Raw genomic sequence first — 41,804 nt, forward strand, 5'->3', positions numbered from 1 at the left:
TCCCGAACGCCGCTACCGCCCGCTGCGCACGCGTTTATTGATGCAGTATCTGGCCGAACGGGTAGGGCAGTTGCCTGGTTTCTTGCCTTGACGGAGCACCCATGATTTGACGGGTATTTGGTTGTGTTATACAACTAAATGCACATTCTGTTCGAGGTGCTTGCCGTGACCCGTACCCAGTCAGACCTGATCAACCAAGTCCGTTCAGCATCGCGCCTCATGGTGCGCGAGTTGGGGTTCATGCAAACCACGCTGGCGGCGACGGACTATTCGCCTTCGTTTGTTCACACGATCGTGGAGATTGGAGATCGGGGGGCGCTGACAGCAGGGGAACTTGTGGAGCTGCTCGGCCTGGAAAAATCCACTGTGAGCCGGATGGTGCGCAAGCTCATTGAGGCCGGCGAGATCGAAGAAATTCCACACGAGGAGGATGCGCGCTCCAAGAAACTGCGACTCACGGCACAGGGCAAGAAAACCCTGCGAGCCATTGATTCGTTCGCCAGGCAACAGGTGGACGCTGCCTTGGTTTATCTGACGAATGAGCAACAACAAGCAGTGAGTGAGGGCATCGCCAACTATGCCGGCGCACTGCAAGCTCATCGACTCGGTACAGCGCCGCAGCCACCCGCGCAGCTGGAGATCGCTCGGGGCTACCGGCCCGGAATCATCGGCCGCATGGTGCAAATGCATGCCGACTACTACGCACGGCATTCGAATTTCGGCCAGCCATTCGAAAGCCTGGTCGCATCGGACATGGCGGAGTTGATGGGGCGTTTGCACAATCCACGCAACGAGGTTTGGGTGGCGTTGGATGGCCAGCGAATTGTCGGTTCCATCGCCATAGACGGTGAAGGCGAGGGCGGCGAAGCGATTCTGCGCTGTTTCATTCTGGATGACTCGGCGCGAGGCAAAGGCGCAGGCAAACGCTTGTTGGCTGAAGCCATGAAATTCTGTGACGAACAGGGCTTTTGCGCGACGCGGTTGTGGACGTTCAAAGGCCTGGATGTGGCTCGTAAACTGTATGAAGACTTTGGCTTCAAGTTGGAACAGGAGCAAGAGGGCCAGCAGTGGGGGGCGACGGTTATCGAACAGTGTTTTGTGCGACCTGGCCCGGTTGCTGGGCCGCTAAATGGAGTTGGCGATACGCATCCACCAATTGATCTTGCGTGAACGCGCGATTTCGCCCGCTGGGATTGGGCAGGACCCAGACCGAGGCATTACCAAACATCTTTGACTGAAGCCCCCACGCGATGTCCCGTTGACCGGACAACGCGCTGTACGCAGCTTTGCCGAGAAACGCCACAAAGCGTGGCGCATAGCGTGCGATCTTTTGTTCAAAATCCGCGGCGGCAGCGGTGAATTCATGCACGGACAGCTGATCCGCTCGCGCCGTAGGCCGTTCAACCACTGCGGTTAATCCACATTGATATTGCAAGATCGTCCGGTCGTTTTCCGGGTGCACCTCTGTAGGCGTAAAACCGGCGAGATGGAGTGTGCGCCAGAAGCGATTGCCTCGACCCGCAAAATGATGGCCCAGGGCGGCGGCAGTCACGCCCGGATTAATGCCACAAAAAATCACCGCAAGCCGTTCGGTGAGGATGTCTTCGAGTCCTTCACCCACCCTACACCTCACACACCGCAAATCACGTTGACCGCATTGCGGGCAAGCTCCGTCAATTCCGTGCGGGATTTGCCCGCCCGCGCCCGTATCGAAATGCTATGCAACAGGGATGAGGCGAGTACGGCGAGGGCGGCTGGGTCGACATCGTCTTTCAACTCACCGGCGCTGACTGCCGCGCGCAGACGCGTTTCGAGATCGGCATCGAGCCGGCTGAGCCGGTCCGCAAGAACCTCTCGTATTGCAGAATCCTCGACGGCTTCGGTCGTCGCCGTGCCGATCGCAAAGCAGCCACGCGGTTGCCCCTCGCCCGAGAAGTAGATCGACAACTGTCCCTCATAGAAGCCCATTAGCGCCTGCTCCAAAGTCAGGTCTTTGTCCATAAGCGCCTCCTGCATGGCAGCGGAGGCAGACTCCCAATACTGCTCAAGCGCCTTGATGTAGAGCGCGTGCTTGTCACCGAATGCCGCATAGAGGCTTGGGCGATTCATGCCGGCGGCGGTGGCGATGCTGTCCAGGGAAGCGCCGGAATATCCAGTGCTCCAGAAAACCCCAAGTGCCTGTTGCAGCGCTGTCTGCGGGTCATATGCGCGGGGGCGGCCTCGGCCTTTGCCCTCTGTAATCTTTTTTTGTGCCATGTTGTACAAAATCCTTGTGTGGGGATGGACTGCTCTATATTCTTACACCATCGCACAAAATTAAGGAACCAGAAGTTCCTGAACGTCAGGTTTGTTGTAGCTGAGCTCGAACTGGGTGTTGCGGCGACGAAACCGGTGCGGTGGAGCGATCCTCCCTGACCGTGCACGGGTTTGCTTTCTCACAGCAATTTTTGCCATCAGGGCCGCAGGCGATTCTCGCAGGTGCTGGCCCGATTTCCCGGTTAAAGGTGTATTCGATCATGACTAAACAGTTCGACATCCCGGCTACGCAGACCTTCGAGCACGCAAGGCCTGACGCGCCCATCAAAAAACCGTTCAAGCAGAAATTTCGGCCCTTGTTGATTGTCGGTTTGCCGGTGCTCTTCGCAGCGCTGGGCTATGCCCGCTATCAAGCAGGCGAGGCGTTCATTTCGACCGATAACGCCTACGCTCGAGTGGCGAAGGCGTCGATCAACGCGCGTATTTCCGGACAAGTCGTCGAAATCGCCGTCGAGGACAACCAACCGGTTCACAAAGGCCAGATGCTGTTTCGGATCGACCCGAAACCGTTCCAGATCGCGGTTGACCGTGCGCAAGCACAGCTGAGCGTGGCGCGGCTGCGCATCGATGGGCTCAAGGCCGGTTACCGCCAGCAGCAGGCTGAACTGCAATCGGCCAAAGAGTCGGCCGATTTCGATCAGCGCGAGTTTGCCCGCAAGAAAGCGCTGGTCGCTACCGAGTTCGTCTCGCGGGCGATTTACGAGCGCGCCGACACCGACCTCAAAGTTGCCCGGCAACGCATCGCGTCGATCGAACAACAGATCGCCAGCACGGTTGTCGCGTTGAACGGTAATCCAGACATCGAAGCCGATAACCACCCGACGGTTCGTGAAGCGAGGGCGCAGCTGGACGAGGCGCAACTCTACCTCTCGTACACGACGGTATATGCGCCGGACGATGGCATCGTGGCCAAGGTCGACGATCTGCAGGTTGGCAACTACGTCAGCAACGGTGCACCGGCTTTTGCGCTGCTGTCCGATCGGCAGATTTGGGTCGAGGCCAACTTCCGCGAAACGCAGGTGACCCACATGCGTCCAGGCCAGGAAGCAACCATCAGCATCGATACCTATCCCGATCACGTTTTCAAAGCCCACGTGACCAGCATGAGCCCCGGTGCCGGGTCGGACTTCGCCTTGCTGCCGCCTGAAAATGCCACCGGTAACTGGGTCAAGGTTGTCCAGCGGGTACCGGTGCGCCTTGAACTCGACGAGGCCGACCCTGCGTTTCCGCTTTTTTCGGGCACCAGCGCCACGGTCAAGGTCGATACCGGGTATCACACGCCATGGTGGCATCCGCTCAAGGCGCTGTTAACCGCAGGTAACTTCTGATGAACGCCAATTCTATCGGGCCTCAAGGTGCGGGAACATTGAGGTTCGCCGCGCTGCTCGCGACCTATATGCAGTCGGCGAACCTGCCGTTGCCGAATGCGGTACTCAGGTTTATCCAAGGCAGTCTGTCGATGACTGACGACCAGGCAGGCTGGGTATTCACCTCATACCTCGCGGCGAGCGCCATCACCATGCCGGTTGCGCAGTGGCTGGCCGGGCGTTATGGCTTGAAGCGGGTTTATCAGGCCGCGCTGGTCTTCTTCGTTCTTGGCTTGCTGCTCGCCACGGTTGCGACGACTCCGCTGGAGTTCGTCGGTGCGCGGATTATCCAGGGCCTGGCGAGTGGCGTGCTGGCGCCGCTGTCGATGGCGATTTCAATGGAGACGTTGCCACTGGAGAAGCGTGCGAAATTTGGCGCGACATGGACGGCAATCGTGCTCTTGGGCATCGTCAGCGGCCCGAGCATCGGTGGTTGGGTCAGCGAGCATTTCGGCTGGCGGCCGATCTTCTACATCAGCCTTCCGTTGTCGGCATTCATCTTCCTGGTGATGGCGCTTTTGCTTGCCGAGAAGAAGGCCGAGCAACGTCCGTCGTTCGATTTCTTCGGCTTCGGCAGCTTCACGCTGGCGTTGATCAGCCTGCAAATGTTGCTCGACCGCGGCGAACGCCTGGACTGGTTTGCCTCGACCGAAATCTGGCTGGAAGCGGTGGGCTGCGCGTTGGGGCTGTACCTGTTCGCCGTGCATCTGTTGAGCAAGAAGGTGCATTTCCTCAACAAGCGTCTGTTCAAGGACCGCAACTTCGTACTGTCGACGATTATCTTTTTCGCCGTGGGTTTCGTGCTGTTGTCGACCATGGCACTGACGTCGCCGATGCTGGACGAGATCCTCGGCTATCCGCCTGATACGACAGGTTCGCTGACGATACCGCGTGGTGTGGGGCTGGTAGGGGCTTTCCTGCTGATGGGTCGTGTTCCCGAGCGTTTCGACCGTCGGTGGTTCGTGGCGATTGGCGTGGCCGTGGTGATTTATGCCAACTGGTTGATGCTCGGTTATTCGCCGTTGATGGACTGGTCGCCGGTGGCGATTGCCGGGGCGATCCAGGGGATTGGCATCGGCATCTTGATGCCGTCGCTCACCAAGATCGCGTTCAGCACGCTCGATCCCAAGTTACGCCCTGAAGGCACCGGTTTTTTCAATCTGTCGCGTGTTTACGGGAGCACCCTCGGCGTTGCGATCGTGCAGATTTTCTTCTTCAACAATACGCAAGCGATGCACCTGGCACTGGTCAGCCATCTGACGCCTTATCGCGCCGCTGCGCATGCCGCGCCGATGTCCCTGCAAGCACTGGCGGGGCTCAACGAAATGATCACCGGCCAGGCGGCTTTTATCGCGGTGGTCGACCAATTCAAGCTGTTGATGGTGGCGATGCTGGTGGTCAGTCCACTGGTTGTCTTTCTTCGCAAGCCCGTTCCGACCAACTAGTTTTCGTGGAGTTTGCCCAATGAAATCCAATGCACGCTTCATCAACAGACAGACGTTAAAAACCACGTTCGGTGCGGTGTCGGTTCTTGCGTTCCTGACGGCTTGCACCGTCGGCCCCGACTATCAAATGCAGCCGCCGAGCCTGTCGCAGCACTACGACCAACAGGCCGAGCAGCGTCTCGGCCAGGGCGGCAACCAGCCTGGCGGGCAACACATCAACCTTGGCCAGAAGGTCAGCGGTGACTGGTGGACGGCCTTCCATTCGCACAAGCTCGACCAGGTTGTGCGTCGCGCCATCGAGGGCAATCTTGAGCTCGTGGCTGCGGATGCAACGATCCGGCAAGCGGCGTCGTCCGTCGCGGCGGCGGAGGGGGCGCTTTATCCGCAGGTCGACTTTGGCGCCCAGGCGGGTCGTCAGCGGGTACACAACGCGAAAGAGCCTTCGATCTCCAATTTCTACGCGATTGGGCCGCGGGTCGGTTTCGACCTTGATGCGTTCGGCGGTAACAAGCGGCGGGTCGAGCAGCAGCAAGCGTTTGCCGATCTTCAGAAGCATCGATACGAAGCGGCGTACCTGACCCTGACGGGGAATGTCGCCAGCCAGGCATTGTTGGTGGCGTCTGCCAACGCGCAGATGGCAGCCGTCGAAAAGCTGCTTGCCAATGACGCCAAGAACCTCGACCTGGTGCGCAGGGCACACGCCAGCGGCGTCACCACGCAGATCGACGTTTCGCTGGCCGAGACCCGGCTCGCCCAGGACCGCACACTGTTGCCGCCCCTCGCCCAGCAGCGTGATGCCGCGCGCCATGCGCTGTCGATTCTCACCGGCAAAGGCCCTGGCGACTGGATCGCGCCGGACTTCGATTTTGCCGAGTTCGTATTGCCGGCCAACGTGCCGGTGAGTGTGCCTTCGGAAATGGCCCACGGCCGACCGGACGTCCTGCAAGCAGAGGCGGAACTGCACATGGCCAGCGCGGCAGTCGGTGTCGCGACCGCGAACCTCTATCCCCATGTAACGCTGTCCGCCTCGCTGGTACAGGCCGCTTCCGGCAATGGCGGTGCCGCGCTCTGGGGTTTGGCTGCAGGGTTGGCGGGGCCGATCTTTGACGGCGGAACGCTCAAGGCTGAACGTCAGGCTGCCGTCGACGGTTACAAGGCGACGCTCGCCGGTTATCAGCAGACGGTCATTCAGTCGTTCGGTCAGGTCGCGGACTCGTTGCAGGCGATCAACCATGACAGCGAGCAAAACCTGGCGCAGGAAGACGCGTTACGCGCTGCAGAAACCAGTTTTCGGTTGAACCAGCAAGCCTATGCGCAAGGCGAGAACAGCATTCTCCAGGTGCTGGAAGCGGAACGTGCCTACGAGCAAGCGTTGCTGGGGCAAATTCGGGTGAAGACCGCGCAGTATCTCGACACGGTGCAACTGTATGTAGCCCTCGGCGGTAATTCCGTCGGCGCGTTTGAGCAACGGATTGCCAGTCGCGAAGCACATAACCCTTCGTATCAATAACGGCTACGGCCCCGAACATTGGAGTCAAGAGATGTCTTACGAAGCTTTTCACGATGCACTTCGCGATACCCGGTTTGCGCTGAACCACGGCTCAGGTGAAATGCCGGCCGTTGGGTTTGGCACGCTGTTCAGTGATCTCAGCGTCACCACACAAGCGGTCAAGGACGCCTTGGAAGCGGGCTTTCGCCATTTCGACTGTGCAGAGCGCTATCGCAATGAGGAGGGTGTCGGCGCTGCGATAAAAGAGATGCTGGAGGCGGGCAAGATCCGCCGGGAGGACGTGTTCATTACCACTAAACTGTGGAACACCAACCATCGTCCCGAGCGAGTCAAACCTGCCTTCGAGGCCAGCTGCCGCCGCCTTCAAGTGGACTCTATCGACTGCTACCTGATCCATACGCCGTTTGCCTTTCAACCCGGTGAGAATCAGGACCCGAGAGACGAACGGGGTCGCGTCATCTACGACTCCGGCGTGACACTGATCGAGACCTGGAGAGCACTCGAACGCCTGGTGGATGAAGGCCGCTGCAAGTCCATCGGCTTGTCTGATATCACGTTGGAAACGTTAAAAGAGATTGTGGCAGTGGCCCGGATCAAACCTGCCGTGGTGCAGGTTGAGTCCCACCCTTATCTGCCGGAATGGGAACTGCTTGAGTTCTGCAAACAGCATGGAATCGTCCTCCTGGCGTTCGCGCCACTGGGCCATGGCATGGAGCCGAAAGTGTTGGAAGATTCGGTGATTACAGGGATCGCCAAGCGCTTGCAGAAGACTCCGGCTCAAGTGGCATTGGCCTGGTCTGTACAACGGGGCGTTGCTTTTTTGACCACGTCCGCTACACCAAGTCATATCAAGGAAAACCTGGATATCTCCACCCTGCCGCATAGGGCGATGCTTGAGATCAAGGAAGATATTACGACCAGGGTACGATTCAACTCGGTCGTGGAAACCGGTGTGCCTGGATTTATTCCACGGAAGAAGTGACACACGACGAGGAGGGCGGTCTTCTGTAAGGCCGCCCTCTGTCATCCACGCCCTTGAGGTGAAAACGATGGACGTTTTCCAAACCATGCGGTTTTTCATGGCTGTTGCCCAGAGCGGCAGTTTTACCGCGGCAGCCGAGCTATTGGACACCACGACAACCAACGTCTCCAAAGCCGTTTCCAGTCTGGAGGCCCGGCTTCAAACCCGTCTGATTAACCGCACCACCCGACGCCTGGCGCTGACCGAAGCGGGTGCACGCTATTTGCAACGATGCGAGAGGATTCTTGACGAGGTACGTGAAGCCGAGGAGGAAGCAGGGACCGCTCACACCCAACCCGTGGGCAGGCTGAAAATTCACGCCATGTCAGCCATCGGTAATCATTACGTGATCGATGCCATTGCCAAATACAGAGAGACTCATCCCTCGGTCATGTTTGATTTGACGCTGACCAATCGGCTACCTGACTTGCTTGAGGAAGGGTATGACATGTCGATTGTTTTAGCGCGGGATCTGCCCGATTCAGGGTTTGTCGCTCAGCGGCTTGGCATCACTTACAGCATTCTCTGCGCTTCGCCTGCTTATCTGAAGAAACGCGGAATCCCGGACTCTCCGGGTTCTCTTGGTACACATGATTGTTTGAGGATTGTTAATACGGTAATGCCGGTTGAACACTGGGCATTTGAGGGGCCTGAAGGCGTGGAGTCAATTAACGTCCCATTGTCTCCTTTTCATATCAATACGGCTGATGGAATGACTGTCGCGATAACAAACGGGATGGGCATCGGTATTCAGCCGATTGCTTCTGCGGTCAATGGCCTCAGGGCCGGCACGTTAGTGCGCGTGTTGCCGGAGTATCGGCTTGAAGAGTTGAATCTATTTGCAATCTACCCATCACGAAAATTCGTGGATGCGAAGACAAAGACTTGGGTGGAGTTTCTTAAACATCACATCCCGGGCATGTTGGCATCCGATGAAAAAATCGTAGGTTCGGGAAAAAATATCAGTTATTGAGCGGGTTGCACCGCAGGCAAGGAGTGTCGACCCTCCATCGTCCGCACGGTACTCAACCGTTTGAACATCCAGTGCCCATCACTTGATATTGCATGATATGCCGTTGATTGTGAGAGTCTTCATAGGTCATTTGCACCGGGACCGGTTTGCACTCGTCCGGAATCTCTGAGAGGTAAATGACTTTCTTAATGTCGAGCTTCGTTTCGTACGTGTAGATCTCAACAGGTGTTTTGCTGGTCGCGTTAATTGAATGGCCATCGTCTGCAAAGGCGTGTGCGCCTATACCGGCAAGTGCCAGAAGAACCGCAATTTTTAAAGTTTTCATTATCTTCACCGTATCGTCCAAGGTTTACTCTGGGGCCGAGATGATCGTAAAACTCATCTCGGTTTTTCGAGTGGCTACCTCGTGAGCTAATGGATACTGACGCTATTGGCTCACTGGGTAGAGACGATGTTAGGTGTCTGAACGTCTTTCAAATAGCGGCCGACTGGACAAACACTGTTGCCGGTTTTCGCATGAATGGCCGAAAGATCGCAGGCTCCTACAGGGCATGGGTACGAGGGTACTCAACCTCTGCAGGAACCTGCGATCTTTCTATTTTTGGCTACCCGACAAGGGCGGGGTGCGCGGTGGGATCAAGCGTTTCGTCCCCGTCGACTCGAACGCCGAAGCCAGGCGAAGCAGCGTTGAATCGTCATAGGCGCGACCGGCAAATGTCAGCCCGACAGGCATGCCGATGTCCGGCATGACGCCCATCGGCACCGTGACTGTTGGAACGCCCAGGTGGCGGATGGCGAGATTGCCGTTGGCAACCCATACCCCGTTACTCCACGCGATGTCCGCAGACTTCGGATCGACATCGGCATTCGCCGGCCCAACGTCGGCTACCGTCGGAAAGATCACCGCGTCGAGCCCCAGCCGATCCATCCATTCCTCCAGATCGATTCGACGGGTCTGTTCCAGCCCGCGCAATCCATCCGGCAGCGTGTCGATCTGATCCCACGGCGTAATACCGCGTTCGGCCATCCGCACGTACTCGTCCATGCCCGCGGCAAGATCGCCCTCGCGGTTGGGCAGCGTCCCCGGGTCGTGGGGGAAAATCAGCGGCCCGTTTACGTCGACCAGGCGATTGAGTTTTGGATCGCCGTTGGCTCGCAGAAAATCATCGAACGCCCAGGCCGTCAGATCCCACAACTCATGGTGCAGGAACTCTTTGGACACCAGGCCCCGGTTAAACACCGTCGGTGCCCCAGGACGATCGCCCTCGCAATTGGAAACCAGCGGGAAATCGACCTCGAGCACTTCAGCGCCGGCCGCTTCGAGTGCCTTGCGCGCCTGCTCCCAGAGCCCGATCACGGAGGGGCGGGTGTTGATGCGCTGGCCCGTCGGCCCACCGATGCCAGGCGCATTGCTGGTGCCCGCGTCGGGATCGGCGTTGATGTACATGCGAGGCACGCCGAAGCGCTTTCCTTTCAGCGCATCGCTTTTCGCGGCCAGCGATCCGTAGGAAGCGGGGCGCACCGAAGCGACACTCGGAATTGGCACCCAAGGTTGCATCCGCCATAGATCACCGCGTGTGTCGGGATCATCGGCCACCACCACATCGAGCACCTCGAGCAGGTCCGCCATCGTTCGGGCGAACGGCACGACCACGTCCATCGTCGGCGTCAACGGCCAGTTGCCGCGCACCGAGATCACCCCACGCGAAGGCGTATAAGCACACAAACCGTTGTTCGAAGCAGGGCCACGTCCGCTCGACCAGGTTTCTTCCGCCAAGCCAAATGCCGAGAAACTGGCGGCGGTTGCGGTACCGGCGCCGTTCGAAGAGCCCGAAGCGAAAGGGGCGGTGAGGTAGTCGGCGTTGTACGGACTCTCGGCACGGCCATACACCCCGCGCTGCATCCCGCCGTTGGCCATCGGCGGCATGTTGGTCTTGCCCAGGCAGATCGCCCCGGCGGCGCGAAGCCGTTCGATGGTGAACGCATCGCGATAAGCGATCAGGTTGGCGAAGGCGGGACTTCCAGAAGCGGCGGTCAGCCCCTTCACCAGATAACTGTCCTTGGCCGTGTAGGGGATGCCATCGAGCGGCCCCAGAGTCTCGCCCCTGGCCCGACGGGCATCGGACGCCTGTGCTTCCTTGAGCGCATCGGGGTTGCGAACCACCACCGCGTTGAGGGCGGTGGGCGTGTCGGCGCCATCGTAGGCGTCGATCCGGGCGAGATAGGTCTGCACAAGCTCAACCGCCGTGGTCCGGCCGGATTCGAGCGCGGCACGCAGCTCGGCAATGGAAACCTCGGTGACCTCGATCATGCTGTTACCACCGGCTGTTGATGGGGGGCGCTGTGAATCTTTCCATCGCGCTGGATTTTGGGCTCAGAGACATCATTTCTCTCAAAATGGGGGTTCATATCGGTTCTCGTTGCACTGCATTACGCGACAGTATCGGAGAACTCATGGCCCTCTGTCATTCGCCGAACACCTCTGCGCTCTGAAACCGATGAGGCTGCGTGAAGGGTATTTGCCTAGTTGCCATCCGCCACCTTGCGTTCTATCTCAGCTATTTTTCGACGGAGCTCTTCAGCTTCCTGCTCCTGGGTTTTAGTCGTGGCCTGATCTTCACCGTCGAGGTCACTGTCGCTGTCCTCAAGCTCTCTTTTGACCACATCGGCGGGTCTATCAGATGTAGCGATGGGCGGGGTGTTCGAGGTTGGTTCTGATTCGACGTCGTTAACACTGTTATCGTTGTTCATTTCGCTTACCTCCGTTGGCCTACACATTGGATTCAGCGATAGGGTCTGAGTTCGAGATTTTTTCGACATGCCAGCCCACAGGTTTCGCGGTTTGACTGACGGCGGAGCTCTAAAGACGGCCGTGGTAAGCCGCTTCGAAAATTTCGGCCGCGCCATTTCGTGTCAATGGCAGCGGATTACCGCCAGCGCAGGGGTCGACAATCGCCATATCCGCGATCAGGTCGGCCTGCTGATCATCCACCCCCAGCTCCACCAGCGTATGCGGCACGCCGATGTCCTTGCGCAGTTTGAGGACGAAGGCCATAAAACTGTCGAAGCCCGGGGAGGGCAGGCGCAGATACGCCGCCAGACGGGTGATGCGCTCCTCAATGGCCGGGCGATTGAACTTCAGCACATAGGGCATGAACGTGGCATTGGTCATGCCGTGATGGGTGTCGTACAGGGCGCCCACCGGATGCGAGAGGGCGTGCATTCCCCCCAGGCCTTTCTGGAACGCAGTGGCGCCCATCGCCGCCGCCGCGAGCATTTGTGCGCGCGCGTCGAGGTCGGAAGGCGTGTGCACTGCCCGCACCAGGGCATTGGCCACCAGGCGCATGCCTTCCACCGCAATGCCTTCGGCCATGGGATGAAAGCCGGGAGCGCAGTACGATTCCAGGCAATGGGAAAACGCGTCCATGCCGGTGCCGGCGGTGACCTTGGCCGGCATGCCGACGGTAAGGGCGGGGTCGCTGATGACCACCCGCGGCATCATCTTCGGATGGAAAATGATGCGTTTGGTGTGCGTGCGCTCGTCAATGATCACCGCCGCACGGCCGACCTCGGAACCGGTGCCCGCCGTGGTCGGCACCGCGATGATCGGGGCGATGCGGCTTTCGTCGGCGCGTGTCCAGTAGTCGCCGATGTCTTCGAAATCCCACACCGGTCGGGTCTGGCCGCTCATGAACGCGATGAGCTTGCCCATGTCCAGGCCGCTGCCACCGCCGAACGCCACCACGCCGTCATGGTTGCCGGCACGCCAGGCGTCGAGCCCACCGGCCAGGTTGGCTTCAACCGGATTGGGCTTGAGGTCGCAGAACAACGCGACACCGAGGCCGGCGGCGCGCAAGGATTCCAGCGCCGCGGCGGTGATCGGCGCACGCGCCAGGCCGCTGTCGGTGACCAGCAACGGTCGCTGGATACCTTGGCTGCGGCAGACTTCCGCCAGTTCGGCGATACGGCCGACGCCGAAGCGAATGCTCGTGGGGTAGTTCCAGTTCGCGGTCAGGCTCATGGCTCAGATCTCGTGGCGCAAGTGGAAGGATTTGGCTCGGGTCAGGTGTTCATAGCCCAGGCGCGACAGCGTTACGCCGCGCCCACTGTTCTTCACCCCGGTCCAGGCCAGAGCCGGGTCCAGGTAATCGCAGCGGTTCATGAACACGGTGCCGGTAGCGATCTCGTTGCCGATGCGTTCGGCGGCGGCCAGGTCTTGCGTCCAGATCGAGGCGCTGAGCCCGAACTCGCTGTCGTTCATCAAGGCGATGGCTTCGTCGTCGCTGGCCACCGGCATGATGCCCACCACCGGGCCGAAGCTTTCCTCGCGCATCACCGCCATTTGATGGGTGACGTCCACCAACACCTGCGGCGCGAGGTAGGCGCTGCCCGGCGGGCCGGCAGCGAAGTCCTTTGGATCGATCAGCGCCCTGGCCCCTTGTGCCTGGGCATCGGCGATCTGCTTGCGAACGAACTCAGCGGCGCCCGGTGTGACCATTGGCCCGAGGGTGGTGGCTTCGTCCAGCGGGTTGCCCAGCACGTATTGGCGGGTCAGGGCAGCGAAGCGCTCGACAAAGGCCGGGTAGATTTTTTCATCGACATAAATACGTTCGACGGCGCAGCAGCTCTGCCCGGAGTTGAAGAAGCTGCCGTCCACCAGGTTTTCCACCGCATGCTCAAGGTTGGCGTCTGCCCGGACGTAGGCCGGGTCTTTGCCGCCAAGCTCCAGCCCCACGCCGAGGAAACCTCCGACGGCCGCGTGTTCCATGGCCTCGCCGCCGCTGACAGAACCGGTGAAGTTCACCTGCTGCACCCGTCCAGAGGTAATGATCGCCGCGGCATAGACATGACTGAGCAGCAGGTTATGGAACAGCCCTTCGGGCAGCTGGGCACGGCGAAAGGCTTCGGCGAAACGCTCCCCGACCAGCAGCGTTTGCGTGGCGTGTTTGAGGATCACGCTGTTGCCCGCCATCAGCGCCGGGATGATCGTATTCACCGCCGTCAGATACGGATAATTCCACGGCGCGACGACCAGCACCGTACCCAGCGGCTCGCGTTTGATATAGCGCCGAAAACCCGCGACAGGCGTGGGCTCTACCGCTGCCAACGCTTCAGGCGCAATGGCGATCATATGCCGGGCACGTTCTTCGAAGCCGCGCAGTTCGCCAGCGCCGAAGCGTATCGGGCGGCCCATTTGCCAGGCCAGCTCCGGCACGATCTCGTCCTTCATCGCCAGCATCGCGTCCACGGCAGCGCTGCAAAACGCGGCGCGTTCGCTCAGTGGTCGGCGTTTCCATTGCGCCTGGGCGGTTTCGGCCGCCGTCAGGGCTTGCTCGATCTGTACCGCATCGGCACGGCGGCGTTCGGCATAGACCCGGCCATCGACCGGGGAGATAAGTTGAACGGTCTCAGTCATGGCGTGCTCAATAGCGCTCGAAGCCGCGCTGCAGTTCCCAGTCGGTTATCCGTCGGTCGTACTCTTTCTGTTCCCAGTCGGCGGTGTGCACGTAGTGGTCGATCACTTCATCACCGAACGCCTCGCGCAACATGCTCGACGCCCTGAGCGCGGCGCAGGCCTCGCGCAGGGTTTTCGACACTTCAGGCAAATGCTCATCGACATAGGCATCGCCCTCGAACGGCGCCGCGAGTTCGAGCTTTTCGTCGATCCCGGCCAGGCCTGCGGCGATCAACGCGGCGAAGGCCAGATAGGGGTTGAGGTCGGCCCCGCCGATGCGGCATTCGATGCGGATGGATTTGCTGCCCTCGGCGCACAAACGAAAGCCGGCGGTGCGATTGTCCCTGCTCCAGACCGCCCGCGTCGGCGCGAAGGTGCCGGCCTGAAAGCGCTTGTACGAATTGATGTAGGGCGCCAGAAAACAGGTGATGTCGTTAGCGTATTTGAGCTGCCCGGCCACCCACGAGCGCATCAACTTCGACATGCCGAACTCGGCCTTGGAGTCGAAGAACAGTGACTTTTTGCCGTTCTTGTCCCACAGCGAATTGTGGATGTGGCTGCTGGAACCGGCGGCGTCATAGCGCCACTTGGCCATGAAGGTGATCGCCTTGCCTTGCAGTTGCGCGATCTCTTTGCAGGCGTGCTTGATGATGACGTGGTGGTCGGCCATGGTCATGGCATCGGCATATCGGATGTTGATTTCTTCCTGCCCCGGCCCCCATTCGCCCTTGGAGTTTTCCACGGGAATGCCGGATGCCTGCAGGTGCTTGCGAATCGCCCGCAACACCGGTTCCTCGCGGGTGGTCTGCAGGATGTTGTAGTCCTCGATGTAATGGCCGGCGGTCTTCGGCTGGTGGTAATTGCGCTCGTGGATCGCCTCATAGCTCTCGTCGAACAGATAGAACTCCAGCTCAGAGGCGAACATGCCGGTATAGCCGCGCTCGCGCAGGCGCTCGACCTGTTTTTTCAGGATCGCTCGCGGGCTGTGGGGCAGGTCTTTTCTATGGTGATGATCGAGCACATCGCAGAGCACCAGCGCCGTGCATTCCAGCCACGGCACGCGCCGCAACGTAGACATGTCGGGTTTGAGCACAAAGTCGCCATAGCCTTTGCTCCAACTGGCAGCGGCGTATCCCGGCACCGGCTCCATGTCGATGTCGTCGGCCAGCAGGTAATTGCAGCAGTGGGTTTCTTCGTGGCCGCTGTCGATGAAAAATTCGACCTGGAAGCGCTTGCCGACCAGTCGCCCCTGCATATCGACCATGCACACCAGCACGGTATCGATCTCGCCGGCGGCAGCGGCGCGTTTAAGTGCTTCGAAACTGAGAAGGGGCTCGGTCATCGCGTCAGTCCTGCGTGAATGATCTGGACCTGTCTGAAATAGCTGTTGCAGACGCTCTCCAGAAAAAACCCAAACCTGCAGACGCGAGCATCGTGAGCAATAAGCTGCTGAAAGCTTAGCCTACTGTTGCTAGGCGCACGTTTCGGTGAGTGGGGCTTGATGATTCAATGCTGTTCACTTAGGCAATTTTGGTCGCGACGCGTTCTTTGTAGCAGCTGCCGAAGGCTGCGTTTGGCTGTAGCAGCTGTCGAGCTTGCGAGGCTGCGTTCGGCTGCGAAGCAGTCGTCAAACCAGACATTTCGGTACGTCAGGCAGGCCGCGTCAGCCGGATTCACGACTGCTGCGCAGCCGAACGCAGGCTTCGCCAGCTGCTACAGATCGCGGCATTGGCCTGTTTGGCGGTGGTTTGCTCCACCGCTTGGGACGTTCGTTTCCCCAATCTGGTGTGGCGAGGAGCAAATCCCCTCGCCACCGGTTGCGTTAGTTATTCCTTCGGTTCCACGTGATCCAGCGCCTGGTTCACCGCCAATTCACCGAGCATGACCACTTGTGCAATGCCCAGCAGGGTCTTGCGATGTGAGGTCTCCAGCAACGCTGCGAAATTGTTGAGCATGAGGGTGGCCGAGCCGAGTGTTTCGCTGGCGTTGGCCAACAGGGATTCGGTGTTGTACTTCGGGTTGGCGAAGTACATGGGCTCGGGTTCGTTGGCGGTGACCATGATCTGGACGGCCGGGTTGAGGTAGTGGTCGAGGGCGCGCTCGGCGGCTTCGTGGAGTTTTTTTGAATCGAGGGATTCGTAGGGGGATGTTGGGTCTGTGATCGGCGGATTGGGCGTAGGTTTGAACATGGATGAAACTCCTGGAAAAACTATTTGAGGAGCCATCACCCTTTGCTACCAAACGAAGGGTGGCGGCCATGCACAGGTTGGTAGACCGGTCCAGGAACCCGGCGCGCCCGAAGGAGCCCTACGCATGGCCACCATAAAAACAGAGATGAAAAACAACCTCTGCAAAAGGTGGCGCTATGCGCCTGGAAATACCGGGCTACCAAACCCGATCACTGTTAGTGACCGGGAAACGATAAAACCCGAGCCCAAAGCGCACAAGCCGGCGGATTCTGGCGCAGTCGTAGGCAACGACGCAAGGCGCTGTAGCCTTGATGAAGTAACACCGGGTGTCTTTAAACACGCAGCTTAAACACCGTGGGTGTATGTGGTGATTCGCCCCGTCAGGAAAGGACTGACGGGGCGTTTTTATTGCGTGGGGTGCAAATCTATCGCTGCTCGATACTGAACGCTTATGTGTGATGAATCTCCCGATCCTTGGTTTCCGGCAGGAAGAAAGTACCAAGGATGGCCGTCATCACCGCGATCACGATCGGGTACCACAGCCCGTAGTAGATATCACCCGTGGCCGCGACCATGGCGAACGCTACCGTGGGCAGGAAGCCGCCGAACCAGCCATTGCCGATGTGGTAGGGCAGCGACATCGAGGTGTAGCGGATGCGCGCCGGGAAGAGCTCCACCAGCCAGGCAGCGATCGGGCCGTAGACCATGGTCACGTAGATCACCAGGATGGTCAGGAGCAGCAACACCATCGGGTAGTTGGTCTTGGCCGGGTCGGCCTTCTCGGGGTAGCCGGCGTCCTTGAGGGCGGTGCCGAGGGTGGCGACGAAGGCATCATTGTGGGTCTTGAAGTCAGCGGCCTGCATGCCGGTGCCTTCGAAACTCGGGATGACCTTGTCACCGATGCGCACCTGCGCGACGGCGCCAGGCGCGGCTTTCTCGTTTTTGTAGGGGATGGCCTTCTTCGCCAGCACAGTCTTGGCGAGGTCACAGGAACTGGTGAATTTGGCCTTGCCCACCGGGTCGAACTGGAACGAGCACTGGCCGGGATCGGCGACCACCGTGACCGGATTCTTCGCCTGCGCGGCAAACACGTCGGGGTTACCGAACTCGGTCAACGCATGGAAGATCGGGAAGTAGGTCACGGCTGCGAGGATGCACCCGGCCATGATGATGCCCTTGCGGCCGATGCGGTCGGACAGGCTGCCGAACAGGATGAAGAACGGCGTGCCGATCAGCAGCGAGCCGGCAATCAAAAAGTTGGCGGTTTGCGGGTCAATCTTCAGCGTCTGCAGCAGGAAGAACAGCGCATAGAACTGCCCGGTGTACCAGACGACGGCCTGGCCAGCCGTGCCGCCGAGCAAGGCCATGATCACTATCTTGAGGTTGTCCCAGCGGGCGAAGGATTCGGTCAGCGGTGCCTTGGAAGACTTGCCTTCTTCTTTCATCTTCTTGAACACCGGCGACTCGGCGAGTTGCAAGCGAATGTAGACCGAGACGATCAGCAGCAGGATCGACACCAGGAAGGGAATCCGCCAGCCCCAGGCCTCGAAGGCTTCGGTGCCGAGGAGGGTGCGGCAGGCGAGGATCACCAGCAACGACAGAAACAGGCCGAGGGTCGCGGTGGTCTGGATCCACGAAGTGAAGTAGCCGCGCTTGCCTTTGGGCGCATGCTCGGCCACGTAAGTCGCCGCGCCGCCGTACTCACCCCCCAGGGCCAGGCCTTGCATCAGGCGCAGGCTGATCAGGATGACCGGCGCCGCCACGCCGATGGTCTCGTAGCCGGGCAGAAAACCCACGACAGCGGTGGAGACACCCATGATCACTATGGTGATGAGGAATGTGTGCTTGCGCCCGATCATGTCGCCCAGTCGGCCGAACACGATGGCGCCGAAGGGCCGCACGGCGAAACCCGCGGCGAACGCGAGCAGCGCAAAGATGAAGGAGGTTGTTTCATTGACGCCCGCGAAGAAGTGCTTGGCGATGATCGCCGCGAGGGAGCCGTAAAGATAGAAGTCGTACCACTCGAAAACCGTGCCCAGGGACGAGGCGAAAATGACCTTGCGTTCCTCCTTGGTGATCCCTCGGTTGGGCATGCTGCCCGTGGCTGTAGTGTCAATCGTGGCCATGAGTCTTCTCCGTCTTGCTCTTGTTGAAGGCCGGAGTACCTCACCAACTTTATTACCGCACCCAGGCCCTAGGGCTGATGTCGTCGGATTACCAATTGCGCGAAGCAGAGGAACAGGCAGACGGCCTCGCATTGCTGCATGGTTTCTTAAAGCATAATCACCTTCGCGCAGATATCCACTCGCCAACGTGCCCGGCGATGGCCACTCCCACCGGGCACGTTCGCGGATTTAGCCCTTGGCCGCCATCGCAGTGACTTCCACACGCATGCCTTCGACCGCCAGCGCGGCCACGCCAACGGCGGCGCGAACCGGCCAGGGCTTGGCGAAGAAGCGCTGGTAGACCTCGTTGAACGCGGCGCGGTCGGCCATGTCGGTGAGGTAGATGGTCAGATGCAGCACCCGGTCCATGGAACTGCCGGCGCTCTCCAGCGCTACCTTGAGCGCCTGCAGAGTGCACTCGCTTTGCAGGGTGATGTCGCCCAGCTCCAGGCTGCCGTCGGCGCGGGTAGGAATTTGAGTGGAGACCAGCAGGCCGCCGAAACCGGCGACGTCGGAGGAGATGGATTCCGCGTCGGGATCGGGGAGGAACGTGATGTCGTGGTTTGCCATGGGGATCTCTTGTTTGTGGGGGTGAAGGGGCGCCGGGGTATTCAATGATGCAGCGCCTTTTTTTTGCGCGGCCAGTTTACAGCCTCGTCGTCGGACCGTTCGTGAATCAGCTCGAAAACTCGGAAGGCAAGCAGGCGGGTGCTCCCCGCGGCATGGCAGCCGCCCAACGTAGTCAGCTGAGCGAGGTTATTTTCAATGTCGCAATAACGTCTTTTGGCTTGCGTTTATAACAACGAACCATGTGGTCACAATAATCGCCGACGGTGTAAATGGTCAGGTTGCCAGAGCTTATGGTCTTGTACGTCTCTCTGTCGCATACATCAAGAATGTCGCCTTCAATTGCATCATATTCATTTCTAGTGAATAGACCGGAAGAACGGGTGGCTTTCAAGTCTTCCCCAAATACGTCTTCTTCATTAAGAAGGTCCACGGAAATGTTGAAGAGGTTCGCAATTCTCTGTAAGGCAAATGTACGAACGACTTCATCTGGATCGCTCATGATGCACGCTCATCTTATTGCTTCAATAAACACGGTCGACTGATAAGTAGCGCATGGCTCCAAGTCATGCTCCACGAGTGTTTAAAATTATAAATAGTGAAAGTGCTAATACAAAAATAGCTGTGACTGTGGCATAGCAAAGACCAAAGCCGATTTTGATGAGGCGTATTTCATCTGCCAGGGCTTTATAGCCGATAAAACCTCCAAGCAATGCTGAGGTGGCGATTCCGATGACTAGAATGTAGTAGGTCTTATAGGTGGGTGCAAATGCCGGGATGACAACTGCATACGATCCGCTTATCAGGGTGGTGAATATGACAATAATTTTTATTGCCGAAATAATGCTGTTTTTTGTCATGCTCATTTTTTGTTTTTCTCCTGACAAAGCACCTCGGAATGTTCTAGGCCTGCTGCCGACCACTAAACACTTTCAGCCACATCAATCTGCAACGAAAGCATGCACTTCGCTGCGCTGTCCGACGCTGGATCTATCGCGGCATCCACCATGGCCCTGACCGCCATTTGCGCCAGCGCCTCGACAGGGTGTGACAGCACGGCTTGAACGATGCCGTCACGCAGGGCTGCCCGGGTGATGGGGGTCAGGTCGTGGCACACCACGACGGGTAGCGCGATGTGCTGGGCTTTCAGTTCGCGCAAGGCGTTGATGACCCCCTCGATACCGCCACCTGCCACATACAGGCCGACAAGGTCGGGTTGGCTGGTGAGCAGGTCGAGCGTGCCGGCATAGGCGAATTCCTCGTCCTCCAGAGTCAGGCGCGTAGCCAGCAATTCCCAGTCCTGGGGTTGTTCCGACAGGAAGGAGCGAAAACTCATTTCACACAGTTCCTGGCACTGAAAGCGCTGGGTGCCGACCATCACGGCCGCTGGCCCCGGTTGCGCTGCCAGGTGCTTGATGAACCAGCCGGCGGTGCGGCCCATGGCACGGTTGTCGACGCCGACATAACCGGCGCCGGCCGAGGCGCTCAGCTCGGATACCAGTGCGACCACAGGAATACCGGCCGCTCGCAATTGCGCCATGGCCTCGCGCACAGCCGGATGGTCGGCGGCCACCACGCCCAGGGCATCGACTTCGCCCTGCAACTTGAGAATGCGTTCTGCGGTGGCGGCCGGGGCCAGGTCGTCGATGTAGTGGATCATCACCCGAACCTGGGCCCGCACGCTGGCCGTCGCCGCCTCAGCCAAGGCCTTGGCCAGCCCTTGATAAAACGCCACTCCACGCTTTTGCAGCAGAAACCCCAAGCGCACGGTCGGGCGCTGCTGCAGCACTCGTTGTTCGATCACATTACGCCCGTAGAAGCCCAGTCGGGCGGCGGCCTCGGCAATGCGTTGCGCGGTATCGGCGCGCACGTTGGCCCGCAGATTCATCACCCGGTCCACGGTGGACAGGCTCACCCCGGCGGCCAGGGCCACGTCTTCCATGGTTGAACGACGGCCGAGCGGGTTGTCGGCTTTTGACGAGGAATGTTCTGACGAAGAATGCTCTGACATGAAATGAAAGCCTATCTGAAACTTTTGACGGGTTTTGACAGGTATCGCTCAGGGACTATAGCAGCCGTGCATCTGCCCACCTTAGGATTTCTACCAGCGAAACATCACCACCCATAACAATAATCATCGGAGCCTGACATGACCCTCCACATCTCCACCGCGCCTTGTTGCTGGGGCGTCGACGACGTCAACAATCCTCATCTGCCGGCGTGGCAACAGGTTCTTGGCGAAGCGGCGCAAGCGGGGTATCGCGGCATCGAATTGGGGCCATACGGTTACCTGCCACTGGACGCCGATGCGGTGGGCTCGGTGCTGGTCAAACACGGCCTGCACGTGGTGGCTGGCACGGTGTTCGACAATCTGGTCGATCCCGCCAACCTGCCCAGCCTGCTGCATCAAACCCGTAATATCTGCGCATTGCTCAAGCAGTTGCCGGCAATTCCCCTGGAGCCGGGGCAACGTTTCGCCATGCCGTGTCTGGTGGTCATCGATTGGGGGCATGAGGAGCGTGACTACGCCGCTGGCCACTCTGACCGCGCGCCGCGCCTGGCGCCCGATGCCTGGCGGGGCATGATGGCCCATATCCGCGCCATCGCCGAGTTGGCGTGGACGGAATTCGGTGTGCGCACGGTGATTCATCCGCACGCCGGGGGCTACATCGAGTTCGCTGATGAGCTGGCCCGACTGGTTGAAGACATCCCCTACGAAGTGGCTGGCCTGTGTCTGGACACCGGCCATCTGTACTACGCCGGTATGGACCCGGTGCAGACCCTGCGCCAGTACGCGGACCGCGTGGATTACCTGCATTTCAAAGACATCGATCAGGCCGTGTTCGATCAAGTGCTGGGCGAACACATCACCTTCTTCGCCGCGTGCGCAAGAGGCGTGATGTGCCCGATCGGCCAGGGTGTCATCGACTACGGCGCCTTGCGCGAGCTGATCACCGAGATCGGTTACCAGGGTTACATCACGGTCGAGCAAGAACGTGATCCACGTAACGCCCACGGCAGTCTGCGCGACGTGGCTGCCAGCCGTGACTACCTGTCCCGGGCGGGTTTCTGATTTCTCTCATGCGAAGGACTTTTCGATGATCAATGGCAGCAAGCGAATTCCTCAACCAATCCGCTGGGCGATGGTGGGCGGCGGGCGTGACAGTCAGATCGGCTACATCCATCGTTCGGCGGCCCTGCGTGACCAGTCGTTTGCACTGGTGGCCGGCGCCTTCGACCTGGACCCGCAACGCGGTCGCGACTTCGGTGTGCAACTGGGGGTCGACCCCGAGCGTTGCTACGCCGACTATCGCAGCCTGATTGAGGGCGAAGCCGGGCGGGCGGATGGTATCCAGGCCATTTCCGTGGCGACGCCCAATGGCACTCACTTTGAAATCACCAAGGCCGCTCTGGAAGCGGGGCTGCATGTGGTCTGTGAAAAGCCGCTGTGCTTCACCCTCGAGGAGGCGCAAACCCTGCGCGAAATCGCGTTGTCGCGAAACCGGGTGGTGGGGGTGACCTACGGCTATGCCGGGCACCAGTTGATCGAGCAGGCGCGGGAAATGATCGCCCAGGGTGAGTTGGGTGAGGTGCGCATGGTGCACATGCAGTTTGCCCATGGCTTCCACTGTGAGGCGGTCGAGGCGCAGAGCGAGGCGACCAAATGGCGGGTCGATCCGCGCCTCGCTGGCCCCAGTTATGTGCTGGGAGACGTTGGCACTCATCCGCTGTACCTGTCGGAAGTCATGCTGCCCGAGCTCAAGATCAAACGGCTGTTGTGCACACGCCAGAGCTTTGTCAAAAGCCGCGCACCACTCGAGGACAACGCCTACACACTGATGGAATACGAAGGCGGGGCCATGGGCAGTGTGTGGTCGAGCGCGGTGAACGCCGGATCCATGCATGGCCAGAAAATTCGGGTGATCGGCTCCAGGGCCAGCCTTGAATGGTGGGATGAGCGGCCGAACCAGCTGTCATTCGAAGTCCAGGGTAAACCTGCCCAGGTGCTGGAGCGCGGGATGGGTTATCTGCATCCCCATGCGTTGCTTGATGACCGGATCGGTGCCGGGCACCCGGAAGGGCTGTTCGATGCCTGGGCCAACCTCTATTACCGTTTCGCCTTGGCCATGGACGCCGCCAACCGTGGTGATCATGAACAACTGGCAACGCTGCGTTATCCAGACATCAATGCCGGTGTCGAAGGCGTGCGCTGGGTCGAGCGCTGCGTCCATTCTGCGGACCTGGGTGGGGTGTGGGTCGATTACTGAGTCACGGGTGCCCCTGGCGGATCGGCGTGCGGCTGAGCAGTCGTGAGATAGACTGATCAGCGGACATCGGACGGTGGGGGTTACAAGTGACGCAGTTCACATGGATTCGCTGATCACCGCAGCAGCGCGTGCGCTCGCGGCGGGTGATCCGCTCGGCGCGCTGAACCGCATCGCCTTGCGCAACGACGCGCCTGCACTCGCGCTTCGAGGCATCGCGATGGCGCAACTGGGTGACCTTGTGCGGGCGAAGGCGCTGGTGCGAAGTGCCGCGCGGGCGTTCGGTGCGAAGGAGGCCTTGGCCCGCGCGCGGTGTGTTGTTGCCGAGGCAGAGATCGCGCTCGCCTCGCGTGACCTGAACTGGCCGGTGAAGGCGCTCGACACCGCACGGACGACGCTTCAGGCACACGGCGATTGGGTCAACGCCGCCCATGCGCGCTATCTCGAGATTCGCCGCCTGCTGCTGATCGGGCATCTCGACGAGGCCGAGGGCCGTCTCGCCGAACTCGACCCGACGCCATTACTGCCCGCGTCGAGGGCTGCTTACGAACTGGTTCTGGCGGGCATCGCCATGCGTCGTCTGCAAACGAATGCGGCGCGCGCGGCACTTGAGCGGGCCGGGCATGCTGCGCAGCACGCGGGCATTGCGGCACTCACCGCCGAGGTCGAAAGCGCCAGGCATATCCTCGATACACCAGCGGCGCGGCTGATTATCGGTGGGCAGGAACAGCCGCTGCTGCTCGATGAGATTGAAGCGTTATTGGCATCCCCCACGCTGGTGGTGGACGCTTGCCGGTATGTGGTGCGCGACGCAGACGCGTCGGTTTCGCTCGCCCGGCGTCCGGTGTTGTTCGCGCTCGCCCGGGCGCTGGGCGAAGCGTGGCCGGCCGACGTGCCGAGGGAAACGTTGATTGCGCGAGCCTTTCGGATGAAGCACGCGGATGAGTCCCATCGCGCACGGTTGCGCGTCGAACTCGGGCGGCTGCGCGGGGCGCTGCACTTGATTGCCGACGTGATCGCGACCCCACGAGGGTTTGCACTGGTACCACGGGTTGCGCCTGACGTCGTGGTGCTGGCGCGGCCTGTCGAAGAACAGCATGCGACGCTGCTCGCTTTTCTAGCCGACGGTGAGTCGTGGTCGAGTTCGGCCCTGGCGTTGGTGCTCGGCGCCAGTCAGCGCACCGTGCAACGAGCCCTCGACACGCTGGCGGCGACCGGCAAGGTGCAGTCGTTCGGTCACGGTCGGGCTCGTCGCTGGATGCTCCCGCCGGTACCTGGATTCGCGACGGGATTGTTACTCACGGCGTTGCTGCCCAGTGATTAGCATCCTCTTCACTACCCCAGTGAACGCAGTCAGTAAACGAGGAGCAAGACATGAAACATTCAACGGCTGAAATCATCCGCGAATACGGGCCTTTTCCGGGCATCGACCATGTGCACGGCGTCACCCACGACGGCCAGCGTGTCTGGTTTGCCTCCGGCGACAAACTCAACGCCCTGGACCCGGCCAGCGGCAAAACCCTGAAATCGATCGATGTCGCCGCCCATGCCGGCACCGCCTTCGATGGCCAGCATCTGTTTCAGATCGCCGAGGATCGCATCCAGAAGATCGACCCGCAGACCGGCCGCGTGCTCTCCACCATCCCCGCACCCGGTGGCGGTGGCGACTCGGGGCTGGCGTGGGCCGAAGGCACGCTCTGGGTCGGTGAGTATCGCGAGCGCAAGATCCATCAGGTCGATCCCCAGACCGGAGCGGTGCTGCGCACCCTCGAATCCAACCGCTTTGTTACCGGGGTGACCTGGGTCGAGGGTGATCTGTGGCATGGCACCTGGGAAGGTGACGAGAGCGAGCTGCGACGAGTCGATCCGGCCACGGGCGAGGTGTTGGAGAGCGTCCAGATGCCGGCTGGCGTCGGCGTGTCGGGGCTTGAGTTCGATGGCCACGACCGGTTTTTCTGTGGCGGCGGCAACAGCGGGAAGGTGAGAGCCGTGCGCCGGCCAGAATGACAGGCTGCACCCAGCCTGTCAGAAGGTGAACGCTTGCGCCGAGCGTGAAGGACGCTGAGTCATCTCGATTTCCAGCAGATGCTCAACCAGCACATCATTCAAAAAGCGGAACTGATCGTTAAGCCCCACCACTTCGTTACTGAAGTGGTGGGTGGCCGCCGGCATCAGCAAGGTTTCGAATTGCTTGTCGAACACCAGCGCGACGGCTTTGCGAGAGACGACCTGTTGCGAATAGTAGTTGCTGCCGAACACCGGAAAGCTCACGGCGAGGTTGACGGAATAGATCATGATGTCGGCTCCTCGGTTTGACCGATATCCAGCACCAGGCGGGAAAACAGGGTCAGGGTGATGGCCGTCAGGGCCAGGCAGGTCAGAAGGTGGATCAACATGGTCTGCCCCTCCGATGCGGGGTTTGAGTGGCGATGAGTTGATCCTGCACCTGACGGTTTTTTTGCGGAAGGCATTCGCGGCGATGGTGAATATCGACGTGGATGATGGTGGCGTTCCTCGATGGACTTGCGGGTCTGCTCGCGCAGGTATTTTTGAGGGCGCTACCACACTTCCTGACGGACGGCCCCCAGCCCCGACCTATACTCAAATCAACATGCTTTTACGCGTCGAACGCTCCGTTCGACGCAGACTGTAGGACACTGCGATCTTGAACCTGCGTTCGCTGATCGTCGCTGTGTTGGTGGTACTGGCGGGATGCGTAACGACTGCGCGTGCCCCGGTAGTCGTGGCGCCGGTAGTGGTTTCCCAGAGCACCTGGCAGCAGGTTGACCAGGAAATTGTCGCGGCTTCGCAGCAGGCCACCGAACAGGCCAGGGTCTATGCCCGCGGATCCATGGAGCATTGGCGCACGCGGGTTTACGAACAGACCGAAGAAGTCTTCATTCCGTGGTTCAGCAGCTATTGGACCCAGGAATGGCTGTCGATGAAGGTCAGCTGGTACACCCTCAGTGCCGGGGGTGAGCAGGATGCCTCGGCCAAACGCCTGGCGGCCTATCTGTTGGAGCAATATCACCACAAAGTGCTGGACCCGGTAGCGGTGGAGATTGATCCCGACGAGATCCTCGGGCAGGCGACAGCGTATTATGTGCAAGCTCTCGGCCAGCAACTTCAGGTCATCTCCCAGCGTCATGGCGTGCCGATGGCGCAGCTCAACGACCGTATCCAGAAAATTCCGGCGATTTCGCTGGGACCGCCGCCCGCCCGTGACGCATCGCTGTATCAGGTGGTGCACAGTGAACCGCTGACTAAGTTGCCGGCCTACGCGGCGTTGATCGACAAGATCCACACGGCAGGCGGTGAGAAGGGCATTGCCTCGACGGACGCCGGCATGACGCCAGTGGCCAAGCGCGCGAGCAAACGAATGGAAGCCGAAATGGCCCCACGAGGCGCGGCTGGTGCCGTGGCGGCAGCGGCGGGGAAACTGGCCGGGGCGGTGATTTCCCTGGGAGTGGCGGGGGTGCGTGCGGTTATTCAAGCCAACGACCGACCCGATAGCGAGGCGCTGATCCGCAGCAGCCTGGGCGACTCATTCGACAAGGCGTGGCTGAAGCTGGTGCGAAACCCTACCACCGGCGTCATGGCCGGAACGCTGTACATGGCCGGGCAAATCGAAGGCGGCTTGGCCCAGTCCCTGGCCCAGCCTGTTGCACAACCTGTTGCTCAGCCCGTCGAACCGTCGGTCGGCTTGGGTGCGGGAACTGTCGATTGGAGCCACGCTGGATCGACTACCCAGCAGATCAACCCATAACCCGAGGAGAATGATCATGGCTTACGTTGATGGCTTCGTCGCAGCGGTGCCCAAGGCCAACCGCGAAAAGTTCAAGAAACACGCGGAGTCCGCCGCCGCGATTTTCAAGGAAAACGGCGCGCTCAGCCTCGCTGAATGCTGGGGCGACGACGTGCCTGATGGCAAAGTGACGTCGTTTCCCATGGCGGTCAAACTCAAGGAAGACGAGACCGTGGTGTTTTCCTGGATCGTCTGGCCGGACAAGGCCACCCGTGACGCCGGCATGGCGAAACTGATGAGCGATCCGCGGATGCAACCGGACGTCAATCCGATGCCGTTCGACGGCCAGCGGGCGATTTTTGGTGGTTTCGAAATGCTCGTCAAAGCCTGAAGAGGCGGCAGGATCACTCCGGCGTCGGGGTGATCCTGCAGCTTTTGCGATTGCGAATCTCGCTGTCCGACGGCCGCTCCTTGATGAACTCGAAGCGCGGCTCGCCTTCGTTGTAATGAACCAGCCAGCCCCATTCCAGCTCGGACTCATCCTGGCCGGGCTTCGGTGGTACGGCCCACCATGGCTCTTTGCTGATGACCTGACGCATGGCGTCCTCCCGTCGATTCGGTTGCTTCAACTATAACGCGCATGCCGACAGGTGCCAGAAATGGGCTTGCTGGCGTGGTATCCCTTTGTAAAATCAAAGGGTCCCCAAGCATTGAGGTGCCAGACATGAGCGATGAAACCCGCGAGCCGTTCAAACGGCTGTTTTTCGCCCTGAACTGCGCTCCCGAACAACGCCGGGCCATCGCCCAATGGCGCAGCGCGCTGGGGCTCAACATCGGGCGCCCGGTGCCGGCGGAAAACTTTCATCTGACCCTGCTGTTTCTCGGCACGGTGGGCATGGCGCAAATAGCCGGTGTCTGCAAGGCCGCTGCCAATATCCGCACGTCCGGCGTGCCGTTGACGGTGGTGCTGGATCGGCTGGACGTCTGGCGTCGCTCCGGGGTGTTGCTGCTGGCGCCCGCGCAGGCGGCACCGGAGCTGCTGCGCCTGGTGTATGCGCTGGAGCAGGCCATGTTGCCGTTCGGTTTTGAAGACACCCATCGGGAATTTCGCCCGCATTTGACCCTGATGCGCGACTACCGGGCGCCGGTCCCTGAATCCGCGACGCCACCGGAGTTTTACCTGCGCGCCGATCGCTTCAGCCTGTTCGAGTCCCATAAAGGCCGATACATAGCGCTGGCCGAGTGGCCGCTGGTCACTTCATAAGCCCACAAAAAAAGGCGCCCGAGGGCGCCTGAATTCACCTAAACCGAGGAAGCCAGGTGAGGCCGTTCATCAGAGAGGAGTGCAGCGGTGGTAAGGCGCTGCGTGAACGGAAAAGGATCGCTTTCGCGAATGAACGATCAGTGAGGCGGGATTACTTACCGAGCTTCACCCGCGTCCAGCCCCGGGTCATGATCCGCTGGGTGGCAATCGGCATGTCAGGAATGGCATACAAAGTCGCCATCACTGCTTGCGGCGGATACGACCCCGGGTCGTCACGAATCGCTTCATCCACCAACGGCGTGGCCGCTGCGTTGGCGTTGCTGTAGCCGATGCTGTTGGTGACTTCGGCGATGATGTCCGGGCGCATCAGGAAGTTCATGAACAGGTAGGCGTTGTCGACGTTGGCGGCGTCCCGGGGAATGGCGACCATGTCGTAAAAACTGCCGGCGCCTTCTTTCGGGATGCTGTACTCGATCTTGACCTTGTCGCCGGCTTCCTGGGCGCGGGCCTTGGCTTGCAGCACGTCGCCGGAGTAACCGACAGCGACGCAGATGTTGCCGTTGGCCAGGTCGGAGATGTATTTCGATGAATGGAAGTAGGCCACCGACGGCCGGATCTTCATGAACAGCGCTTCGGCTTCGGCGATTTGCGCCTTGTCCCGGGAGTTCACCGGGTAGCCCAGATAGTGCAGGGCAGCCGGAAGCATTTCCGTCGGCGAATCAAGAAAGCTGATGCCGCAGGCTTTGAGCTTGGCGGCGTTTTCCGGTTTGAACAGCAAGTCCCAGGAATTCACCGGGGCATCTGTGCCGAGCACTTCCTTGACCTTGGCCGGGTTGTAACCGATGCCGATCGAACCCCACATGTACGGGAAGGCGTGGCCGTTATCCGGGTCGCTGGCCGAGGCATTTTTCAGCAGCACCGGGTTGAGATTCTTCCAGTTAGGCAGCTTCGATTTGTCCAGTTCCTGATAGACCCCGGCCTTGATCTGCTTGGCCAGGAAACTGTTGGACGGCACCACGATGTCATAGCCCGATTTTCCCGCCAGCAGCCGTGCCTCAAGGGTTTCGTTACTGTCGAACACATCGTAGGTCACGCGGATACCGGTCTCGTCTTCGAACTTCTTGACGGTGTCCGGGGCGATGTAATCCGACCAGTTGTAGACGCGCAGTACCTTGTCATTGGCCTGGGCGCCAGCGGTGATTGCGCCCAATAAGGACAGTGTCAGCAGAGTCCTGCCAAACATTTTCATCGGTACAACTCCATTCTTTTTATTCAAATCACATAAAACGCGGTGAACACAAAACCTGTGGCGAGGGGGCTTGTTGTGGCGAGGGGGCTTGCCCCCGTTGGGCCGCGAAGCGGCCCTCAAACCTGTAAACGAGGTGTATCAAGCACACTGAATTCGCTGGTTTACGACTGCTTCGCAGCCGAACGGGGGCAAGCCCCCTCGCCACAACAAGCTCGCTCGCCACAGGATGGTGCTCACTTAACTGAAAATCAGTGGCACTAGACCGTCGCTTCTACCATTTGCTTTTTCGGTTGTTGCCAGGACTCGCTGGCAGTCTGGTCCATCGCTTCCTGAATCGCTCGTTTGCGGGTGGCTTCGGCCCTGCGGCTGAAATACCAGACCATGAACGTGACGATCGACACCGCCAGCAGAATCAGGCTGGCCACGGCATTGATCTCAGGCTTAACGCCCAGACGCACCGCCGAGAATACTTCCATCGGCAGGGTCGTCGACCCTGGCCCCGACACAAAGCTCGCCAACACCAAATCATCCAGCGACAAGGCAAACGACATCATGCCGCCGGCCGCCAGTGATGGCGCGATCATCGGAATGGTGATCAGGAAGAACACCTTGAGCGGCCGTGCACCGAGGTCCATGGCGGCTTCTTCAATGGACAAATCCAGCTCACGCAAGCGCGCCGACACCACCACCGCCACATACGCTGCACAGAATGTGGTGTGAGCGATCCAGATGGTGACGATGCCGCGTTCCTGCGGCCAGCCGATCAACTGCGCCATGGCCACGAACAGCAGCAACAGCGATAGACCGGTGATCACTTCCGGCATCACCAGCGGCGCCGTCACCAAACCACCGAACAGCGTACGGCCCTTGAAGCGCGTCACACGTGTCAGCACGAACGCCGCCAATGTGCCGAGCGCCACCGCGGCAATCGCCGTGTAGCAGGCGATTTCCAGCGAGCGCACCACCGAGCCCATCAGTTGCGTGTTGTCGAGCAGGCCGACATACCACTTCACCGACCAGCCGCCCCACACCGTCACCAGCTTCGAGGCGTTGAACGAGTAGATCACCAGAATCAGCATCGGCAGGTAGATAAACGACAGGCCGAGCACCAGCATCAATCGTGAAAATCCGAAACGGTTCATCCCCGTCCCTCCATCTCTTTGGCCTGGCTACGGTTGAACAGCAGAATCGGCACAATCAGGATCGCCAGCATCACCACCGCCAGGGCGGACGCCACCGGCCAGTCGCGGTTGTTGAAGAACTCCTGCCACAGCACGCGGCCGATCATCAGGGTTTCCGGGCCACCCAACAGTTCCGGAATCACGAACTCACCGACCACCGGAATGAACACCAGCATGCAGCCTGCGATGATCCCGTTCTTGGCCAGCGGCACGGTGATTTTCCAGAAGTTGTTGAAGTTGCTCGAACCCAGGTCCGACGCGGCTTCCAGCAGGCTGCCATCGTGCTTCACCAGGTTGGCGTACAGCGGCAGCACCATGAACGGCAGGTACGCGTAAACCACCCCGATGTACACGGCGGTGTTGGTGTTGAGGATCTCGATCGGCTGCGACGTGAGCCCGGTCCACATCAGGAACGCATTGAGCAATCCGTTGTTGCTGAGGATGCCCATCCACGCATACACGCGGATCAGGATCGCGGTCCAGGTCGGCATCATGATCAACAGCAGCAAGACGTTTTGCGCTTCCTTGCTGGCCTTGGTGATCGCATAAGCCATCGGGAAACCGATCACCAGGCACATCAGCGTACTTAAGAATGCGACCTTCAACGAGCCGAAGTAAGCCGAGATGTACAGCTCATCCTCGGTCAGCAGCGAGTAGTTGCCGAGGTTCAGCAGCAGCTGGAATTTCTGTTCGGCGAAGGTGTAAATCTCGGAGTAGGGCGGAATGGCCAGGGCTGCTTCCGAGAAGCTGATCTTCATCACCAGGAAGAACGGCAACAGGAAAAACAGGCACAGCCACAGGAATGGAATGCCGATGACCATTTTGCGGCCACTGGGCACCAGGCGCAGGAACTGCTGATTGAAGGTTCTCATGAGCGCAGTACCACGCCGCTGTCGTCTTCCCACCACACGTAGACCTGATCGTCCCAGGTCGGGCGTGCGCCACGGCGTTCGGCGTTGGCCATGAACGACTGGACGATCTTGCCGCCAGGCAGCTCCACATAAAACACCGAGTGGCCACCGAGGTAGGCGATGTCATGCACCTTGCCTTCGGACCAGTTGTAGCGGGTCTCGGGCTTGAGGGTGCTGACCAGCATTTTTTCCGGGCGGATAGCGTAGGTGATCGACTTGTCCTGCACCGAGGTACTCACGCCGTGGCCGACGTAAATCTTCTGCGCAAGGTCCGGGCTGTGGATGATCGCGTGACCTTCCAGGTCTTCCACAACGGTGCCGTCGAAGGCGTTCACGTTGCCGATGAACTCGCAGACCATGCGGCTGACCGGTGCTTCATAGATGTCGACCGGGCTGCCGATCTGGGCGATCCAGCCCAGGTGCATGATCGCGATGCGCTCGGCCATGGTCATGGCTTCTTCCTGGTCGTGGGTCACCATCACGCAGGTCACGCCGACCCGCTCGATGATTTCCACCAGCTCCAGTTGCATCTGTGAGCGCAGCTTTTTATCCAGTGCGCCCATCGGTTCATCGAGCAGCAACAGCTTCGGTCGCTTGGCCAACGAACGCGCCAGTGCCACACGCTGACGCTGACCGCCGGACAATTGATGCGGCTTGCGTTTGGCGTATTGGGTCATGTGCACCAGGCGCAGCATTTCTTCGACACGGGCGTCGATTTCGCTGGCGGGCAAACGGTCCTGCTTGAGGCCGAAGGCGATGTTCTGCGCCACCGTCATGTGCGGGAACAGCGCATAGGACTGGAACATCATGTTGATCGGCCGTTCGTAGGGCGGCATGTCAGTGATGTCGACACCGTCGAGCAGAATCCGCCCTTCGGTCGGGCGCTCGAAGCCGGCGAGCATGCGCAGCAGCGTCGATTTGCCCGAGCCGGAGCCACCGAGCAAGGCGAAGATTTCGCCTTGATGGATTTCCAGGGACACATCGTCCACGGCGGTGGTTTCGTCGAATTTCTTGGTGACGCGGTCGACTTTCACCAGCACCTTTTTCGGTGCCTGGTGACCATCAAGAGCCTTCCTGTAGATGCTGGAGGCGTTTGCCATATGAAACTCCCAACAGGTTTCAGTCGTCGGGCCAACACGGCCTGACTTAAGAGTGGATTGCAAACCCGGGCCGGGCGATACGCTGGCGCTCGGGCTTATTCGGCACCGCCGTCCTGGCTGCCTGGTCGTGCTTGTTGTTATTGCGGTTCATCTATTACGTGAGCCACCGGCGCGCAAAGGCACGCCCGCCAGACTCACGGGGGCAGTCAATCGATTGGTAATGTCTGAAGTCAGCGCGTATTGCGCAGCGCCGCCCGTTGTCGGCACGCCTCGCCAAACGCCTGGAAAATACTCAAGTAAGGGGGATTCGAAAGCACCTGCCATTCCGGGTGCCATTGCACGCCGACGGCGAAGGTCTTGCTGTGCTCGACGGAGATCGCCTCGATCAAACCATCCGGCGCGATCGCCTCAGCGCGCAGGCCGGGTGCGAGTCGGTCGATGCCCTGGCTGTGAATCGAATTGACCTGGAATACCTGTGGCAGGTCCAGTGCTTCGAACACACCGCCCGGTTGCACATTCACTGCATGGGCCGCTGCGTACTGCACGGCCAGATCGGGACTGTCCGCTTCCCGGTGATCGAGCATGCCGGGCAGTTCGTGCACCTTCTGATGCAGGCTGCCGCCGAACGCCACGTTCATTTCCTGAAAGCCCCGGCAGATGCCGAGCACCGGAACACCGGCGGCGATGGCTGCACGCAATAAGGGCAGGGTGGTGGCGTCCCGTTGCGGATCGTGATCCGTACCGGGAGCACTGGCCGGGCCTTGATAGTGGAAGGGCTCCACATTCGATGGCGAGCCGGTCAGCAACAGACCGTCGAGCTGCGCGAGCAGCGCATCGGTTTCGGTCAGGTCGCCTAAGGAAGGAATGACCACTGGCAGCCCCAATGCCGCGACGCTGACAGCACGCAAGTACTTGTCGCCGCTGACGTGGTAGGGGTGCAGGCCAATCTGTTTGACGCACGCAGTAACGCCGATCAATGGCTTGAATGCCATTTTTGTCACCTCGAAGTTTCACACTTGAACGAGCTTTTCCGGAGCTTAGCCTTGTTGATTTTAATTAACAACTCTCATGTAAAAAATTCTAAACGCCGAACGTCCGATGCTGAGGGTCTGCGCGGTGTGCAAGCCTGATATGGCACTCTGGCGCCCAAAAAAGGCCAGAAAATAAAGGCTGAAAGGCTGTGTGTTCGCTATTGACTTCACTTTGCCGTTCGGGTTGACTGGCTTTCGCAAGTGAAGTGAACATAATAATTAACAGCTAATAGGTGCATCATGTCGGTCCCTCTGCGTGCCGTTCAACTCAACGAAGCAAACGCATTCCTTAAGCAACATCCTGAGGTTTTGTACGTCGACCTTCTGATTGCGGATATGAACGGCGTGGTGCGCGGCAAGCGCATCGAGCGCACCAGTCTCCACAAGGTCTACGAAAAAGGCATCAACCTGCCGGCGTCGCTGTTTGCCCTGGACATCAACGGTTCCACGGTGGAAAGCACCGGCCTGGGTCTGGACATCGGCGACTCGGATCGCATCTGCTATCCCATCCCCGATACCCTCAGCATCGAACCCTGGCAGAAGCGCCCGACCGCGCAGTTGCTGATGACCATGCACGAGCTCGAAGGCCAGCCGTTCTTTGCTGACCCGCGCGAAGTGCTGCGTCAGGTGGTGAGCAAGTTCGATGACATGGGCCTGACCATTTGCGCGGCGTTCGAACTGGAGTTCTACCTGATCGACCAGGACAACGTGAACGGTCGTCCGCAGTCGCCACGCTCGCCGGTGTCGGGCAAGCGTCCGCACTCGACGCAGGTGTACCTGATCGACGATCTGGACGAATACGTCGACTGCCTGCAAGACATCCTCGAAGGCGCGAAAGAGCAGGGCATCCCGGCTGACGCGATCGTCAAGGAAAGCGCCCCGGCGCAATTCGAAGTCAACCTGCATCACGTCTCCGACCCTATAAAGGCTTGCGACTACGCGGTGCTGCTCAAGCGTCTGGTGAAGAACATCGCCTACGACCACGAGATGGACACCACGTTTATGGCCAAGCCATATCCGGGTCAGGCGGGCAACGGTTTGCACGTGCACATTTCGATTCTCGACAAGCAAGGCAACAACATCTTCGCCAGCGAGGATCCCGAGCAGAACGCCGCGCTGCGACATGCGATCGGCGGTGTGCTCGAGACCCTGCCGGCGCAGATGGCGTTCCTCTGCCCGAACGTCAACTCCTACCGTCGTTTCGGCGCGCAGTTCTACGTACCGAACTCGCCAAGCTGGGGCATCGACAACCGTACCGTGGCGGTGCGCGTACCCACCGGTTCGGCGGATGCCGTGCGTATCGAGCATCGTGTCGCTGGCGCCGATGCCAACCCGTACCTGCTGATGGCCTCGGTGCTGGCTGGTATTCACCACGGCCTGACCAACGAAATCGAGCCGGGCGCCCCGGTTGAAGGCAATAGCTACGAGCAGAACGAGCAAAGCCTGCCGAACAACCTGCGCGACGCATTGCGTGAACTGGACGACAGCGAAGTCATGGCGCGCTACATCGACCCGCTGTACATCGACGTGTTCGTGGCGTGCAAGGAAAGCGAGCTGGCCGAGTTCGAGAACTCCATTTCAGACCTTGAGTACAACTGGTACCTGCACACGGTTTAACGGGGGCTGACACTAAACCTGTGGAGAGGGAGCAAGCTCCCTCGCCACAGGTTACTCATCGCTTGCCCATCGGTTAACACGATCACTTATTCCTCTGCGTAGAGTCACAACCATGACAAACACTCGCAGCGACTGGGAGCAACGCTTCCAGTCCTTGACACTAGAAGGCCGCGCATTCATCGACGGCCAATACTGCCCGGCACTCAGCGGCGACACCTTCGAATGCATCAGCCCGGTCGACGGCCGCTTTCTGGCGAACATCGCCAGCACTGACGAAGCCGACGCCAATGCGGCAGTCGCCGTCGCGCGCCGTGCATTTGAATCCGGCATCTGGGTGCGGTTGGCACCCGCGGAACGCAAGCGCATCTTGATTCGCTTCGCGGACTTGATCCTGGCCAACCAGGAAGAACTGGCGCTGCTGGAAACCCTCGACATGGGTAAACCGATCAGTGATTCCATGGCCATCGACATTCCAGCGGCCGCCAACGCGATCCGCTGGAGCGCCGAAGCCATCGACAAAATCTACGACGAAGTCGCCGCCACCCCGCACGACCAATTGGGCCTCGTCACTCGTGAGCCGGCAGGCGTTGTCGCCGCAATCGTGCCGTGGAACTTCCCGCTGATCATGGCCAGCTGGAAGTTCGCCCCAGCCCTGGCGGCAGGCAACTCGTTCATCCTCAAGCCCTCGGAAAAATCACCGCTGACGGCGATCCGCATCGCGCAACTGGCCCTCGACGCCGGCATTCCCAAAGGCGTGTTCAACGTGTTGCCGGGCTTCGGTCACACCGTCGGCAAGGCGCTGGCGTTGCACATGGACGTCGACGTGCTGGCCTTCACTGGCTCCACCGCGATTGCCAAGCAACTGATGATCTACGCCGGGCAAAGCAACATGAAGCGCGTGTGGCTGGAGGCGGGCGGCAAGAGCCCGAACGTGGTGTTCGCCGACGCGCCGGACTTGCGCGCAGCGGCTCGAGCGGCGGCCAGCGCAATCGCCTTCAACCAGGGTGAAGTCTGCACCGCCGGCTCGCGCCTGCTGGTGGAGCGCTCGATCCGCGAGCAGTTCATTCCGTTGCTGGTGGAAGCGCTGCAAGCCTGGAAACCGGGGCATGCGCTCGACCCTGAAACCACTGTCGGCGCCGTCGTCGATCAGCGCCAATTGGACAATGTGCTGCGCTACATCCAGGTCGGCAAAGACCAGGGCGCGCAACTGATTGCTGGCGGCAGTCGCACCCTTGAAGGCACCGGTGGCCTGTACGTGGAGCCAGCGATTTTCGACGGCGTGACCAACGCCATGACCATCGCCCGTGAAGAAATCTTCGGCCCGGTGCTGTCGTTGATCACCTTTGACACCGCCGAAGAAGCGCTGCAGATCGCCAACGACAGCATCTTCGGCCTCGCCGCTGGTGTGTGGACCAGCAATCTCAGCAAAGCCCACACCTTCGCTCGCGGCTTGCGCGCGGGCAGTGTCTGGGTCAACCAGTACGACGGCGGCGACATGACCGCGCCGTTCGGCGGGTTCAAGCAGTCGGGTAACGGTCGGGACAAATCGCTGCACGCGTTCGACAAGTACACCGAACTCAAAGCGACCTGGATCAAGCTCTAACACTTTTGCAGCGGCGGTCGCCGGCATAGGCCGGCGGCCCTCGGAGAAATGTATGAAACACAGCTCTACACAAAATCATGTAAACAGCTATTACGCCGCAACCCGCAACCAGACCGGCGATTACCCGGTGCTTGAAGAACTGGTGGAATGCGATGTCTGCGTGATCGGCGCCGGCTACACCGGGCTGTCCTCGGCGCTGTTCCTCAGCGAAGCGGGCTATAGCGTAACGGTACTGGAAGCCGCCAAAGTCGGCTTCGGCGCCAGCGGTCGCAACGGCGGCCAACTGGTCAACTCCTACAGCCGCGACGTCGATGTAATCGAAGAGCGCTACGGCGACAGAACTGCCGAAGTGCTCGGCAGCATGATCTTCGAAGGCGCCGACATCATCCGTTCGCGTATCAAGGAGTACGACATCAAATGCGACTACCGCCCCGGCGGCATCTTCGCAGCGCTGAACAAGAAGCAACTCAACGGCCTGGCCGAGCAGAAGCGTAACTGGGAACGCTACGGCAACAACAACCTGAAAATGCTCGACGCCTCGGACATCCAGCGCGAAGTCGGTTGCGACAACTACGTCGGCGGCTTGCTGGACATGCAGGGCGGCCACATCCACCCACTGAACCTGGCCCTCGGCGAAGCTGCCGCGATCATTCGCCAGGGCGGCAAAATCTACGAACAATCCGCCGCCGTGGACATCTCCTACGGCGAGCCAATCACTGTGCGCACCGCCAAAGGCGTGGTGCGGGCCAAGTACCTGCTGATCGCCGGCAACGCCTACCTGCCGCAAGACCTCGACAACCGCGTGACCCGCAAAAGCATGCCCTGCGGTTCGCAAATCGTCGTCACCGAGCCGTTGTCGGAGAAGGTCGCCCGCAGCCTGATCACCAATAACTACTGTGTCGAAGACTGCAATTACCTGCTCGACTACTACCGCCTCACCGCCGACAACCGCCTGCTGTACGGCGGCGGCGTGGTCTACGGCGCCCGCGAGCCGGACGACATCGAACAACTGATCCGCCCGAAGATCCTCAAGACCTTCCCGCAACTCAAGGACGTGAAAATCGACTACCGCTGGACCGGCAACTTCCTGCTGACCATGTCGCGCATGCCGCAATTCGGCCGCATCGAGAAAAACGCCTACTACATGCAAGGCTACAGCGGCCACGGCGTCACTTGCTCGCACCTGGCTGGCAAACTGATCTCGGAAATGATTCGCGGCGACGCCGAACGCTTCGACGCCTTCGCCTCCCTGCCACACATGCCGATGCTCGGCGGCCGCACTTTCCAGGCCCCACTCACCGCCATGGGCGCGGCGTATTACGCCTTGCGAGACCGCTTCGGCATCTAGGTTGAACCTGCCGGCGGTCTCCGCCGGCCAAGGCTACGCATCACTCCTGTGGCGAGGGGGCTTGCCCCCGTTCGGCTGCGAAGCAGTCGTAAAATCAGCCCATTCGGTGTATCTGATACGCCGCGTGGGCAGGTTTTGGGGCCGCTTCGCGACCCAACAGGGGCAAGCCCCCTCGCCACAGTTTCTAAACCAGAACTGACTGACATCAGAAGCCGACAGCTTTTTTGCCAGCCGTTTATCGAACCTGCTGAGCAACACCCACAAACGTGATTTAATACCCGCCTTCCACGGTTCCGGGACGGGAAACGGCGTAATCCGCGGCCACCAGTCGCCCGCCACCCACCCCCATTACCCCTTAAGTAGTTCTCACATAAGGCTGTCATGGACACGGGCTCACGACTCAAATTAGTACGCGAAAGCTACAAACTGTCCCAGCGCGAGCTGGCCCGGCGTAGCGGCGTCACCAATGCCACCATCTCCCTGATCGAACAGAATCGCGTCAGTCCCTCCGTCAGCTCCCTCAAAAAACTGCTCGAAGGCATCCCCATGTCCTTGGCGGACTTCTTCACCTTCGACCAACCGCCACGCGAGCATCAGTACGTGTTTCGCGCCAATGAACAGCCGGATCTCGGGCGTCATGGGCTGCGGTTGTTGCTGATTGGCGCTTCGGTGCCGAGTCGGCAGATGCGGCTGTTGCGCGAGCAGTACGCGCCTGGGGCGAGTTCGGGGGAAGAGCCGATTGTGCACGCTGAAGGGGAGGAGTGTGGGCTGGTTACCCGTGGCACGGTTGAGTTGACGGTGGATGGGCAGATTAGTGTGTTGAATGCCGGGGATGGGTATTACTTCCCGACGACGCTGCCGCATCGGTTTCGCAATATTGGGGCGGATGAGGCAGAAATCATCAGCGCCAACACCCCGGCTAACTTCTGATACCTGAAGCAAACATTAAATCTGTAGCAGTCGATAGCAACCATCAATGGCCGCTATCGACTCAGAAAAGCACCTATGCGTTCACTTCAAAGTGACTTCAAGTAGTCGAGAAGTTGTGACCTTTGGACGTCACTGAGGCTGCCCACGCCATAGTCATGCCCGGCGTTGCTATTGCCCTCAAGCTTGGTGTCGAAAAGAAACCAGTTCTTGTCCGATTTCTCGGTCTTGAATCCAACTTTTTTGTCATCGAACTCATTGGTCCCTGTATAAAAAGTCGAGGGGCGCTGGTGGGGTGGCAGGAGAAGGTCGTTGAGGGTCGGTACAGAGCCGTTATGCAAATAGGGAGCGGTGGCCCAGATGCCGGTCAGGGGTCTTGCTTTATAGGCGAGAAGAGGAACGGTAGAGCTGGCACGGTAGCAGTTGTATAGCCGTAGCGCTTTCTCATCCAAACGACTGAACAGGGCACGGTCCTTGAAGCCAGGGACTTTTTGAGGTTTGGTATCTATACCAAGCAATCCATCGAAAGCCAGTTCGGCGACATCGCGTCCTTTACCCAGTAATGTCTCCAGGACGGTCACACCCAGCATGTTGTAGAGCAGGTCATTTGACTTGATGGTTCCTGATTTATCGACTTTGGAATAACCCGTCAACACTCCCGCATCCGCTTTAAATTGATAGGCATTGCACGCCATCCAGGGATCCGTGCCAATGGTCGAGTCTTGTGGGCTCTGGGCATTGAAATTGTCATTCGCAGAGATTGGAATCATGACCGCTGTGATGGCCGTGGTGAGATCGTCTCTACCAATATGGGTATGGCAGCCGGAACAATTGTCCTTAAACAATTTGGCGCCAAGCGCAAGGTCGTTTGGCAACTGCCCAGGCCACCGCGGAGGCTTCAGGCTATAAAGAGAACGCTCTAGAACATCCAGATTTTTCACATTCACACTGGAGACAAACCCTGCCTTGGCCGCAGATTCTTTAACCGGTCGAACGTCGGCGAACACACCGATGGCCTCTCCAGCATTACGCCCCAGACCTCCAGCATCCAGGCCGCCGTCATTTTTAATCGAAGGGAGTTGGTCTTTACTGACCATTCCGTTCCATTGGAGGACGTTGTGTTGATGCGTATTCCAGAGAAATGGATAACTCACCGGCGCATCAGAGGGGTTAGGGGTAGGCGGTTTCGCTTGGGTGACTTGACTGATTTTGTTGAGAATGTGGCCCACGGCATCAAGGCGACCTGGGCCATATTGCAGATCTGTGGCATTCAGTGTCTCGTTTTGGGCATAAAACGCATTCAAGCTATCCAGGGATTTTTTCAACCGTTGGCGATTCCCTTTCGACAGATCATCACCCAGGACGCTCTTTGCAAAGCGTTCAAATTTTTCAGGGTCGGAAGCCGTTTTGCTCAAGGCCTCTCTAAAATATTTAAAGAAATTTTGAAAGTCGGCGTTCGTTGGCCCGCCATTGATCACAAGATTCTGCTCTTCAAATTTGATCTGAGCCGTGTGACAAGCAGAACAGTTCATCCCCACCCACGGTTCTCTCGACCCTTGTCCAAAAAACCAGCGGAGTTTCGTGAAAGACAACTTGCTGTCGTGACTGTCATCCAAAACGAAACCCATCGGCAACGTAAAGCGCTTACCGTTATAAGACGGACGATAAGGCGTGTAACCGTAGGCGGAGATCGTTTTGTCACTCATGAACTTCTCCTCTGAACCAGGCTCTTCCAATGCAAGCGCCCAGGAGAGAGGGAGAATTCTCGATCCTTGTGAAAGTTCAAGCCAATTGGACTGGGTGGTGTCACTCCATCCCTGATCCAGAATGTCGGCAGCCTGAGCCATGGAATGAGCGCCGAAAAACAACAATGCAGCGCAGGCAAACGGGGGGGCTTTTAACGTGTTCATCAGATTCCCTTCTATTTGTAATTCCTGTTGAGACTCATCACGTTGGTAGCCAATAGCTACCAGCCATGAGTGTAGCCACAAAAAATACGGCTCTTTAATTTTGTTCGATGCCCCGTACCCGGACAGAGCCCGGGTTGTTCATTACGTAAAAAAGACCTTGCCGTTTGGCACTCGGCTTTTTCTCTGCGGACTACAGCGCCTTGGTGTTGTGAGCATTTTTCTACACCACATCAGGAAACGTCCTGCGCTCTCATCGGAAGCGCCCGATTTAGCCATTACAAGTCATCCCTTAACCTCCTCTAATGAATCCATTCATTGACGTCAAAATAGTGGCCATCTAATATCGCGCCACTATTGTGCTATCATTCTCCATTCGAGGGATCGAACATGTATCCACCCGCCCTCGTGGCGAGGTTGTGCCTGGCTTTGCTGTGCCTTTCTCCGCTGAATCTTGCTCACGCTGCCCCCACCCCCGGTGAAACCGATCTGATCCGCGAACGTCAGGATCGCTTGCTCGACGAGCAGCGTCGGCGTCTCGAGGAGCTCAAGGAATTACCCGGCAAGGCAGCCAAACCCGCGCCCGCGACGGCCCCGGCCGACGCCCGTTGTTTCCCCATCAAGGACATCGAACTCAAAGGCGCCGAC

General features: G+C 59.5%; 41 protein-coding genes and 1 pseudogene (1 of these 42 running past the window's edge). 20 read left to right on the forward strand and 22 right to left on the reverse strand.

The features are described from left to right. Positions 1–91: the end of a LysR family transcriptional regulator gene (locus AC1DQM_RS28780; protein WP_477747185.1), read on the forward strand. The gene continues 815 nt to the left of window position 1, outside the view; the window shows 91 of its 906 coding nt (coding positions 816–906); its start codon lies off the left edge, out of view; its stop codon occupies positions 89–91. Between the two features lie 47 nt (positions 92–138). Beyond that, the gene (locus AC1DQM_RS28785; RefSeq protein ID WP_086944893.1) at positions 139–1,170 is read left to right on the forward strand and encodes a bifunctional helix-turn-helix transcriptional regulator/GNAT family N-acetyltransferase; all 1,032 of its coding nucleotides are present in this window, start codon (positions 139–141) and stop codon (positions 1,168–1,170) included. Here AC1DQM_RS28785 and mug read toward each other — a convergent pair. Further along, positions 1,082–1,621 (reverse strand): G/U mismatch-specific DNA glycosylase, encoded by a 540-nt coding sequence (gene mug / locus AC1DQM_RS28790; protein ID WP_477747186.1) that lies wholly within the window; start codon positions 1,619–1,621, stop codon positions 1,082–1,084. The two genes, AC1DQM_RS28785 and mug, sit on opposite strands and share 89 nt — an antisense overlap. Before the next feature lie 8 nt (positions 1,622–1,629). Next, on the reverse strand, positions 1,630–2,256 hold the full coding sequence (locus AC1DQM_RS28795) for a TetR/AcrR family transcriptional regulator (protein WP_086944891.1): 627 nt from the start codon (positions 2,254–2,256) through the stop codon (positions 1,630–1,632). A 260-nt stretch (positions 2,257–2,516) separates the two neighbouring features. On the opposite strand from AC1DQM_RS28795, the gene AC1DQM_RS28800 reads away from it, so the two are divergent. The 5 genes from AC1DQM_RS28800 (at position 2,517) to AC1DQM_RS28820 (ending at position 8,632) form a co-directional block, all read left to right on the forward strand. Continuing rightward, positions 2,517–3,644 carry an HlyD family secretion protein gene (locus AC1DQM_RS28800; RefSeq protein ID WP_018930073.1) on the forward strand — a complete coding sequence of 376 codons (1,128 nt, stop codon included), beginning with the start codon at positions 2,517–2,519 and terminating at the stop codon, positions 3,642–3,644. Next, a complete protein-coding gene (locus tag AC1DQM_RS28805; protein ID WP_477747187.1) occupies positions 3,644–5,128 on the forward strand; it encodes a DHA2 family efflux MFS transporter permease subunit in 1,485 nt (494 codons plus the stop codon). Before AC1DQM_RS28800 ends, AC1DQM_RS28805 begins: the two co-directional genes overlap by 1 nt. 19 nt (positions 5,129–5,147) lie before the next feature. Beyond that, positions 5,148–6,638 carry an efflux transporter outer membrane subunit gene (locus AC1DQM_RS28810; protein WP_477747188.1) on the forward strand — a complete coding sequence of 497 codons (1,491 nt, stop codon included), beginning with the start codon at positions 5,148–5,150 and terminating at the stop codon, positions 6,636–6,638. A 31-nt stretch (positions 6,639–6,669) separates the two neighbouring features. Next, positions 6,670–7,620: an aldo/keto reductase gene (locus AC1DQM_RS28815; RefSeq protein WP_477747189.1), complete on the forward strand. Its 951-nt coding sequence runs from the start codon at positions 6,670–6,672 to the stop codon at positions 7,618–7,620. A gap of 67 nt (positions 7,621–7,687) precedes the next feature. After that, positions 7,688–8,632: a LysR family transcriptional regulator gene (locus tag AC1DQM_RS28820; protein ID WP_138867832.1), complete on the forward strand. Its 945-nt coding sequence runs from the start codon at positions 7,688–7,690 to the stop codon at positions 8,630–8,632. Between the two features lie 52 nt (positions 8,633–8,684). Here the strand turns inward: AC1DQM_RS28820 and AC1DQM_RS28825 are convergent, their stop codons facing one another. The 7 genes from AC1DQM_RS28825 to AC1DQM_RS28855 form a co-directional block, all read right to left on the reverse strand. After that, entirely contained in the window at positions 8,685–8,957 is a 273-nt protein-coding gene (locus AC1DQM_RS28825) for a DUF2790 domain-containing protein (RefSeq protein WP_086944886.1), read from the reverse strand. Between the two features lie 270 nt (positions 8,958–9,227). Beyond that, entirely contained in the window at positions 9,228–10,943 is a 1,716-nt protein-coding gene (locus tag AC1DQM_RS28830; protein WP_477747190.1) for an amidase, read from the reverse strand. A gap of 212 nt (positions 10,944–11,155) precedes the next feature. Beyond that, on the reverse strand, positions 11,156–11,383 hold the full coding sequence (locus tag AC1DQM_RS28835) for a hypothetical protein (RefSeq protein ID WP_111455097.1): 228 nt from the start codon (positions 11,381–11,383) through the stop codon (positions 11,156–11,158). A gap of 109 nt (positions 11,384–11,492) precedes the next feature. Further along, positions 11,493–12,653 carry an iron-containing alcohol dehydrogenase gene (locus AC1DQM_RS28840; RefSeq protein ID WP_477747191.1) on the reverse strand — a complete coding sequence of 387 codons (1,161 nt, stop codon included), beginning with the start codon at positions 12,651–12,653 and terminating at the stop codon, positions 11,493–11,495. A gap of 3 nt (positions 12,654–12,656) precedes the next feature. Further along, complete coding sequence (locus tag AC1DQM_RS28845) at positions 12,657–14,048, reverse strand: aldehyde dehydrogenase family protein (RefSeq protein WP_477747192.1); 1,392 nt, start codon at positions 14,046–14,048, stop codon at positions 12,657–12,659. Positions 14,049–14,055: 7 nt separating this feature from the next. Next, on the reverse strand, positions 14,056–15,429 hold the full coding sequence (locus AC1DQM_RS28850) for a glutamine synthetase family protein (RefSeq protein WP_477747193.1): 1,374 nt from the start codon (positions 15,427–15,429) through the stop codon (positions 14,056–14,058). Positions 15,430–15,913: 484 nt separating this feature from the next. After that, on the reverse strand, positions 15,914–16,276 hold the full coding sequence (locus tag AC1DQM_RS28855) for a DUF6124 family protein (RefSeq protein ID WP_477747194.1): 363 nt from the start codon (positions 16,274–16,276) through the stop codon (positions 15,914–15,916). Between the two features lie 124 nt (positions 16,277–16,400). On the opposite strand from AC1DQM_RS28855, the gene AC1DQM_RS28860 reads away from it, so the two are divergent. Continuing rightward, a complete protein-coding gene (locus AC1DQM_RS28860) occupies positions 16,401–16,625 on the forward strand; it encodes a hypothetical protein (RefSeq protein ID WP_477747195.1) in 225 nt (74 codons plus the stop codon). Positions 16,626–16,725: 100 nt separating this feature from the next. Here the strand turns inward: AC1DQM_RS28860 and AC1DQM_RS28865 are convergent, their stop codons facing one another. The 5 genes from AC1DQM_RS28865 to AC1DQM_RS28885 form a co-directional block, all read right to left on the reverse strand. Then, a complete protein-coding gene (locus AC1DQM_RS28865) occupies positions 16,726–18,402 on the reverse strand; it encodes an MFS transporter (protein WP_477747196.1) in 1,677 nt (558 codons plus the stop codon). Positions 18,403–18,630: 228 nt separating this feature from the next. Beyond that, complete coding sequence (locus tag AC1DQM_RS28870; protein WP_477747197.1) at positions 18,631–19,011, reverse strand: RidA family protein; 381 nt, start codon at positions 19,009–19,011, stop codon at positions 18,631–18,633. A 172-nt stretch (positions 19,012–19,183) separates the two neighbouring features. After that, on the reverse strand, positions 19,184–19,510 hold the full coding sequence (locus AC1DQM_RS28875; RefSeq protein ID WP_477747198.1) for a hypothetical protein: 327 nt from the start codon (positions 19,508–19,510) through the stop codon (positions 19,184–19,186). Between the two features lie 64 nt (positions 19,511–19,574). After that, positions 19,575–19,874, reverse strand: a complete 300-nt coding sequence (locus AC1DQM_RS28880; RefSeq protein WP_064618510.1) for a hypothetical protein — start codon at positions 19,872–19,874, stop codon at positions 19,575–19,577. A 56-nt stretch (positions 19,875–19,930) separates the two neighbouring features. Continuing rightward, positions 19,931–21,019, reverse strand: coding sequence for a LacI family DNA-binding transcriptional regulator (locus AC1DQM_RS28885; RefSeq protein ID WP_477747199.1), 1,089 nt, complete (start codon positions 21,017–21,019; stop codon positions 19,931–19,933). Positions 21,020–21,157: 138 nt separating this feature from the next. Between AC1DQM_RS28885 and AC1DQM_RS28890 the strand changes: the two genes are divergently transcribed. From AC1DQM_RS28890 to AC1DQM_RS28905, 4 genes are all read left to right on the forward strand, one after another. Next, positions 21,158–22,081 carry a TIM barrel protein gene (locus tag AC1DQM_RS28890; RefSeq protein WP_064618506.1) on the forward strand — a complete coding sequence of 308 codons (924 nt, stop codon included), beginning with the start codon at positions 21,158–21,160 and terminating at the stop codon, positions 22,079–22,081. Between the two features lie 25 nt (positions 22,082–22,106). Beyond that, on the forward strand, positions 22,107–23,276 hold the full coding sequence (locus tag AC1DQM_RS28895) for a Gfo/Idh/MocA family protein (RefSeq protein WP_096479998.1): 1,170 nt from the start codon (positions 22,107–22,109) through the stop codon (positions 23,274–23,276). A 100-nt stretch (positions 23,277–23,376) separates the two neighbouring features. Next, positions 23,377–24,597: a helix-turn-helix domain-containing protein gene (locus tag AC1DQM_RS28900; protein WP_477747200.1), complete on the forward strand. Its 1,221-nt coding sequence runs from the start codon at positions 23,377–23,379 to the stop codon at positions 24,595–24,597. Positions 24,598–24,647: 50 nt separating this feature from the next. Further along, positions 24,648–25,280, forward strand: coding sequence for a Vgb family protein (locus AC1DQM_RS28905; RefSeq protein ID WP_064618500.1), 633 nt, complete (start codon positions 24,648–24,650; stop codon positions 25,278–25,280). A gap of 18 nt (positions 25,281–25,298) precedes the next feature. On the opposite strand, the gene AC1DQM_RS28910 is transcribed toward AC1DQM_RS28905, so the two are convergent. After that, on the reverse strand, positions 25,299–25,568 hold the full coding sequence (locus AC1DQM_RS28910) for a hypothetical protein (protein WP_064618498.1): 270 nt from the start codon (positions 25,566–25,568) through the stop codon (positions 25,299–25,301). Between the two features lie 370 nt (positions 25,569–25,938). Here AC1DQM_RS28910 and AC1DQM_RS28915 point away from each other — a divergent pair, with 370 nt between their 5' ends. Both AC1DQM_RS28915 and AC1DQM_RS28920 read left to right on the forward strand, forming a co-directional pair. Continuing rightward, a complete protein-coding gene (locus AC1DQM_RS28915; protein WP_477747201.1) occupies positions 25,939–27,039 on the forward strand; it encodes a hypothetical protein in 1,101 nt (366 codons plus the stop codon). A 16-nt stretch (positions 27,040–27,055) separates the two neighbouring features. Further along, complete coding sequence (locus AC1DQM_RS28920; protein WP_018930098.1) at positions 27,056–27,409, forward strand: DUF1428 domain-containing protein; 354 nt, start codon at positions 27,056–27,058, stop codon at positions 27,407–27,409. A gap of 13 nt (positions 27,410–27,422) precedes the next feature. On the opposite strand, the gene AC1DQM_RS28925 is transcribed toward AC1DQM_RS28920, so the two are convergent. After that, positions 27,423–27,617, reverse strand: coding sequence for a hypothetical protein (locus tag AC1DQM_RS28925; RefSeq protein ID WP_018930099.1), 195 nt, complete (start codon positions 27,615–27,617; stop codon positions 27,423–27,425). A gap of 125 nt (positions 27,618–27,742) precedes the next feature. Between AC1DQM_RS28925 and thpR the strand changes: the two genes are divergently transcribed. Beyond that, on the forward strand, positions 27,743–28,282 hold the full coding sequence (gene thpR, locus AC1DQM_RS28930; RefSeq protein WP_064618495.1) for an RNA 2',3'-cyclic phosphodiesterase: 540 nt from the start codon (positions 27,743–27,745) through the stop codon (positions 28,280–28,282). A 151-nt stretch (positions 28,283–28,433) separates the two neighbouring features. Here the strand turns inward: thpR and AC1DQM_RS28935 are convergent, their stop codons facing one another. The 5 genes from AC1DQM_RS28935 to AC1DQM_RS28955 form a co-directional block, all read right to left on the reverse strand. Continuing rightward, positions 28,434–29,531: a polyamine ABC transporter substrate-binding protein gene (locus AC1DQM_RS28935; RefSeq protein WP_436275540.1), complete on the reverse strand. Its 1,098-nt coding sequence runs from the start codon at positions 29,529–29,531 to the stop codon at positions 28,434–28,436. A 257-nt stretch (positions 29,532–29,788) separates the two neighbouring features. Beyond that, on the reverse strand, positions 29,789–30,673 hold the full coding sequence (locus AC1DQM_RS28940) for an ABC transporter permease subunit (protein ID WP_086944874.1): 885 nt from the start codon (positions 30,671–30,673) through the stop codon (positions 29,789–29,791). After that, positions 30,670–31,551, reverse strand: a complete 882-nt coding sequence (locus AC1DQM_RS28945; RefSeq protein WP_167331203.1) for an ABC transporter permease subunit — start codon at positions 31,549–31,551, stop codon at positions 30,670–30,672. Before AC1DQM_RS28945 ends, AC1DQM_RS28940 begins: the two co-directional genes overlap by 4 nt. 29 nt (positions 31,552–31,580) lie before the next feature. Next, positions 31,581–32,723, reverse strand: a complete 1,143-nt coding sequence (gene potA / locus AC1DQM_RS28950) for a polyamine ABC transporter ATP-binding protein (RefSeq protein ID WP_018930104.1) — start codon at positions 32,721–32,723, stop codon at positions 31,581–31,583. A gap of 230 nt (positions 32,724–32,953) precedes the next feature. After that, positions 32,954–33,715, reverse strand: a complete 762-nt coding sequence (locus AC1DQM_RS28955; protein WP_018930105.1) for a gamma-glutamyl-gamma-aminobutyrate hydrolase family protein — start codon at positions 33,713–33,715, stop codon at positions 32,954–32,956. 279 nt (positions 33,716–33,994) lie between these two features. Here AC1DQM_RS28955 and AC1DQM_RS28960 point away from each other — a divergent pair, with 279 nt between their 5' ends. The 4 genes from AC1DQM_RS28960 to AC1DQM_RS28975 all read left to right on the forward strand — a co-directional run bounded on the left by AC1DQM_RS28960 (position 33,995) and on the right by AC1DQM_RS28975 (position 39,252). Further along, positions 33,995–35,371: a glutamine synthetase family protein gene (locus AC1DQM_RS28960; protein WP_018930106.1), complete on the forward strand. Its 1,377-nt coding sequence runs from the start codon at positions 33,995–33,997 to the stop codon at positions 35,369–35,371. A 112-nt stretch (positions 35,372–35,483) separates the two neighbouring features. Then, entirely contained in the window at positions 35,484–36,974 is a 1,491-nt protein-coding gene (locus AC1DQM_RS28965; RefSeq protein ID WP_477747202.1) for an aldehyde dehydrogenase, read from the forward strand. 52 nt (positions 36,975–37,026) lie between these two features. Further along, positions 37,027–38,322: an NAD(P)/FAD-dependent oxidoreductase gene (locus AC1DQM_RS28970; protein ID WP_477747203.1), complete on the forward strand. Its 1,296-nt coding sequence runs from the start codon at positions 37,027–37,029 to the stop codon at positions 38,320–38,322. Positions 38,323–38,703: 381 nt separating this feature from the next. Beyond that, positions 38,704–39,252 (forward strand): cupin domain-containing protein, encoded by a 549-nt coding sequence (locus AC1DQM_RS28975; protein WP_008011722.1) that lies wholly within the window; start codon positions 38,704–38,706, stop codon positions 39,250–39,252. Positions 39,253–39,338: 86 nt separating this feature from the next. Here AC1DQM_RS28975 and AC1DQM_RS28980 read toward each other — a convergent pair whose 3' ends face one another. Then, positions 39,339–41,159, reverse strand: coding sequence for a di-heme-cytochrome C peroxidase (locus AC1DQM_RS28980; protein WP_477747204.1), 1,821 nt, complete (start codon positions 41,157–41,159; stop codon positions 39,339–39,341). Between the two features lie 387 nt (positions 41,160–41,546). Here AC1DQM_RS28980 and AC1DQM_RS28985 point away from each other — a divergent pair. Beyond that, positions 41,547–41,804 (forward strand): annotated as a pseudogene (locus AC1DQM_RS28985) (ShlB/FhaC/HecB family hemolysin secretion/activation protein); the annotation flags it as partial.

The sequence above is a fragment of the Pseudomonas sp. 01L34 genome (assembly GCF_056400265.1).

Coding starts and splice junctions, on each gene's coding strand:
- AC1DQM_RS28920 (WP_018930098.1), top strand. CDS start 27,056: ATGGCTTACGTTGATGGCTTCGTCGCAGCGGTGCCCAAGGCCAACCGC.
- AC1DQM_RS28940 (WP_086944874.1), bottom strand. CDS start 30,673: ATGAACCGTTTCGGATTTTCACGATTGATGCTGGTGCTCGGCCTGTCG.
- AC1DQM_RS28840 (WP_477747191.1), bottom strand. CDS start 12,653: ATGAGCCTGACCGCGAACTGGAACTACCCCACGAGCATTCGCTTCGGC.
- AC1DQM_RS28810 (WP_477747188.1), top strand. CDS start 5,148: ATGAAATCCAATGCACGCTTCATCAACAGACAGACGTTAAAAACCACG.
- AC1DQM_RS28805 (WP_477747187.1), top strand. CDS start 3,644: ATGAACGCCAATTCTATCGGGCCTCAAGGTGCGGGAACATTGAGGTTC.
- AC1DQM_RS28895 (WP_096479998.1), top strand. CDS start 22,107: ATGATCAATGGCAGCAAGCGAATTCCTCAACCAATCCGCTGGGCGATG.
- AC1DQM_RS28885 (WP_477747199.1), bottom strand. CDS start 21,019: ATGTCAGAGCATTCTTCGTCAGAACATTCCTCGTCAAAAGCCGACAAC.
- AC1DQM_RS28900 (WP_477747200.1), top strand. CDS start 23,377: ATGGATTCGCTGATCACCGCAGCAGCGCGTGCGCTCGCGGCGGGTGAT.
- AC1DQM_RS28865 (WP_477747196.1), bottom strand. CDS start 18,402: ATGGCCACGATTGACACTACAGCCACGGGCAGCATGCCCAACCGAGGG.
- AC1DQM_RS28910 (WP_064618498.1), bottom strand. CDS start 25,568: ATGATCTATTCCGTCAACCTCGCCGTGAGCTTTCCGGTGTTCGGCAGC.
- AC1DQM_RS28815 (WP_477747189.1), top strand. CDS start 6,670: ATGTCTTACGAAGCTTTTCACGATGCACTTCGCGATACCCGGTTTGCG.
- AC1DQM_RS28845 (WP_477747192.1), bottom strand. CDS start 14,048: ATGACTGAGACCGTTCAACTTATCTCCCCGGTCGATGGCCGGGTCTAT.
- AC1DQM_RS28925 (WP_018930099.1), bottom strand. CDS start 27,617: ATGCGTCAGGTCATCAGCAAAGAGCCATGGTGGGCCGTACCACCGAAG.
- potA (WP_018930104.1), bottom strand. CDS start 32,723: ATGGCAAACGCCTCCAGCATCTACAGGAAGGCTCTTGATGGTCACCAG.
- AC1DQM_RS28905 (WP_064618500.1), top strand. CDS start 24,648: ATGAAACATTCAACGGCTGAAATCATCCGCGAATACGGGCCTTTTCCG.
- AC1DQM_RS28980 (WP_477747204.1), bottom strand. CDS start 41,159: ATGAACACGTTAAAAGCCCCCCCGTTTGCCTGCGCTGCATTGTTGTTT.
- AC1DQM_RS28800 (WP_018930073.1), top strand. CDS start 2,517: ATGACTAAACAGTTCGACATCCCGGCTACGCAGACCTTCGAGCACGCA.
- AC1DQM_RS28860 (WP_477747195.1), top strand. CDS start 16,401: ATGGCCACCATAAAAACAGAGATGAAAAACAACCTCTGCAAAAGGTGG.
- AC1DQM_RS28870 (WP_477747197.1), bottom strand. CDS start 19,011: ATGGCAAACCACGACATCACGTTCCTCCCCGATCCCGACGCGGAATCC.
- AC1DQM_RS28820 (WP_138867832.1), top strand. CDS start 7,688: ATGGACGTTTTCCAAACCATGCGGTTTTTCATGGCTGTTGCCCAGAGC.
- AC1DQM_RS28880 (WP_064618510.1), bottom strand. CDS start 19,874: ATGAGCATGACAAAAAACAGCATTATTTCGGCAATAAAAATTATTGTC.
- AC1DQM_RS28975 (WP_008011722.1), top strand. CDS start 38,704: ATGGACACGGGCTCACGACTCAAATTAGTACGCGAAAGCTACAAACTG.
- thpR (WP_064618495.1), top strand. CDS start 27,743: ATGAGCGATGAAACCCGCGAGCCGTTCAAACGGCTGTTTTTCGCCCTG.
- AC1DQM_RS28935 (WP_436275540.1), bottom strand. CDS start 29,531: ATGAAAATGTTTGGCAGGACTCTGCTGACACTGTCCTTATTGGGCGCA.
- AC1DQM_RS28835 (WP_111455097.1), bottom strand. CDS start 11,383: ATGAACAACGATAACAGTGTTAACGACGTCGAATCAGAACCAACCTCG.
- AC1DQM_RS28825 (WP_086944886.1), bottom strand. CDS start 8,957: ATGAAAACTTTAAAAATTGCGGTTCTTCTGGCACTTGCCGGTATAGGC.
- AC1DQM_RS28875 (WP_477747198.1), bottom strand. CDS start 19,510: ATGAGCGATCCAGATGAAGTCGTTCGTACATTTGCCTTACAGAGAATT.
- AC1DQM_RS28890 (WP_064618506.1), top strand. CDS start 21,158: ATGACCCTCCACATCTCCACCGCGCCTTGTTGCTGGGGCGTCGACGAC.
- AC1DQM_RS28955 (WP_018930105.1), bottom strand. CDS start 33,715: ATGGCATTCAAGCCATTGATCGGCGTTACTGCGTGCGTCAAACAGATT.
- AC1DQM_RS28850 (WP_477747193.1), bottom strand. CDS start 15,429: ATGACCGAGCCCCTTCTCAGTTTCGAAGCACTTAAACGCGCCGCTGCC.
- AC1DQM_RS28970 (WP_477747203.1), top strand. CDS start 37,027: ATGAAACACAGCTCTACACAAAATCATGTAAACAGCTATTACGCCGCA.
- AC1DQM_RS28855 (WP_477747194.1), bottom strand. CDS start 16,276: ATGTTCAAACCTACGCCCAATCCGCCGATCACAGACCCAACATCCCCC.
- AC1DQM_RS28795 (WP_086944891.1), bottom strand. CDS start 2,256: ATGGCACAAAAAAAGATTACAGAGGGCAAAGGCCGAGGCCGCCCCCGC.
- AC1DQM_RS28785 (WP_086944893.1), top strand. CDS start 139: ATGCACATTCTGTTCGAGGTGCTTGCCGTGACCCGTACCCAGTCAGAC.
- AC1DQM_RS28830 (WP_477747190.1), bottom strand. CDS start 10,943: ATGATCGAGGTCACCGAGGTTTCCATTGCCGAGCTGCGTGCCGCGCTC.
- AC1DQM_RS28960 (WP_018930106.1), top strand. CDS start 33,995: ATGTCGGTCCCTCTGCGTGCCGTTCAACTCAACGAAGCAAACGCATTC.
- AC1DQM_RS28965 (WP_477747202.1), top strand. CDS start 35,484: ATGACAAACACTCGCAGCGACTGGGAGCAACGCTTCCAGTCCTTGACA.